The sequence below is a fragment of the Xanthobacter tagetidis genome, from assembly GCF_003667445.1.
Classification (GTDB): Bacteria; Pseudomonadota; Alphaproteobacteria; order Rhizobiales; family Xanthobacteraceae; genus Xanthobacter; species Xanthobacter tagetidis.
The window spans coordinates 1-57,671 of the sequence record NZ_RCTF01000019.1 but is presented as its reverse complement, the minus strand read 5'-3'; the positions used below and the strand labels follow the sequence as shown (position 1 = coordinate 57,671).

43 protein-coding genes and 1 pseudogene (1 of these 44 running past the window's edge) are annotated in these 57,671 nt (G+C 70.6%); 16 read left to right on the top strand and 28 right to left on the bottom strand.

The window, feature by feature from the left end; genetic code table 11:
- A protein-coding gene (locus tag D9R14_RS18820) for an EAL domain-containing protein (protein WP_121624889.1) crosses the window boundary here: on the top strand, positions 1 to 624 show its final stretch. Its footprint begins 1,926 nt before the window's first position; only the last 624 of its 2,550 coding nucleotides appear in the window; its start codon lies beyond the left edge, outside the window; its stop codon occupies positions 622 to 624.
- A gap of 93 nt (positions 625 to 717) precedes the next feature.
- A complete protein-coding gene (prfB, locus tag D9R14_RS18815) occupies positions 718 to 1,848 on the top strand; it encodes a peptide chain release factor 2 (RefSeq protein ID WP_121624888.1) in 1,131 nt (376 codons plus the stop codon).
- 18 nt (positions 1,849 to 1,866) lie between these two features.
- Here prfB and D9R14_RS18810 read toward each other — a convergent pair whose 3' ends face one another.
- Positions 1,867 to 2,541, bottom strand: a complete 675-nt coding sequence (locus tag D9R14_RS18810) for a MarR family winged helix-turn-helix transcriptional regulator (RefSeq protein ID WP_245420889.1) — start codon at positions 2,539 to 2,541, stop codon at positions 1,867 to 1,869.
- 343 nt (positions 2,542 to 2,884) lie between these two features.
- Here D9R14_RS18810 and D9R14_RS18805 point away from each other — a divergent pair, with 343 nt between their 5' ends.
- The 4 genes from D9R14_RS18805 to D9R14_RS18790 all read left to right on the top strand — a co-directional run bounded on the left by D9R14_RS18805 (position 2,885) and on the right by D9R14_RS18790 (position 6,923).
- Positions 2,885 to 3,445, top strand: coding sequence for a flavin reductase family protein (locus D9R14_RS18805; RefSeq protein WP_121624887.1), 561 nt, complete (start codon positions 2,885 to 2,887; stop codon positions 3,443 to 3,445).
- Entirely contained in the window at positions 3,442 to 4,932 is a 1,491-nt protein-coding gene (locus D9R14_RS18800; protein WP_121624886.1) for a 4-hydroxyphenylacetate 3-hydroxylase family protein, read from the top strand. The genes D9R14_RS18805 and D9R14_RS18800 overlap by 4 nt, the downstream gene beginning before the upstream one ends.
- Before the next feature lie 113 nt (positions 4,933 to 5,045).
- On the top strand, positions 5,046 to 5,474 hold the full coding sequence (locus tag D9R14_RS18795; RefSeq protein WP_245420888.1) for a cupin domain-containing protein: 429 nt from the start codon (positions 5,046 to 5,048) through the stop codon (positions 5,472 to 5,474).
- Positions 5,475 to 5,546: 72 nt separating this feature from the next.
- On the top strand, positions 5,547 to 6,923 hold the full coding sequence (locus D9R14_RS18790; protein ID WP_121624885.1) for an amidase: 1,377 nt from the start codon (positions 5,547 to 5,549) through the stop codon (positions 6,921 to 6,923).
- 3 nt (positions 6,924 to 6,926) lie between these two features.
- Here D9R14_RS18790 and D9R14_RS18785 read toward each other — a convergent pair whose 3' ends face one another.
- Complete coding sequence (locus tag D9R14_RS18785; RefSeq protein ID WP_170168681.1) at positions 6,927 to 7,616, bottom strand: FadR/GntR family transcriptional regulator; 690 nt, start codon at positions 7,614 to 7,616, stop codon at positions 6,927 to 6,929.
- A 123-nt stretch (positions 7,617 to 7,739) separates the two neighbouring features.
- Between D9R14_RS18785 and D9R14_RS18780 the strand changes: the two genes are divergently transcribed.
- The 6 genes from D9R14_RS18780 (at position 7,740) to D9R14_RS18755 (ending at position 16,703) form a co-directional block, all read left to right on the top strand.
- On the top strand, positions 7,740 to 8,711 hold the full coding sequence (locus D9R14_RS18780; RefSeq protein WP_147453065.1) for a fumarylacetoacetate hydrolase family protein: 972 nt from the start codon (positions 7,740 to 7,742) through the stop codon (positions 8,709 to 8,711).
- A 44-nt stretch (positions 8,712 to 8,755) separates the two neighbouring features.
- Positions 8,756 to 9,157 carry a RidA family protein gene (locus tag D9R14_RS18775; protein ID WP_121624882.1) on the top strand — a complete coding sequence of 134 codons (402 nt, stop codon included), beginning with the start codon at positions 8,756 to 8,758 and terminating at the stop codon, positions 9,155 to 9,157.
- A 28-nt stretch (positions 9,158 to 9,185) separates the two neighbouring features.
- Entirely contained in the window at positions 9,186 to 10,163 is a 978-nt protein-coding gene (locus D9R14_RS18770; RefSeq protein WP_121624881.1) for a Bug family tripartite tricarboxylate transporter substrate binding protein, read from the top strand.
- A gap of 623 nt (positions 10,164 to 10,786) precedes the next feature.
- Positions 10,787 to 11,731 (top strand): ImuA family protein, encoded by a 945-nt coding sequence (locus tag D9R14_RS18765; RefSeq protein ID WP_147453064.1) that lies wholly within the window; start codon positions 10,787 to 10,789, stop codon positions 11,729 to 11,731.
- The gene (locus D9R14_RS18760; protein WP_245420887.1) at positions 11,613 to 13,268 is read left to right on the top strand and encodes a DinB/UmuC family translesion DNA polymerase; all 1,656 of its coding nucleotides are present in this window, start codon (positions 11,613 to 11,615) and stop codon (positions 13,266 to 13,268) included. The genes D9R14_RS18765 and D9R14_RS18760 overlap by 119 nt, the downstream gene beginning before the upstream one ends.
- A 36-nt stretch (positions 13,269 to 13,304) precedes the next feature.
- Positions 13,305 to 16,703 carry an error-prone DNA polymerase gene (locus D9R14_RS18755; protein WP_121624879.1) on the top strand — a complete coding sequence of 1,133 codons (3,399 nt, stop codon included), beginning with the start codon at positions 13,305 to 13,307 and terminating at the stop codon, positions 16,701 to 16,703.
- A 17-nt stretch (positions 16,704 to 16,720) separates the two neighbouring features.
- Here D9R14_RS18755 and D9R14_RS18750 read toward each other — a convergent pair whose 3' ends face one another.
- From D9R14_RS18750 to D9R14_RS18735, 4 genes are all read right to left on the bottom strand, one after another.
- Positions 16,721 to 18,289, bottom strand: coding sequence for a class I adenylate-forming enzyme family protein (locus D9R14_RS18750; RefSeq protein WP_121624878.1), 1,569 nt, complete (start codon positions 18,287 to 18,289; stop codon positions 16,721 to 16,723).
- 479 nt (positions 18,290 to 18,768) lie between these two features.
- Positions 18,769 to 21,240 carry an ATP-dependent Clp protease ATP-binding subunit ClpA gene (gene clpA / locus D9R14_RS18745; RefSeq protein WP_121624877.1) on the bottom strand — a complete coding sequence of 824 codons (2,472 nt, stop codon included), beginning with the start codon at positions 21,238 to 21,240 and terminating at the stop codon, positions 18,769 to 18,771.
- 230 nt (positions 21,241 to 21,470) lie between these two features.
- On the bottom strand, positions 21,471 to 21,803 hold the full coding sequence (gene clpS, locus D9R14_RS18740; RefSeq protein ID WP_121624934.1) for an ATP-dependent Clp protease adapter ClpS: 333 nt from the start codon (positions 21,801 to 21,803) through the stop codon (positions 21,471 to 21,473).
- 368 nt (positions 21,804 to 22,171) lie between these two features.
- Positions 22,172 to 22,504 (bottom strand): phasin family protein, encoded by a 333-nt coding sequence (locus D9R14_RS18735; RefSeq protein ID WP_121624876.1) that lies wholly within the window; start codon positions 22,502 to 22,504, stop codon positions 22,172 to 22,174.
- A 345-nt stretch (positions 22,505 to 22,849) separates the two neighbouring features.
- Here D9R14_RS18735 and D9R14_RS18730 point away from each other — a divergent pair, with 345 nt between their 5' ends.
- On the top strand, positions 22,850 to 24,928 hold the full coding sequence (locus D9R14_RS18730; RefSeq protein WP_245420886.1) for a D-alanyl-D-alanine carboxypeptidase family protein: 2,079 nt from the start codon (positions 22,850 to 22,852) through the stop codon (positions 24,926 to 24,928).
- A gap of 15 nt (positions 24,929 to 24,943) precedes the next feature.
- On the opposite strand, the gene D9R14_RS18725 is transcribed toward D9R14_RS18730, so the two are convergent.
- The 5 genes from D9R14_RS18725 to D9R14_RS18705 form a co-directional block, all read right to left on the bottom strand.
- On the bottom strand, positions 24,944 to 25,687 hold the full coding sequence (locus tag D9R14_RS18725) for a DnaJ domain-containing protein (protein ID WP_121624874.1): 744 nt from the start codon (positions 25,685 to 25,687) through the stop codon (positions 24,944 to 24,946).
- An 11-nt stretch (positions 25,688 to 25,698) separates the two neighbouring features.
- Positions 25,699 to 26,412, bottom strand: coding sequence for a vWA domain-containing protein (locus D9R14_RS18720; RefSeq protein ID WP_121624873.1), 714 nt, complete (start codon positions 26,410 to 26,412; stop codon positions 25,699 to 25,701).
- A 72-nt stretch (positions 26,413 to 26,484) separates the two neighbouring features.
- The gene (locus D9R14_RS18715) at positions 26,485 to 27,726 is read right to left on the bottom strand and encodes a cytochrome-c peroxidase (RefSeq protein WP_121624872.1); all 1,242 of its coding nucleotides are present in this window, start codon (positions 27,724 to 27,726) and stop codon (positions 26,485 to 26,487) included.
- 115 nt (positions 27,727 to 27,841) lie between these two features.
- Entirely contained in the window at positions 27,842 to 28,483 is a 642-nt protein-coding gene (locus D9R14_RS18710; RefSeq protein ID WP_121624871.1) for a TMEM175 family protein, read from the bottom strand.
- Between the two features lie 74 nt (positions 28,484 to 28,557).
- Entirely contained in the window at positions 28,558 to 29,916 is a 1,359-nt protein-coding gene (locus tag D9R14_RS18705) for an aminotransferase-like domain-containing protein (RefSeq protein WP_121624933.1), read from the bottom strand.
- 160 nt (positions 29,917 to 30,076) lie between these two features.
- Between D9R14_RS18705 and D9R14_RS18700 the strand changes: the two genes are divergently transcribed.
- Positions 30,077 to 30,937: a DMT family transporter gene (locus D9R14_RS18700; RefSeq protein ID WP_121624870.1), complete on the top strand. Its 861-nt coding sequence runs from the start codon at positions 30,077 to 30,079 to the stop codon at positions 30,935 to 30,937.
- A gap of 40 nt (positions 30,938 to 30,977) precedes the next feature.
- On the opposite strand, the gene D9R14_RS18695 is transcribed toward D9R14_RS18700, so the two are convergent.
- From D9R14_RS18695 to D9R14_RS18665, 7 genes are all read right to left on the bottom strand, one after another.
- Entirely contained in the window at positions 30,978 to 31,778 is an 801-nt protein-coding gene (locus D9R14_RS18695; protein WP_121624869.1) for an FAD binding domain-containing protein, read from the bottom strand.
- Positions 31,779 to 31,798: 20 nt separating this feature from the next.
- On the bottom strand, positions 31,799 to 34,168 hold the full coding sequence (locus tag D9R14_RS18690; protein WP_121624868.1) for a xanthine dehydrogenase family protein molybdopterin-binding subunit: 2,370 nt from the start codon (positions 34,166 to 34,168) through the stop codon (positions 31,799 to 31,801).
- Positions 34,169 to 34,267: 99 nt separating this feature from the next.
- Entirely contained in the window at positions 34,268 to 34,786 is a 519-nt protein-coding gene (locus D9R14_RS18685) for a (2Fe-2S)-binding protein (RefSeq protein WP_245420885.1), read from the bottom strand.
- 143 nt (positions 34,787 to 34,929) lie between these two features.
- A complete protein-coding gene (locus D9R14_RS18680; RefSeq protein WP_121624867.1) occupies positions 34,930 to 36,489 on the bottom strand; it encodes a TolC family protein in 1,560 nt (519 codons plus the stop codon).
- 5 nt (positions 36,490 to 36,494) lie between these two features.
- Positions 36,495 to 38,399 (bottom strand): FUSC family protein, encoded by a 1,905-nt coding sequence (locus tag D9R14_RS18675; protein WP_121624866.1) that lies wholly within the window; start codon positions 38,397 to 38,399, stop codon positions 36,495 to 36,497.
- Positions 38,383 to 39,432, bottom strand: a complete 1,050-nt coding sequence (mdtN, locus tag D9R14_RS18670; protein WP_121624865.1) for a multidrug transporter subunit MdtN — start codon at positions 39,430 to 39,432, stop codon at positions 38,383 to 38,385. Before mdtN ends, D9R14_RS18675 begins: the two co-directional genes overlap by 17 nt.
- A gap of 1 nt (position 39,433) precedes the next feature.
- On the bottom strand, positions 39,434 to 39,751 hold the full coding sequence (locus tag D9R14_RS18665) for a YtcA family lipoprotein (RefSeq protein ID WP_121624864.1): 318 nt from the start codon (positions 39,749 to 39,751) through the stop codon (positions 39,434 to 39,436).
- A 430-nt stretch (positions 39,752 to 40,181) separates the two neighbouring features.
- Here D9R14_RS18665 and D9R14_RS18660 point away from each other — a divergent pair, with 430 nt between their 5' ends.
- A complete protein-coding gene (locus D9R14_RS18660; RefSeq protein WP_121624863.1) occupies positions 40,182 to 41,297 on the top strand; it encodes a linear amide C-N hydrolase in 1,116 nt (371 codons plus the stop codon).
- A gap of 1 nt (position 41,298) precedes the next feature.
- On the opposite strand, the gene clcA is transcribed toward D9R14_RS18660, so the two are convergent.
- The 10 genes from clcA to D9R14_RS18615 form a co-directional block, all read right to left on the bottom strand.
- Complete coding sequence (clcA, locus tag D9R14_RS18655) at positions 41,299 to 42,687, bottom strand: H(+)/Cl(-) exchange transporter ClcA (protein WP_245420884.1); 1,389 nt, start codon at positions 42,685 to 42,687, stop codon at positions 41,299 to 41,301.
- A 42-nt stretch (positions 42,688 to 42,729) separates the two neighbouring features.
- Positions 42,730 to 43,212, bottom strand: a complete 483-nt coding sequence (locus D9R14_RS18650; protein WP_121624862.1) for a hypothetical protein — start codon at positions 43,210 to 43,212, stop codon at positions 42,730 to 42,732.
- A gap of 90 nt (positions 43,213 to 43,302) precedes the next feature.
- Complete coding sequence (locus tag D9R14_RS18645; protein ID WP_121624861.1) at positions 43,303 to 45,288, bottom strand: FUSC family protein; 1,986 nt, start codon at positions 45,286 to 45,288, stop codon at positions 43,303 to 43,305.
- Positions 45,289 to 45,303: 15 nt separating this feature from the next.
- Positions 45,304 to 45,477 (bottom strand): hypothetical protein, encoded by a 174-nt coding sequence (locus tag D9R14_RS23190; protein ID WP_170168680.1) that lies wholly within the window; start codon positions 45,475 to 45,477, stop codon positions 45,304 to 45,306.
- Positions 45,478 to 45,596: 119 nt separating this feature from the next.
- Positions 45,597 to 47,768, bottom strand: coding sequence for a DUF6311 domain-containing protein (locus tag D9R14_RS18640; protein WP_147453063.1), 2,172 nt, complete (start codon positions 47,766 to 47,768; stop codon positions 45,597 to 45,599).
- Positions 47,765 to 51,811, bottom strand: a complete 4,047-nt coding sequence (locus D9R14_RS18635; protein ID WP_170168679.1) for a glycosyltransferase — start codon at positions 51,809 to 51,811, stop codon at positions 47,765 to 47,767. Before D9R14_RS18635 ends, D9R14_RS18640 begins: the two co-directional genes overlap by 4 nt.
- A 170-nt stretch (positions 51,812 to 51,981) precedes the next feature.
- Positions 51,982 to 52,788, bottom strand: a complete 807-nt coding sequence (fabI, locus tag D9R14_RS18630; protein WP_121624858.1) for an enoyl-ACP reductase FabI — start codon at positions 52,786 to 52,788, stop codon at positions 51,982 to 51,984.
- Positions 52,785 to 55,067: a DUF3141 domain-containing protein gene (locus D9R14_RS18625; protein ID WP_121624857.1), complete on the bottom strand. Its 2,283-nt coding sequence runs from the start codon at positions 55,065 to 55,067 to the stop codon at positions 52,785 to 52,787. Before D9R14_RS18625 ends, fabI begins: the two co-directional genes overlap by 4 nt.
- A gap of 11 nt (positions 55,068 to 55,078) precedes the next feature.
- On the bottom strand, positions 55,079 to 56,287 hold the full coding sequence (locus D9R14_RS18620) for an acetate/propionate family kinase (protein WP_121624856.1): 1,209 nt from the start codon (positions 56,285 to 56,287) through the stop codon (positions 55,079 to 55,081).
- A 2-nt stretch (positions 56,288 to 56,289) separates the two neighbouring features.
- Entirely contained in the window at positions 56,290 to 57,258 is a 969-nt protein-coding gene (locus D9R14_RS18615) for a phosphate acetyltransferase (protein ID WP_121624855.1), read from the bottom strand.
- Between the two features lie 274 nt (positions 57,259 to 57,532).
- On the opposite strand from D9R14_RS18615, the pseudogene D9R14_RS23435 reads away from it, so the two are divergent.
- Positions 57,533 to 57,671, top strand: a pseudogene (locus tag D9R14_RS23435) (4-aminobutyrate--2-oxoglutarate transaminase); the annotation flags it as partial.

The window sequence follows — 57,671 nt, the reverse complement described above, 5'->3', positions numbered from 1 at the left end:
CCGCGCTTCATCGCGCTGGCGGAAGAGTATGGCCTGATCGAGAGCATCGACCACTGGGCCATCGAGGAGACCTGCCGCCTGATCCCCAAATGGCGCGCGCTCGGGCTCGACGTGCCGCACGTGTCGGTGAACGTCTCGCCGGTGAGCTTCCGCTCCAGCGCGGTGCTGGACGTCATCACCAAGTCGCTGGAGGAGAACGGGCTTCAGCCGGCGGACCTGAGGGTCGAGATCACCGAGCGGGTGATGATGGATCAGCACCCGAACTCGCTGAGCACCGCCCGCGCCATCGAGGCCATGGGGGTGAAGCTCGCCATGGACGATTTCGGCACCGGCTATTCGAGCCTGTCCTCCCTCGCGCAACTGCCGATCGCCGAGCTGAAGATCGACCGCTCCTTCATGCTCGCGCTGGAGGAGGACGCGAACGCCCAGGCGCTCGCCACCGCGGTGATCCGCATCGGCCACAGCCTCGGCATGACGGTGGTGGCCGAGGGCGTGGAGACCAAGGCCCAGCTCGATCTTCTGGGGGAGCTGAACTGCCACGCCGCACAGGGCTTTTTGTTCGCGCGCCCGCTGGAGGTGCCCGACTTCGAGGACTGGCTGCGCCGACGCCCCGCGGTGAACTGAAGGGCGCAGCTTGCGGTGTCGTCCCCGTCCGGCGTTTACACCCGCGCCCCCCGCCGCTATTTTCCGCGGCCCTCAGCCGGAGAATGATGAGCCATGCGCGCGGAACTCGCCGCGAAGGTCGACGAGATCAGAGCCTCTTTGGACCTCCTGCGGTCCCACCTCGACGTGGACCGCTCGCGGCGGCGTCTGGCGGAGCTGAACGCCATCGTCGAGGACCCCAAGCTCTGGGACGATCCCGAGCGGGCGCAGAAGCTGATGCAGGAGCGCACCACGCTGGAAGACGGCCTCGGCGCCATCGATCGCGTGCTGCGCGACCTTGACGACAACATCGAGCTGATCGAGCTGGGCGAGGCGGAAGGCGACGAAGGCGTCATCACCGAGGCCGCAGCATCCCTCGACGGGCTGAAGGCGGAACTCGCGCGGCGCGAGCTGGAGGCCCTGCTGTCCGGCGAGGCCGATTCCAACGACAGCTATCTCGAAGTCCATGCCGGTGCCGGCGGCACCGACAGCCAGGACTGGGCGGAGATGCTCCTGCGCATGTACCGTCGCTGGTGCGAACGCCACGGCTTCAAGGTGGAGCTGATGGACGAGAGCCAGGGCGAGCAGGCCGGGCTGAAGTCCGCCACCATTCAGGTGAAGGGCCACAATGCCTACGGCTGGCTGAAGACCGAGGCCGGCGTGCACCGCCTGGTGCGCATTTCCCCGTTCGATTCCAACGCGCGGCGGCAGACCTCCTTCGCCTCGGTGGATGTCTATCCCGTGGTGGACGACCGCATCGTGGTGGACATCAAGGAAGCCGACGTGCGGGTGGACACCATGCGCTCCGGCGGTGCGGGCGGCCAGCACGTGAACAAGACGGAATCGGCGGTGCGCCTCACCCATATCCCCACCGGCATCGCCGTGGTGAGCGAGGGCGACCGCTCCCAGCACAAGAACCGCGCCACGGCCTGGAACATGCTCCGCGCCAAGCTCTACGACCTCGAGCTGAAGAAGCGCGAGGCGGAGGCCATGGCCGAGCAGGCGGCCAAGACAGACATCGGCTGGGGCCACCAGATCCGCTCCTACGTGCTCCAGCCCTATCAGCTGGTGAAGGACCTGCGCACCGGCGTCACCTCCGGCACGCCGCAGGAGGTGCTCGACGGCGACCTCGATCCCTTCATGCAGGCGGCGCTCGCCCAGCGCGCCTATGGCGGCGGCCCGGAGAGCGTGGACGACGTGGACTGACGCCCCGCGGCGGAGGGGTCAGCCGCCGGCGCGGCTGCGCCCGTCCGGCGGGCGCGGCGCGGCGGCCATGCGCTTCGCGCTGTCCAGCGTGCCGTCGGGCGCCAGCGCCTCGATGATCCGCAAGGTGGGGTCGCCGGTGCGCGAGAGCTTGGCGATGATCGCCCTCAGGCTCTTGAATTCCTTGGCCGAGAGCGGCTCGAACAATGCGTCGTTGGCCGGGCACTGCACCAGCACCAGTTCGGCGAGAAGGCGCTCGGCCTGAGGGGTCGGCACCAGCACCACGCGGCGCCGGTCGTCCGGATTGGTGGTCTTCGCCACCAGCCCCGCCGCCACCAGCTTGTTCACCTCGATGGTCACGAACGCGCCCGACAAATGCAGGTGCTCGGCCAGCTGGTTGACGCCCAGCTCCGCCGTCTCCCGGCTCAGCCGGGAGATGGAGGCAAGGATGGTGTATTGCGTGCCGGACAGGCCGATCAGCCCGCCGAGCCGGTTGCGCACCTCGACGATGCCCGAGGCGAAGGCCAGCATGTCGTGCACCAGGCCGCGGAACTCGGTGTCCGATCCCTCCACCAGCAGCGAGGGCCGCGAGGCCGTGAGCGGCAGGCTCGGCTGCGCCGGTGCCGGCGGCGCGGGCGCGCGGGGCGGGCGGGCATCGGTGGGCAGCGGCATGGGCGGCAGCGAGGCCGCGGCCATGGGGCGCCGCGCCGGGGTGTCCTTCGGCTCGGGTCCCGGGGATCGGGGCGGTGAATTGGGCGGCAGGTTGGGCGGCATGACCTCGGCTCCGTCCACGGCGCGGTGATGCGAACGCCCGCCGGCTTCGCGCGTCTTCCAACAGGGGCTGAGAACAGTCGGCCTGATTCCCCGTCCCGCCCCAAGTTCAAATTTTAAGCCGGCAGAACGCCTTTGGCGGGCAACCGCGCGCGCCGGCGCGCGGTTGCCCGTTGCGCCTTCCGGTTCGGTCATACGGAACGCTCCGGCTTGACGTCCATCGATTTCCAAAATATCTTTGTCACAAAGCTAAATTCGGTTCACGACCATGAAACGCCAATCCGCCGCGAAAATCGATACGCCCTTCGACCCATTGGCGCTGCGCCGAGTGCTCGGCCGGTTCGCCACCGGCGTGGCGGTGGTGACCGCCGAGGGCGGCGAGGCCGGCATGGTCGGCATGACCATGAGTTCGTTCAACTCGGTCTCCCTCGACCCGCCGCTGGTGCTGTTCTCGGTGGCGCGCTCGGCCCTGTCGCTGCCCGTGCTGCGGGGGGCGCAGGGCTACGGCATCTCGATCCTCGGCCACCACCAGGAGCATGTGTCCAACCGCTTCGCCCGTCCGCTGGAGGACAAGTGGAGCGGTGTCGAGGTGCGGCGCGGCGAAAGCCAGGTGCCGCTCATCGAGGGGGCGCTCGCCCACCTCGAATGCGCACCCTACGCCTGCCATGAGGGGGGCGACCACGAGGTGTTCATCGCTCGCGTGCTGCGTTTCTCCGCCGCCGATGGCGGCGATCCGCTCATCTTCTTCGGCGGCCGCTACCGCGCCCTCGCTTCAGGCGAGGCCGGGCACGGCCAGCCGTCCCACGCTTCCCAGGGACAACGCCCATGATCAAGACCGGTGCCGAGCACATCGCCAGCCTCAAGGACGGCCGCCAGATCTTCCTCGACGGTGAGATCGTCGAGGACGCCACCACCCACCCCGCCTTCCGCCGCGCGGTGGCCTCGGTGGGGCAGATGTTCGACTTCCACAGCGCTCCGGAAAACCGGGAGCTGATGACCTTTGAGACCGACACCGGCACGCGGGCGAACCGCATCTGGCAGCTGCCGACCTCGTATGAGGAGCTGGTGACGCGCCGCAAGGGCCTGGAGGCCTGGACCGAGCTTCACGCCGGCTTCCTCGGCCGCGCGCCGGACCACGTCGCCTCCTGCATCGCCGGCATGTATATGGGCCTGCCGGCGTTCGAGGCCTACGACCCGGCCCGCGCCAAGGCGCTCGCGGACTATTACCGCTACGCCCGCGACAACGACCTCTACCTCACCTACGTCATCATTAACCCGCAGGCGGACCGCTCCAAGAGCGCGGCGCAGCAGAAGGACCCGTTCCTCTCCGCCGCCATCGTCGACCGCGACGCCGAGGGCATCACGGTGCGCGGCGCCAAGATGCTCGCCACCGGCGGCATCATGGCGAACGAGGTGTTCGTCACCTGCATCCAGCCGCTGCAGCCGGGCGACGAGGCGCACGCGCTCTCTTTCGCCATTCCCATGAACACCAAGGGGCTGAAGATCCTCTCGCGCAAGTCCTACGAGGCGGGCGCGCCCTCGGTGTTCGACAACCCGCTGTCGAGCCGCTACGACGAGAACGACGCGGTGCTCTATTTCGACGACGTGAAGGTGCCGTGGGACCGGGTGTTCATCGTCGACAGCATCGAGATGACCGGCAAGCAGTTCCACGCGACGCCGGCGCACGTCTACCAGAACTACCAGGCGCAGATCCGCCTCAAGGTGAAGATCAAGTTCCTGCTCGCCATCGCGCGCCGGACCTGCGAGATCAACGGCACCACCAACTTCCCGCAGGTGCGCGAGACGCTCGGCCAGCTTGCCGCCGAGGCGGCCATGGTGGACGCCTTCGTCGCCGCCATGGAGGCGAAGGGGTCCATGGTCGGTCCCTATTTCATCCCCGACCGCCACACCCTCTATGCGGCGCAGACGCTGGCCCAGCAGCTCTATCCGCGCTTCATCACCGCGCTGCGCGACCTCGCCGGCGGCGGCATGATCATGCTGCCGTCCTCGGTGCACGATTATGAGAACGCCGAGCTCGCCGGCCTGATCGAGAAGACCCAGCAGTCGCCCGCGGCGAACGCCGAGGAGAAGGTGAAGTTCTACAAGCTCGCCTGGGATGCGGTGGGCTCGGAATTCGCCTCGCGCCACACCCAGTACGAGATGTTCTATGCCGGGGCGAGCTTCGTGGTGAAGGGCCACTCCTTCCGCACCTATGACTGGGAGGGCGCGAACGGCCTGCTCGACCGCATGCTCGGCTCCTACGAACTGGCCGACGAGGTGAAGGCGCCGGCGAGCCCCGCCCGCGCCGCGGAGTGATGAGCCGCCGTCATCCCCCGGCTTGGCCGGGGGATCCAGGTGTGGCCGGGACCGCGTCCGCTTTTCCGGGCGCAGTGTGAACATCGCAGTGGATGCCCCGGACGAGCCGGGGCATGACGGGCGTGCAACAATTCAACTGCCTTCAAGAGGACGACGACCAGATGGCCATCAACAAGCTTCACGACGAGTTCCGCGCGGTCGACTTCTCCACCGGCTGGGAGGTGCCTCCGGGCTATCCTGAAGGCATCAAGCAGAAGATCCTCTCCGGCGCGCTCGACGAGGTGAACAAGACCGGCTCGCGCACGCGCATCCTGAAGTTCGATCCCGGCGTGTGGACCACCAAGCCCTTCGTGCACGAATACTGGGAAGAGGTGTTCCTGTTCTCCGGCGACCTCACGGTCGGCAACGACGAGAACGGCAATGGCGGCGAGGCCTTCAAGCCCTATACCTATGCCGTGCGCCCGCCGGGCGTCTATCATGGGCCGTTCAAGTCCGAGACCGGCGCCATGATGATCGAGATCCACTATTTCGATCCGGCCTGAGCGGGGCTGAGCCACCCTTCGTTCTCTCCAGCCCGCCCGGACCTCCGGGCGGGCGCAGCCGTTCCGGTCCCCATGCCCGCCTCCGCGCACCCCTCGCTCTCCGCCCGTCCCACCCTCGCCGAGCTTGCCGACGCCCTGGAAGCTGGTCGCGTGACCGCGCGCCAGCTGGTCGAGGACTGCCTCGCGCGCATCGACGATCCCACGGGGGAGGGCGCGCGCGCCTTCGCCCTGGTGGACCGCGCGGCGGCGCTCCACGCGGCGGAGGCGCAGGATGCCCTGCGGCGGGCCGGGGCGGCGCCCTCGCGCTTCGCCGGCATCCCCATCGGCGTGAAGGACCTGTTCGATATTGCGGGCCAGGTGACGACCGCCGGCTCGAAGGTTCTGGCCGGCAATGCGCCGGCGGCGGCCGACGCCATCACGGTGGCGCGCCTGCGCCGGGCCGGCTTCGTCGTCATCGGCCGCAACACCATGACCGAGTTCGCCTATTCAGGCCTCGGCATGAACCCGCACACGGGCGACCCGCGGGCGCCGTTCGAGCGCGCGGTCGGTCGGGTTTCCGGCGGCTCCACCTCGGGCGGGGCGGTGGCGGTGGCGGACGGCATGGCCCATGCCGCGCTCGGCACCGACACCGGCGGCTCGTGCCGCATCCCGGCCGCCTTCTGCGGCCTCACCGGCTACAAGCCCACCGCCGACCGCATCCCGAAGGACGGGGCGTTCCCGCTCTCCGGCACGCTCGATTCCATCGGCTCCATCGCCCGGTCGGTCGCCTGCTGCGCGGCGATCGACGCCATCCTCGCCGGCGCGGAGCCGGATGCCCTGGTGCCGCGCCCGGTCGCGGGCCTGCGGCTGCTCGTGCCCCAGACGGTGGCGTCCGACGAGATCGAGGACGCTGTCGCCGCCGCGTTCGAGGCGGCTCTGGCGCGGCTTGAAGCGGCGGGCGCGGCCATCACCCGCGCGCCGTTCCCGGAGTTCGGCGAGATCGCCGGCCTGAACGCCAAGGGCGGCTTCACGGCGGCGGAGAGCTTCGCGGTCCACCGCGCCCTCCTGGAGGAGAAGGAAGCCGCATACGATCCGCGCGTGTCGGTGCGCATCAAGCGCGGCGCCGGCCAGAGCGCGGCCGACTATCTCGACCTCGCCGCCGCCCGGCGCGACCTCGTCGCGCGGGCAAGCGCGCGGCTTGCGCCGTTCGACGCGATGGCGCTGCCGACGACGCCGATCCTGCCGCCCAAGATCGCCGACCTCGCCACGGACGACGCGGCCTATGGCCGGGTGAACCTGCTGGCGCTGCGCAACCCCACCCTCATCAACATGATCGACGGCTGCGCCATCTCGCTGCCGCTGACGGGCACGGGCGGCGCACCGGCAGGCCTGATGCTCGCGGGCATCCCCGGCGGGGACGCGGCGCTGCTCGCGCTCGCCGCCGGCGTCGAGGAAACCCTGGCGGGCTGAGCCTCACACCGGGAACAGGTTCCGCCGCACGCCGGTCATGTGGCGCAGCATGGCCTCGCGGGCGGCGGTCTGATCGTGGTCGCGGAGCGCCTCGAACACGTCGCGGTGCTCCACCAGCACGTCGGCCTTGCGGCCCGGCGCGTCGAGATTGCGGCGCAGCTTCAGCGCGCGCCATTCGCCGCTGGCCCTCAGCCCGCAGATGAGATCGTAGGCGGCGATCAGCAGGCCGTTGTGGGTGGCCGCGGCGATGGCCGCGTGAAAGCCGTGGTCGGCCGCCTCGAAGGCATCCACGTCGCCCGCCGTGGCGCACCGGCCGAGCCACGCCTCGATCTGCTGCAGGTCGGCCGGCGTCGCATTGGCCACCGCCACCGCGGCGAGCTGCGGCTCGATGACGATGCGCGCCTCCAGCAGCTGGTGCAGGCTCACGCCGGTGATGAGCGCCGCTGCGCCTGCGCGCTCCGCCACATAGGTGCCGGAGCCGACCTTTCGGGTGACGTGCCCCTCCACCTCCAGCGCCGCCAGCTCCTTGCGCACCGCCGCCCGTGACAGGCCGAGCCGCTCCGCGAGCGCGCGCTCGGTCGGCAGCTTCGCGCCCTTCGGCAGGGTGCCGTCGGAGATCGCAGCCAGAACCAGCTCCCGGATCGGAGTGGATCCGCGGGAGGGGTGGCGGGAGACGTGAACAGCGTCGAGCATTTGGGCGACCATTTTCCGCCGAGTGGTGCAAACTATCCAGGCAGGAGATGTGACGCAAGTGGCTTGACAAAAGGTCCGCCCGGAGGGTTCGATTGGGCGATCAAACGGGCCAATATGCCCAAAATGGTCGCCCAATACACCGAGGAGATGTTCATGCGGCTCGCCACCTTCCGCCCGCCAGGCGCCGACGCGTCTCGCGGGGATGCCACCTGGGGCCTCGTCCTGGGCGAGGAGGTGGTGGACGTGCCGCGCGCCGCCGCGGGGCGTCCGGGTGCGGACCGGTTCGCGCCGACGCTGAAGGGGCAGATCGCCCGCTTCGGCACCGATACGTCCGCGCTCGCCGACCTCGCCGCCGCGCTCCTGGCCGACCGCGGCCTCGCGCCGGAGGCGCGGCACCGGCTCGATGCGGTCGCCCTGCTGCCGCCGCTGCCTGATCCCGGCAAGGTCATCTGCGTCGGCAAGAACAACCGCACCCACCTGGAGGAGCTGAAGCGCAATCAGCTCATCACCGAGATGCCGGAGGAGCCCACCGGCTTCATCAAGCTCAATGCCTGCCTCGTCGGCCAGGACGCCGAGGTCGAACGGCCGGACGGCATCGTCGAGTTCGACTACGAGCCGGAACTCGCCTTCGTCATCGCCCGCCGCGCGCACCGGGTGCGCAAGGAGGACGCGATGGACCACGTGTTCGCCGTCAGCCTCCTCAACGACCTCACGGCGCGCGAGATCCAGCGGCGCGAGGTGCGCTCGGGCACCCGCTTCTGGACCGCCAAGAACATGCCCGGCTTCGGGCCGTTCGGCCCGTTCCTGGTGACGCTCGACGAGAGCGGCGACCCGGCGGACATGTGGCTCAGCTGCACGGTCAACGGGCGCGAGCGGCTGCGCTTCCACACCGGCGACCAGATCTTCCAGATCCCCGACATCATCGCCCACTTCTCGCGCTTCGTGGTGCTGGAGCCGGGCGACGTGTTCACCACCGGCTCGCCGCACGGCGTGGCGGTGGGCCAGCCCAATGCCAGCGAGCTGTTCCTGCGTCCCGGCGACCGCGTCGAAGTCGCCGCCGAGGGGCTCATGACGCTGCGCACGTCCATCGTGTGAGCCGCGTCGCGGCTGCAAGCATTCAAGACATCCAGGAGAAGACCATGGCCAGCAAGATCACCCGCGGAAACCCGAAGAACCTCGCCAATGTGAGGTCCACCATCTACCACCACTACATCCGCATCGATAATCCGCAGTCGCTCATCTTCCTGTCGGGCCAGCTCTCGCGCGATGCGGACGGCAAGCTGGTGGGGCCGGGCGACATGGCGGAGCAGACCCGCCAGGCGATCCGCAACATGGACCTCATCATGCGCGAGGCCGGCGGCACGCTGGAGGATATCGTCTCCATCGTCGTCTACACGACCGATATCCGGCAGTTCAAGGAAATCGTCGCCGCGCGGATGGAGTTCTTCAAGGACAAGCTGCCGACGAGCACCATCGTCGAGGTCAATCATCTGGCCGATCCGGGCCTCCTGATCGAGTTCCAGGCCACCGCCGTGCTGTGAATATTTCTATAAGAAGGGGAACGATAAGATGCTGAACCGACGATCTGCTTTAGCCCTCGCCTGCGCCGGGGCTCTCCTTGCACCGCTCGCGGCGCCCGCCGCCGCGGCGGACTATCCGACCCAGGCCGTGACCGTGGTGGTGCCGTTCGCGCCCGGCGGCGGCACCGACCTTCTCGGCCGGCTGATCGCCCAGGACCTGCAGAAGCGCCTCGGCCAGACCTTCGTGGTGGAGAACCGGCCCGGCGCCGCCGGCACCACCGGGGCCGCCGCCGTCAGCCGCTCGGCGCCCGACGGCTACCGCCTGCTGATGGCCGCCACCGGCGCGCTGGCGCCGTCGCCCACCGCCGCCTCCGCCTCTTATGACGTGAAGGCGCAGTTCTCGCCGGTCGCGCTCGCCGCCGCGCCGCCTTATCTGCTGGTGGTGAACGCCGACTTCCCGGCGAATTCGGTCAAGGAGCTGATCGCGCTCGCCAAGGAGAAGCCGGAGAGCGTCTCCTTCGCCTCGTCCGGCACCGGCGCGGCGTCCCATCTCGCCGCCGTGCTGTTCGAGGCCAAGACCGGCACCAAGGTGCTGCATGTGCCCTACAAGGGCGTGGGGCCGGCCATCACCGACGTGGTGAGCGGGCAGGTGACGGCCATGTTCGCGCCGCCCCCCGCCGCGCTGCCGCACGTGAAGTCGGGCCGGCTCAAGGTGCTGGGCGTCACGTCCGCCGCGCGCTCGGAGCTGTTCCCGGACTATCCCACCGTGGCCGAGGCCGGCGTGCCGGACTACGAGGCGGTGGGCTGGTTCGGCCTGTTCGGCCCCGCCGGCATGGATGCGGCCATCGTCGAGCGCCTCAACAAGGAGGTGATCGCTCTGCTCGGCACGCCGGAGATGAAGGCCCAGCTCGCCAATATGGGGGCGGTGCCCAACACCATGTCGCCGGCCGCCTTCGCCACCTTCATCGACGAGGACACCACCAAGTGGGCGCAGCTGATGCGCGCCGCAGGCATCGAGCTGAAGTAGGCTCAGGAGGACCCCGCCGGCCGGAGCCGGCGGGGTTCTTGCTCGTTCCCCGCCCCGCTCCGGCTGCGCCGTCGCCGTTCCCCGGCCCAGCGACGGCGCAGCCGGAGCGCAGAGCCGGGGTCCAGGGGAGACTCCTGCGCAGCAGGCAAGACCCCCAGAACGCCGGGGAAATGCCCGAGGCCCCAAGGCTGCAGAAGCGCCTTCGGCGGCCCCTTGCGCTGGGCCCCGGCTCGCATTCCGCTGACGCTCCATGCGTCCGGGGCGCGCGGGTGGTTCCTCCGCCCCGCGGCGGCATCAGCCGCCGCCGTGCCCCGGACCAGCGACACCGAAGGTGGAGCGCCGATCCGGGGCCCAGCGCACGACTCCCGCGCAGCGGGCCATTCCCCCTTTCGTCCCCCAAACCCACCCCGCCACCACCGCATCCGGTGCCGTTGACTCCTGTCCGGAAAGCGCTTTTCATAAGAACAAAAGAGGAACATGAAATGTCTGCGCAGCCCGAGAGGGCGTTCGCGCCGCGGCGAAGCCTTGCCGCGGCAACGGGCGCGCTCGCCTTTTCATCATCGGCCGAGGAGCCGCCGGACGGAGCGGACCGGCGGGCGTCTCCGGCCGCCGGTGCGGCGCCCGTGCGGGAGGGGTCTGCCGTTCCGGTGCAGGTGCCGGCTCTCCTTTCAGGCGCCCCGCCGCGCGAAGCCGGGGCGCCCGGTCCGCGCGCCTGGGGCGCGGACCCGCCGCCGGCGGTTCCCGGAGCGGGCGCCGATCCCGCAAGCAGTCCCGCGACCCTCGACGCCTTGCGCGCTCTGGTGCGCAGCCCCGCCCGCGCGGCGTCGCCGGCCGGGCGCCTTCTCCTCGGTGCGCCTTTGGATGCGGCGCTGGGGGGCGGGCTGCCGCGCGGCGCGCTGCACGAGGTTCATGGCGGCGCGCCGGGTGCCCACGGGGTTTTGCTGGGCTTTGCCGCGGCCCTCGCCGGCGCCCTTGTCGGCGGCCTTGCCGGCGGCCTGGGCGGGCCGGTGCTGTGGGTGCGCCAGGACATGAGCGTGCGCGAAGGCGGCCGGCTCCATGCGCCGGGCTGCGCGGAACTCGGGCTCGACCCCGACCGCATCGTCCTGGTGGAGGCGGCCGACGCGGCCGGCGTGCTGCGCGCGGCGGAGGACGGGCTGCGCCAGGCGGGCGCGGGCGTGGTGATCGCCGAGCCCTGGGGCGCCGCGCGCGTACTCGACCTCACCGCCACCCGCCGCCTGGCGCTGCGCGCCGCCGAGCGCGGGGCGCTGGCGCTCCTGCTGCGGCCGGGGGCGGAGCCCGAGCCCTCGGCGGCGGCGACCCGCTGGCACGTGGCGCCGGCGGGCTCGGCGTCGCCGCTGCCCTTCGGCCTCGGCGCGCCGGCCTTCGCCCTGGAACTGGCGCGCAACCGTTTCGGCCCCACCGGGCGGTGGATTGTGGAGTTCGATGCTGATGCCCGACGTTTCGGCCCCCTCGCGCCCGGCGCGGCGCCTTCTGGCCGTGGTGCTGCCGCGGCTCGCCACCGACCGGCTGGCGATCACGGCGCGCCGGCGCGGCGCGCGGCTTCCTGATGCGCCTTTGGTGGTGGTGCGGCAGATCGCCAACGCGCCGCGCCTCGTGGCGCTCGACGCGGCGGCCGAGCGGCTCGGCCTGACGGCCGGCCTGCCGCTCGCCGACGCGCGCGCCCGCGTGCCCCACCTCGCGGTGGCGCAGGACGATCCGGCGGCGGATGCGGCGCTGCTGTCCGCGCTCGCCTCCTGGTGCGAGCGCTGGACGCCCTTCGTCGCCCTCTGCGGGCCGGGCGATCCGGGATCGGGGGAGGCGGCGGGCATGGGGACGCCCTGCGACCTGGTGCTGGACATCACCGGCTGCGCCCATCTGTTCGGCGGCGAGGCGGCGATGCTCCAGGAGGTGCTGGAGCGCCTGCGCACCCTGGGCCTTGCCGCCGCCGGGGCGGTGGCGGCGACCGCGCGCGCCGCCCGCACGCTCGCCCGCTGGCGGCCCGGCGCGCGGCCGGCGGCGGGGGAGGAGCAGGCGCTCACCGATCCGCTCCCCGTCGCCGCTTTGGAGCTGCCCGAGGCGACGGTGCGCACCCTCATCGGCCTCGGGCTGACCACGCTTGAGGCGGTCCGGGCGCAGCCCCGCGCGGCGCTTGCCGCCCGCTTCGGAGATGCGCTGACGGGGCGGCTCGACGAACTGGCGGGGCACGCCGACCCGCCCGTCTCGCCGCTCCGTCCGGTGCCGCTCACTCTGGCGGAGCGCCGCTTCGCCGAGCCCATGGCCGACATGGAGACCGCCCTGAAGGTGCTGGGAGACCTTGCGCGCGAGCTGTGCCTGCTGCTGGAGAAGCAAGGCCGCGGCGCGCGCCGCCTGGAGGCCGCCTTCTTCCGCAGCGACGGCGCGGTGCGCCGCATCCCCGCCGCCACCGCGCGGCCGGTGCGCGATGCCGCCCGCATGGCCGGCCTGTTCCGCGAGAAGCTCGCCGCGCTCGCCGATCCGCTCGATCCCGGCTTCGGCTTCGACGTGCTGCGCCTCTCGCTGCTCGCCAGCGAGCCGCTCGCCGAGCGCCAGGAAAGTTTCACCGAGAGCCTCGCCTCTGGTGCGGCCGCGCAGGAGGCCGCGCAGATGGACGCTCTCGTGGACATCCTTTCCGCCCGCCTCGGGGCGCACCGGGTGATGCGCTTTGCGGCCCACGACACGCATATCCCCGAGGCCGCCGCGCGGGCGCACCCGGCGCTCGCCGCCGCCGCCGTGGCGCAGCCGGACTGGCCCCAGCCCCTGCCGCCGGGCCTGCCGGCGGCGCGCCCGCTCACTCTGTTCGAGCCGCCCGAGCCGGTGGAGGCGCTGGCCGAGGTGCCGGACGGTCCGCCCTTGCGCTTCCGCTGGCGCCGGGCGCTGCACGAGGTGGCGCGCGCCGAGGGGCCAGAGCGCATCGCCCCGGAATGGTGGCAGATGGATGGGCAGGGGAGGGGACAGGCGGGCGCCCTCACGCGCGACTATTTCCGGGTGGAGGACACCGGCGGCCGGCGCTTCTGGCTCTATCGCGAGGGCCTCTACGGGCGCGAGGCGGCGCGCCCGCGCTGGTTCCTGCACGGCCTGTTCGCATGAGTCCGCCCCCATGAACACCCCCATGAGTCCGCCCGCATGAGCGCCGGCATCAGCGACGCCCCTTCCTATGCCGAGCTTGCCGCCGCCTCGCACTTCTCCTTCCTGCGCGGCGCCTCGGCGCCGACGGACCTGGTGGCGACCGCGCTGGCGCTCGGCCATGCCGGCCTCGGCATCGCCGACCGCAATACGGTGGCGGGCGTGGTGCGCGCCTTCGCGGCGCTGCGCGCCTTCCGCGAGGGCGCGGCGCCGGTGCGCCGGGTGCGCCTCGGCTCCTCGCCGGGCGAGATGGAGGTCGAGCCGGCGCTGCCCGTGGGGCCGTCCCACGCGGAGCTGTGCCGGCGGGCGCACGGCTTCAAGCTCGCCGTGGGCGCGCGCCTCGCCTTCGCCGACGGCACGCCGGACATCGTCGCCTATCCCCGCCACCGGGCGGGCTGGGGCGCGCTCTGCCGCCTCCTCACCACCGGCAACCGGCGGGCGCGCAAGGGGGAATGCGACCTCGCCCTCGACGACCTCCTCGGCGCGGCCCAGGGCCTGCTCCTCGTCGTGCGGCCGGACCGCGACCTCGCGCCGCTCGCCGGCCTCCTGCCGCGCCTCGCCGAGGCTGCACCGGGCGCGGTCTGGCTCGGTGCGGCCCTGCATCTTCGGGGCGACGACCGGCGCCGGCTCGCGGCGCTCAAGGCCGAGGCGGAGGCCGCCCGCGTCCCGCTGCTGGCGCTCAACGACGTGCTGTATGCGGCGCCGGAGGACCGCGACCTCCAGGATGTGGTCACCTGCGTGCGCGAGGGCGTCGCCATCGCCCAGGCCGGCCGGCGCCTTCAGGCGAATGCCGAGCGCCACCTGAAGGCCCCCGGCGAGATGGCACGCCTGTTCCGCGACGCGCCGCAGGCGCTCAACGAGACCGGCCGGCTGCTGGCGCAGGTGGACTTCTGCCTGAGCGAACTGAAATACGATTATCCCGACGAGCCGGTGCCCGAGGGCTGGTGCGCACAGGACTGGCTCGCCGCCGAGACCTGGCGCGGCGCGGCGAAGCACTATCCGAAAGGGGTGCCGGACAAGGTCGCGGGGCTCCTCAAGGCCGAGCTGGCGCTCATCGCCAAGCTCGACTACGCGCGCTATTTCCTCACCATCCTCGACATCGTCCGGTTCGCCGAAGGGGCCGGCATCCTGTGCCAGGGGCGGGGCTCGGCGGCCAATTCGGCGGTGTGCTTCGTGCTCGGCATCACCGCGGTGGACCCGGCCGAGAACGACGTGCTGTTCGCCCGCTTCATCTCCGAGGAGCGGCGCGAGCCGCCCGACATCGACGTGGACTTCGAGCACGAGCGGCGCGAGGAGGTGATCCAGTACATCTACGGCAAATACGGCCGCCACCGCGCCGGTATCGCCGCCACCGTGATCTCCTACCGGCCGCGGAGCGCCATCCGCGACGTGGGCAAGGCGCTGGGCCTTACCGAGGACATCACGGCGCGCATCGCCTCCACCCAGTGGGGCAGCTATGGCGAGGCCATTCCCGACACCCACATCGCCCAGGCCGGGCTCGACCCCGCCAATCCGATGATCCGGCGCGCGGTCGCCTTCGCCACCCGCCTGCTCGGCGCGCCGCGCCACCTCTCCCAGCACGTGGGCGGCTTCATCCTCACCCGCGGCCGGCTCGACGAGACCGTGCCCATCGGCAACGCCGCCATGGCGGACCGCACCTTCATCGAGTGGGACAAGGACGACATCGACACGCTCGGCCTGCTCAAGGTGGACGTGCTGGCGCTCGGCATGCTCACCTGCATCCGCAAGGCGTTCGACCTCCTGGAGGAGCACGAGGGCCGCGCCGTCGGCCTCGCCGACCTGCCGGGCGAGGATCCTGAAGTCTACGACATGCTGTGCCGGGGCGATTCCATCGGCGTGTTCCAGGTGGAGAGCCGGGCGCAGATGAACATGCTGCCGCGCCTGAAGCCCCGCACCTTCTACGACCTCGTGATCCAGGTGGCGATCGTGCGGCCCGGCCCGATCCAGGGCGACATGGTGCATCCCTATCTGCGGCGCCGCTCGGGGAAGGAGAAGGTGGAGTTTCCCGCGCCCGCGCCCGCGCACGGCCCGGCCGACGAACTCCACCAGGTGCTGCACAAGACCATGGGCGTGCCGCTGTTCCAGGAGCAGGCCATGCGCCTCGCCATGGTGGCGGCGCGCTTTTCCGACGTGGAGGCGAACGCGCTCCGGCGCGCCATGGCCACCTTCCGCAACCTCGGCACCATCCATCAGTTCGAGAGCCTGATGGTGGGGCGCATGGTGGCGCGCGGCTACACCGAGGACTTCGCGCGGCGCTGCTTCGAGCAGATCAAGGGCTTCGGCAGCTACGGCTTCCCGGAGAGCCACGCCGCCTCGTTCGCCAAGCTGGTCTACGTCTCCGCCTTCATCAAGTGCCATCACCCGGCGGTGTTCGCCTGCGCGCTGCTGAACAGCCAGCCCATGGGCTTCTACGCGCCGGCGCAGATCGTGCGCGACGCGCGCGAGCACGGGGTGCGGGTCCGCCCCGTCGATGTGGCGCACAGCCGTTGGGACAGCACGCTGGAGCGGGACGCGGACGGCGCCTTGGCGCTGCGCCTCGGCCTGCGCCAGATCGACGGCTTCCAGGAGGCCTGGGCCGGGCGCATCGCCGCCGCGCGGGCGGGGCAGGCGGGGCGCGGGGAGCATCAGGCGGCGCCCCGCGACGGCGCCGCGCGCCTGGAGCGGTTCGCCCGCCGGGCGGAACTGCCGGCGCGCGCGCTGGCGCTGCTGGCCGAGGCCGACGCCTTCCGCTCGCTCAGCCTCGACCGGCGCGCCGCCTCCTGGGTGGTGCGCGGCCTGCCGGACGACGCGCCGCTGCCGCTGTTCGCCGCGGCGGACGCGCGCGAGACGGGGGCCGAGGCGGCGGCGGCGCTGCCCGCCATGTCGCTGGGCGAGCACGTGGTGGAGGACTATCGCAGCGCCCGCCTGTCGCTGAAGGCCCATCCCATGGCGCTGCTGCGCCCGCTCTACGACCGCGAGACGGTGCTGACCTGCGAAGGGACCTCGGCGCTGCGCGACGGCGACTTCGCGCGCACCGCCGGCGTGGTGCTGGTGCGCCAGCGGCCGGGCAACGGCAAGGCGATCTTCATCACGCTGGAGGACGAGACCGGCGTCACCAACGTGGTGCTGTGGGCCCGCACCTTCGAGCGCTTCCGCCGCGAGGTCATGGGCGCGCGGCTGCTGCTGGTGGAGGGCGTGGTGCAGAAGAGCGAGGAGGGCGTGGTCCACCTCATGGCGCGCCGCCTCACCGACCGCAGCGCGGACCTTGCTTATCTCGGCGCGCCGCGCCCGCCGGTGATCGAGACCGCGCGCGCCGACGAGTTCCGGCGCCCGCAATATCCCCGCGCCCGCCACCCGCGCGAGGTGCGCATCCTGCCCAAGTCCCGCGACTTCCACTGACGCCGCGGCGCGGCGCCTCAGTCCGCCGCAGCCGCGAAGCGGCGGGCCATGGCCTTGCGGCTCACCTTGCCGTTGGCCGTGCGCTCGATCTGGTCGACCAGGACCACCCGGCGCGGGCACTTGTAGGCGGCAAGGTGCTGTCCGCAATGCGCCAGAACCGCCGCCTCAATGAGCGCCGCGCCGGGGCGCGGCACCACGAAGGCGGTGATGACGCTCACGTCCGCGCGCACCTTCGTCTCGGCCACCGCCGCCTCCAGCACGCCGGGGCAGTCGGCCAGGGCCTTCTCCACTTCCAGCGGCGAGACGCGGTAGCCGAGCGCGTTCATGACGTCGTCATTGCGGCCGTGAAACCACAGCCAGCCGTCGGCGTCGAAGGCGGCGAGGTCGCCGCCCACGAACCAGTCGCCGCGCATCACCGCCTCTTCTTCCTCCGGCCGGCGCCAGTAGCCGAGCATCAGGCCGGGGTCGGAGCGGTGCACGGCGAGCAGGCCGGTCTCGCCCGCCGGCAGCGGATCGGTGCCGCCCTCCACCGGCAGCACGCTGACGCGCCGGCCGCGCTGCGGGCGGCCCGGCGAGCCGGGCCGGATCGGCGCGCCGGGGCGGCAGGAGATGAAGGTGGAGACCTCGCTCATGCCCAGCGATTCATAGATCCAGGTGCCGGTGGCCGCGTGCCAGTCCTCGATCAGGCGCGGGGCCAGCGCCTCGCCCGCCGCAACCCCGTGGCGCAGGCGGGAGAGGTCGAAGCGGGCGATGTCGCACGCCTTCAGCACCTGCCGGAACACGGTCGGCACCGCGGCGAAGATGGTGGCGCCGTGGGCCTCGATCAGGCGCGGCCACACGGCGGGATCGCGCGGGCCGTTATAGAGCACCGCCGTCGCCCCCTGCGCCCACGGGTCGGTGAGGCCGACGCCGAGCGTGTAGGTCCAGTTCACCGCGCCCGCATGCAGCAGCACGTCCGCCTCGGTGAGGCCGAGCCAGTCGGCATACATGGGCCGGCGGCCGAGGATGGCGCGCTGGGCGTGCAGCACGCCCTTGGGCCGGCTGGTGGTGCCGGAGGTGTAGACCAGATAGGCGGGATCGTCCGCCCGGGTCGGCGCGAAGCCGGCGAGGGGCGGGGCGGCAGCGAGCGCCGCCATCTCGTCCGGATCGATGATGCGCAGATGGGCGAGGCCGGCGCGCTCGCCGAGGTGATCCTGCCCCAGCACCACCGCGGCGGCGCCGGAATCGTCCGCGAGCGCGCGCACCTCCTCCAACGTGAGCTGCGAGGAGGTGGGCTGCGCCACATATCCCGCCGCGATGGCGGCAAGGAAGGCGATGACGAAGCCGGCATCGTTGCCGGCGCGGATCAGGATGCGCGCGCCCGGCTCCAGGCCGAGGCCGGCGAAGCCGGCGGCGAGGCGGCGCACCTTCTCGTCCAGCGCTCCATAGGTCCAGCGCTCGGCGCCGTCCGCACCCACCAGGATGAGCGCCGTCTTGCCCGGCGCGCGGGCCGCGTGCGCAAGGCAGTGCGCGGCAAGGTTGAAGCGGGCCGCGGGGGCGATGCCGTGCGGGACGGGCGTTTCGGACGAGAGCGGGGAGGGGGGCATGGTTGCGGTTCGCAGCGGCTTTCGGATCGGGAGCGCGGGCAGCTTAGGCCAGTTGGCCCTCGCCTGCACTGGCAAGGCGGCGCGGCCTCGGCGCGGCTCGCCCGGTGGCGCGAACCCTAACCCATTACCTCTCTCACAAGAGGAAAGGGGGCGCGAACGGGGAGGGCGACGCGAGGTTGGCATCGGCTCCGCTGCGGGGCGAAGGCGGGGCGAGAAACCGGGCGCTTCTCCCTTCTCCCCTTGTGGGAGAGGGGGTGGGGGTGAGGGGAAGCGCCGAGCGCTGTGGCGCGGCCTCGGTGCGGCTAGCCCGGTGGCGGAACCCCTCGCCCCCGGCCTCTCCCGCAAGGGGAGAGGGTGCGCGAACGGGGAGGGCGCGCGGAGGGCCGGTGCGGCATCGCCCGGCAGCAGGCAAACAAATGCCCGGCGCGGGGCCGGGCATCGTCCTTGGTTCGGGGCCGGGACGCGTGTCCCGGCCGATGTCACACCTTGACCAGCGGCAGCTTGGGCACCGGGCTGCCGGAGCGGCCCGGGCCGCCGCCGGTGGCGCCGCCCTTGGGGCCCGGCTTGCCGGGCTTGGCCTTCGCCGCGCGCGGCTTGCCGGCGGTGGAGGACTTGCGGCGCGCCGGGCGCTTGGCGGCGGGCGGGGCGATCTTGTCGGGCTTCGGCGTCACCGGCCCCTCGGGGAACTCGAAGCCGAGCTTGGAGTCCTTGCCCTCGCCCTCCACCACCACGCGCACGTGGCCGCCGCTCTTCAGGCGGCCGAACAGAACCTGGTCGGCCAGCGGCGTCTTGATGTGCTCCTGGATCACGCGGGCCATGGGCCGCGCGCCCATCTGCTCGTCGTATCCGCGCTCCACCAGCCACAGGCCCGCCTCATCGGACAGCTCGATGGTGACGTTGCGGTCGGCGAGCTGCGCCTCCAGCTGGAGCACGAACTTCTCCACCACCTGGGTGATGACCTCCTGCGGCAGATGGCCGAACGGGATCACCGCGTCGAGGCGGTTGCGGAATTCGGGCGCGAAGGTTCGGTTGATGGCCTCCGAATCGTCGCCCTCCCGCTTGGTGCGGGTGAAGCCGTAGGCCGGCCTGGCGAGGTCGGCGGCGCCCGCATTCGTGGTCATGATGAGGATCACGTTGCGAAAGTCGATCTGCTTGCCGTTGTGGTCGGTCAGCTTCCCGTGGTCCATCACCTGCAGCAGGATGTTGAAGAGGTCCGGATGGGCCTTCTCGATCTCGTCCAGCAGCAGCACGCAATGCGGGGTCTGGTCGACGCCGTCGGTGAGCAGGCCGCCCTGGTCGAAGCCCACATAGCCGGGAGGCGCGCCGATGAGGCGGCTCACGGTGTGGCGCTCCATGTATTCCGACATGTCGAAGCGCAGCAGGTTCACGCCCAGCACCGAAGCGAGCTGCTTGGCCACCTCGGTCTTGCCGACGCCCGTGGGGCCGGAGAACAGGTAGCAGCCGATCGGCTTCTCCGGCTCCCTCAGGCCCGCGCGGGCGAGCTTGATGGAGGCCGCGAGCGACTCGATGGCCTTGTCCTGCCCGTAGACCACCCGCTTGAGCGTGGTCTCCAGGTTCGCCAGCACCTCGGCGTCATCCTTGGAGACGCTCTTGGGGGGAATGCGGGCCATGGTCGCGATGGTGGCCTCGATCTCCTTGAGGCCGATGGTCTTCTTGCGCTTGGTCTCGGGCAGCAGCATCTGCGCCGCGCCGCTCTCGTCGATCACGTCGATCGCCTTGTCGGGCAGCTTGCGGTCGTGGATATAGCGGGCCGAGAGCTCCACCGCCGCCTTGATGGCGTCGTTGGTGTAGCGCAGCTTGTGGTAGTCCTCGAAATAGGGCTTCAGCCCCTTCAGGATCTCGATCGCATCCGGCACGGTGGGTTCGGCCACGTCGATCTTCTGGAAGCGGCGGACCAGCGCCCGATCCTTCTCGAAATACTGGCGGTATTCCTTGTAGGTGGTCGAGCCCATGCAGCGCAGCGTGCCCGAGGCGAGCGCCGGCTTCAGCAGGTTGGAGGCGTCCATGGCCCCGCCCGAGGTCGCGCCGGCGCCGATCACCGTGTGGATCTCGTCGATGAACATGATCGCGTTCGGATAGGCCTCGATCTCCTTCACCACCTGCTTGAGGCGCTCCTCGAAGTCGCCGCGATAGCGGGTGCCGGCGAGCAGCGCGCCCATGTCGAGCGCGAACACGGTGGCGGTGGCGAGCACGTCCGGCACGTCGCCGTCATTGATGCGCTTGGCGAGGCCCTCGGCGATGGCGGTCTTGCCGACGCCGGGGTCGCCCACGAACAGCGGGTTGTTCTTCTGCCGGCGGCACAGCACCTGGATGGTGCGGCTGATCTCGGTGTCGCGGCCGATGAGCGGGTCGATCTTGCCCTCGTGGGCCTTCTTGTTGAGGTTGATGCAATAGGCGTCGAGCGCGTCCGCCTTCTTCTTGGCGTCCTCGCCGGACTTGGTCTCGGTCTCCTCCTCGGCGCCGCGCACGGGGCGGCTCTCGGACATGCCGGCGCGCTTGGCGATGCCGTGGGAGATGTAGTTCACCGCGTCGTAGCGCGTCATGTCCTGCTCCTGCAGGAAATACGCGGCGTGGCTCTCGCGCTCGGCGAAGATGGCGACCAGCACGTTCGCGCCCGTCACCTCCTCGCGGCCGGAGGACTGCACATGGATCACCGCGCGCTGGATCACGCGCTGGAAGCCGGCGGTGGGCTTGCTGTCGTCCGAACCGGACTGGACGAGGTTTTCCAGTTCCGTGTCGACGTACTCGATCAGATTGCGGCGGAGCTTCTCCATGTCGACATTGCAGGCGCGCATCACGGCAGCGGCATCCTGGTCGTCGACGAGGGAGAGCAGCAGGTGCTCGAGGGTCGCGTATTCGTGGTGGCGCTCGTTGGCGAGCGCCAGAGCACGATGGAGCGACTGTTCGAGGCTGCGGGAGAATGTGGGCATCGACACCTCTTTCGCGCGTGCCGCCGGTCCGGCGAGCTGCGCCGGGGCGCGGAGCACGCGCCGTCCCGATAAACTTCGTACCGCTTGCGGCAGTGCGCAAGCCCTTCGATGCGTCGTGGGCGTTCACCGTTCCGAAATTGTCACAAGCAAGGGCGCGCGTGCGCGGTCACGCTTCAGGCTGTTGTCGCTGCGGATGCGCGCGGCATCGGCGCCGCGCCGGGGGCGTGCGCCTACTTCTTTTCCATCACGCACTGGAGCGGATGCTGGTGCTTGCGCGCGAAGTCCATCACCTGGGTCACCTTGGTCTCGGCGACCTCGTAGGTGAACACGCCGCACTCGCCCACGCCATGGTGATGGACGTGGAGCATGATGCGGTTGGCCTCGTCGGTGGTCTTGTTGAAGAACCGCTGGAGCACGTGCACCACGAACTCCATGGGCGTGTAGTCGTCGTTCAGCAGCAGCACGCGGTAGAGGCTCGGGCGCTTGGTCTGCGGCTTGGTGCGGGTGATGACCGACGTGCCGGGGCCGTCGCCGTTGCGCCGCGGCGTGTTCGGACCGGCCATGCGCGCAGCGCGCGCGGCGAAATCATCGTACGCGGCGCGCGCGGGCGCGGCCGGCCCGGCGGTGGCCGGATCGGAATGGCAGGCGGCTTTCGGGCTCTGCGATGAAGCCGTGCGCATGGCGTGAGCGGTGTCTGTCATGTCGGTCGCGCCCCGTACCGGTGCTCCGTCCATGGACCACGGAGCCTCGGCGCTCGCGCCAGATAATAGGAAGCCGCCCGGCGCTTTGCCAGGGTCGCGACGGGGGCCTGTTCGATGCCGGCCCCTTTTGCCCATGAAAAAAGGCCCGGCGCAAGTCCGGGCCTCGATCGAGCGCGCCTCAAACGCGGCGCGCGAGCGCGGGTACGCTGCGCAACACCTCCTGCGAGGGCTCAGCGCGGGAACTTGCCGAACGCGCTCTCGAAGGGCCTGTAGGTCTCCTTGGCCAGCTCGGTGTAGAGCTCGCCGATCTTGGTCGCCTGGGCGACGGCGCCCTCATAGGCCGACTTCAGGTAGCTCTGCTGGATCTCGATCGCCTGCTCGACGCTCTTGGCACCCAGCAGCTTCTCCAGGGCGGCGGTGCCCTGCTCGAAGGAGGTCTTGGTGTAGTCCGCCACCTCGACCGCGATCGCCTGGGCGCTCTTGGAGAGCGTGCCGAAGCTCTTCATCGCGGCGTCGATGTTGTCCTTGCTCAGCTTCTGGAATTCTTCAGGGCTCTGCACCATGGGAGTGTCCTCATTCCTCAGGACGGCGCGCGGCGCCGTGCCAGACGTTTCCGGTGAGTGGATTTCTCTCCGCTCGAGTGTGGATATTATGCAGTGCAGCATGAATGTCAAGCGTTATTGTGCAGTGCACAAATATGGCGGCGCGCCCTGTTTACGCCTTGGTAACTCCCCCTTCTTAACGTTCCCCTCGTCGCTCCCCCGCGCCGCTCCCGCACTGCGGTCGGTCCTTCGTCTCGGGGACCCACTCCAGGGCCGGGGCGGATCGCGTTTTGTTCACTCAGGGGCTGTTTCATGCGTATTGCGTCCGCGAACGCCGCCAGGGGCTTGAAAGTCCTTGCGGTTGCAGTGTTGGCAAGCTTCGCCTTCACCAGCACCCTGGCGGAGGCGAAGCCGCGGAAACGCAACCAGGTCGAGCGTTCCACCCAGCGCAAGAGTGCGCCCGCCCCGGTGGCAGACGCGGACGGCGCGCGCTGGCGCTACGGCTCCTCGGCGATCATGGTGGACGGCAAGACCGGACGCGTCCTGTACGAGGATAACGCCGACGCCCTGCGGCATCCTGCCTCGGTCACCAAGGTGATGACGCTCTATCTGCTGTTCGAGCAGATGGAAGCGGGACGCCTCAGGGTGAGCAGCGCTCTGCCGGTCTCGTCGCGGGCGGCGTCCCAGTCGCCCACCAAGCTCAATCTGCGCCCCGGCTCCACCATCGAGGTGGAGGACGCCATCAAGGCGCTGGTCACCCGCTCGGCCAACGATGCGGCCGTCGTGATCGCCGAGGCCATCGGCGGCAGCGAGACCGAGTTCGCGCAGATGATGACCGCCAAGGCGCGGGCGCTCGGCATGAGCCGCACCACCTTCCGCAACGCCTCGGGCCTGCCCAATCCGGGCCAGGTGACGACGGCGCGCGACCTGTCCATCCTCGGCCGGGCGATCCAGGATCGCTTTCCGCGCCAGTACCGCTACTTCGCCACCCGCACCTTCTATTATCGCGGCGAGGCGATCGGCAATCACAACCGCCTGCTCGGGCGGATCGAGGGCGTGGACGGCATCAAGACCGGCTACACCCGGGCCTCGGGCTTCAACCTCCTGACCTCGGTGAAGGCCGACGACCGCTATCTGGTCGGCGTGGTCCTGGGCGGCTCCTCCGGCCGGGCCCGCGACAACCGCATGGCCGACCTGATCGAGGCCCATCTGCCGCGCGCCTATGCCGGCGTCCGCACGGCGCCGCGCGTGATCGAGAATGCCGCGGCGACGCCGGAGGAGCGGCCCGTCGGGCTCGCCTTCGCCGCCCCCCTGCCGCAGCCTCAGCCCGTGGCGCGCGAGGACGACCGCACCGCGCTCACCGCCCCGCCGCCGGCCCCCGCGCGCTGGGAGCGCGGCGCCGAGCCCGCCGCGAAGACCGTGCCCGTGCCCGTCGCCGCCCCCGCAAAGCCCGCGCCCGTGCCGCTGCCGGTCGCCGCGCCGCGGCCCAAGGCGCTCCCGGAGCCGGTGCAGGCGCTCGCCCAGGCCACCCTGCCGCCCGCCGCCGCCGCGCAGGTGGCGGCCGCCACAGCCACCGCCGCGCCGGCGCATCCCGCCGCAAGGCCGGCCGATGCCCGTGCCGCCGATCCCGCCGTCACTGCCTCCATCGGCCGCGCCGCCGCGCCGGCCCCCGAGGCGGGCGCGACGTCCGCCTCCGCGATGGCCGCTTCCGCCGAGCCGGTGCAGACGGCCGCCATCGGCAGCGACGCCCCCATCAAGCCCACGGGCGTGAAGACCATCGCCGTCAAGCGCGCCACGGCCGCTACCGCCTCGGCCACCGCTTCGGCCGCCGGCTTCGTTCCCGCGGGCGGAGCCTTGGGCTATGCCGGGCCGACCCAGGTCTCGCAATTCTCGCCGCCCACCAGCGCGTTCACCGCCGACGGCCGGCCGAACACGCGCAGCGCCGCCAGGGCGAACGCGAAGTCCGACGCCAGGCTGACGCCCAACGCGCCCGTGCAGGTGCAGCTCGCCACCGCGCTCGAACCCTCGCCCGAGGAAGTGGCGCGCTACGAGGCGAGCGTGTGGCCGGTGCTCGATGTGGCGGATACGGCGGCGACGTCCCGGCGCACGGACAAGCCCGCTTTGGTGCGCACCGCCTCCCTCACGCCGACGCCGCTGCCGCCGGCCGCCGCTACGCGCACCCAGATCCCCGCCAGCGCGCGCTCGGGCTGGATCATCCAGGTGGGGGCCTTCGACGGCGAGAAGCAGGCGCGCGCCCGGCTCGATGCCGCCCGTGCCAAGGCGAAGGCGCTGCTCGCCAAGGCGGACGCCTATACCGAGACGGTGGCGAAGGGCTCGGGCCAGCTCTACCGCGCCCGCTTCTCCGGGCTCGACGAGAAGGGCGCCCGCGAGGCCTGCCGTTTACTCCAGCGTAACGATTTTGGCTGCATGACTCTCAAGAATTGAAGTCTTGAGGGAGAATCAGCCATGTTTGCGCAGGATCACTTCCTTGGCTTGATTGATCCGGGCCGCAAGATAGCTGGATCCGCCATGATCGGGGTGGAGCTTCTTCATGAGGGAGCGATGGGCCGCACGGACGCTCGGAGCGTCCGCGCCCGGCTCAAGCCCAAGAATCTGATAGGCCTCCTGCTCGGTCATCGCCCCGTCGCCGAGCGACGCGCCGCCCCTCCCGCCGACGCCCCCCGCACCGTGATCGCCCTCAGCGTGCTCACGCCAGGCGGGCGCCCGGCGGTCGAGATAAGCTTCGAGTAGAGCCAGCGACTGCGGATCGCAGACGCGGCGCAGGTCCAGCAGCTCGGGCACCGCGAAGCTCTCCAGCGCACGTCCCGCATAGGGGCCGTCGATGACGCGCCCCGTGAGGTCACCGCTGGCATGGTCGAGTTCCATTTCGAGCAGGGGCGAGCGCACCCGCGAGATCTGCGGCGCCCGCGTCTTGGACCCGAACAATCCCCCGAACATCCCGCCGAGCGCGCCGCCGACCCCCTTGGGGTCCAGCCGCCCCAGCAGCATGATGCCGACCGCCGCCAGCGGCACCACGGCGGCATAGCGCCCGGTGGCGAGCGCGCCCGCGGCGCCGAGCAATGCTGCGTAAGCGAGCGAGCGGAACAGCACGGCCATCAGCACCTTCGGGTCGGCCTTGGTCCAGAGCTTGAGGCCGTAGAGGCCGAGCGCCAGCAGCGCCACGCCGGCGATGAGACTGATCACCTTGAAGGCTCCTATCCGCCGAGGGCTGCGATGAGCTTGAGCGCGCCGGCATCGCGCCGCGCGGTGAGGGCGGCGCGCCCGCCGGCCGCATAGGCGGCCACCGCCTCCAGAAGCTGGCGCAGCTGCGCGCCGGCGCGCGCGTCGAAGCGGCAATAGGCGCCGCCGGTCACGGCCGCGAGGGCGCGGAAGCAGCGCTCCACCTGCGGGTCGTCGCCTTCCTGGAAAACGAACAGGCGCACGCCGCGCAGCGCCAGCTGGCCGGCGAGCGCGTGCAGCCGGTCCTCGTTTTCCTCCAGCGCATCACCCACGAAGACGGCGGCGCGCAGCCCGGAGCGCTCGGCCTCGCTCAGAAGGTGGGAGAGCACGCGGTTGATCTGGGTGAGCCCGCCCTCGCAGCCGATGCTGCCCATGAGCCGGCCGAGCGTCGCCGCATCGCCGACGAAGGGCGACGCGCGGCATTCGCCTTGCCCGCGGTAATAGACGATCTGCATGTCGAGCCCGCCATGCCGCGCGGCGGCGGCGAACATGCCCGACTGGATGTCGCAGGCGAGGTTCCAGGTGGGCTGGCGCGAGGCGGTGGCATCGAGCGCGAAGGCGAGCCGCCCGCGCCCTGGGGCGATGCCGGGCGCGCGCTTCACCGCTTCGAGGAAGCGCGCCGTGTCGTCCGCGCTGGACAGGCTCCCCGCGGGAGCCGATGTGACGTCCTTGCCCTTGTTCTCGACCATGGATCGCGCCGTTCCTTCTGCTCCACACATAGGGGCAAGGGCGCGTCGACGGAAGGGCGGGGCGCAGGGAGCCTAACGTCCAGCCGCGGCCTGCGGAGCGACGTTTGGCGCGGACGGCTGCCTGGCCGCGGCCTTCGCCGCGGCCCGCGCATCGCGGCGCTGCGCCATCAGCGGCTCGTAGCGCCGGTCGGTGAGCGTCTCCAGGAACGCCACCAGCGCGTCGATGCGGCGGTCGTCGAGCGCCGGCCCGGTCTCCAGCTCCGTCAATGAGAGCGTGCCGGGCACCTCGGGCGGGGCGAAGGGCGCGCCGGTCTCGGGGTTGATCTCGCGGGCCGGATTGGCGGTGTTGAACGTGTTGTAGAACAGGATGACGGTGCGCAGATCCTTGAAGGCGCCATTGTGCATGTAGGGGCCGGTGACGGCGACATTGCGCAGGCCCGGCACCTTGAAGCGTCCCGCCTGGGCGTTCCTGTCCCGCACCTTCGGATTGCGCGCGAGGCCGAGGTCCGGCGCCGTCACCGCGCCGGTGGCGGCAAGGTCCGGGTTCGCCGGCACGCCGATATTGTGGAACTCGTAGTTCGTGAAGGTCTCGCCCGCCGTGCCGCCCTGCGCGTTGAGCTGGTGGCACAGCGCGCAATTGGTGAACTGCTTCGAGAAGAACAGCACCCGCCCGAGTTCCTCCTGGTCCGTGAGCGTCGCCTCGCCCTTGAGGTAACGGTCGTATCTGGAATCGAACGGGGCGAACGCGTCGGTGCGCTCGAAGGCGGCGATAGCCCTGGTCATCGCCGCGAAGGCGCGCGCGTCCGACCTGAAGACGGCGGGGCCGTAGAGATTCTGGAAGGCCGCGACGTATGCCGGATTTTCCTTCAGGCGCGCCACCACCTCGGCCTTCGATCCCATGCCCATCTCGGCGCGGTTGAGCGGCGGCCCGCCGGCCTGCGCCTCCAGGCTCGATGCGCGCCCGTCGTGAAACTGGCCGCCGCGATAGAGGCCGGGCTTGCGCGACCGGCCGAAGGGTGGGCTGAAGCGGGCATAGCCGGCGCTCGGCGCGTTGCGGTCGCCGAGCGAGCGGCCGTCGTCGCCCACCGAGACCGCCATCCCGGCGGCGCCCTCGCGGGGATCGGTGAAGGCGGCGTCGGGCGCATGGCAGGAGGCGCAGGCCTGGGTGCGGTTCTTCGAGAGGGCGGTGTCGAAGAACAGCGCCTCGCCCAGCGCCTCGGGGGTGGCGATCTCGCCCGCCTGCGCCGATCCGCCGACCAGCAGCACGCCGACGGTCAAGGCCGCCCATCCGATGGGGCGAAGGCGACGTTCCATGGCCCGAACTCCCGGCCCCGCCAAGCGGGAGCCTTGCAACACCGGCGGGAAGGTGGACGCCGCGCCGGCATTGGGCAATCCGGAGGACTACGAACCGCGCAAGGTTGGAATGGCTCTAGCTTCGGCCGGCGCTCGCCGGCGTGCTCGGCCAGAAGGGCAGGCGGCTCAGGATGTTGAGGAAATAGGCATAGAGCGCGGCGTGGGGCGCGACGAAGCCGAGCGCGGCCGAAAGCAGCGCGCTGACAAGGAACAGGGGCAGGCGCTGGCCGAACGCCGCCGCGAGGCTGCGCCGCTCCGGCGCCACGTCGAGATAGCGCAGGGCCACCACCAGCAGCGCCAGCGCGCCCATGTTGGCGGCATAGACGAGGATGGCCGGCGTGAACTGCCCGTAGCGGCTGACGAGGCCGGACGAGAACGGCACCACCGTGACGAGGAACAGCAGCCACAGGGACACGCCGACCACGGTGTGCCCCACCTGCTCCTCGCTGCGGCGCGCCTCGATGGTGCCGCGCCAGAACGCGCCCAGCACCAGGAAGCTGATGAGGTAGGTCACGGTCTCATGGCCGAGCGACATGAGATGCGCGGTGAGGGCGGCCCCATCGTCGATCTTCAGGTCTTCCGGCAGGCGGATGTCGAGCACCAGCAGCGTCATGGCGAAGGCGAACACGCCGTCGGTGAGCGCGTCCACGCGCGACTTCGGAAAGCGGCTGTGGCGGTCCGCGTGACGCGCGGGTCGGGTGTCGGCGTTCTGGCTCATCTGGACGGCCCCGGCGCGGGATGGCTCGGCGGCATCCTAAAGGCCGCTGCGGCGATTGCGAACGCTCCTGCGCTTCATCCCAAGGCGGGGGCCAAGGCGCGGGCGACAGCGCGCAGCGCCTCCTTGTCCATCTGCGCCACGTTGAAGCGCATGAAGTCGGCGGCCGACTGGCTGACGCTGAACACGTTGCCCGGCGCCAGCACAACCCCCTCCGCGAGGGCGGCCTTCGCCACCTCGGCCGCGTCGCGCCCGCCGGGCAGACGGCACCACAGATAGAAGCCGCCGCGCGGCTCGATCCAGGGCCGGATGCCGAGGCCGGCAAGGTCCCCCGCCACCTCGCGCCGGCGCCGGGCGAGGCGTCCGCGGAGCGCGGCGAGATGCTTGCGGTAGCTGCCGTCGCTGAGCGTGCGCAGCACCAGTTCGGCCGCCATGGGGCTCGGGCCGCCGAAATTGGTGGCCACCTGGAGATCCCGCAGCCCCTCGACCCAGTCCGGCCGGGCGACGATGTAGCCGCAGCGGATGGAGGCGGAGAGCGTCTTCGAGAAGCTGCCGATGCGCACCACGCGCGCAAGCGCATCCAGCGCCGCGAGGCGGGGCGCGGGCTCGGGCTCGAAATCGGCGAAGATCTCATCCTCGACGATGGCGAGGTCGTAAGCCGCCGCGAGGGTGAGCACCCGGTGCGCCGTACGCGGCGCGAGCGTTGCGCCGGTGGGATTGTGGAGCGCCGAATTGGTCACGTAGAGCCGGGGCCGGTGCGCGGCGAGCGCCGCCTCGAAGCCCGCCACGTCCGGTCCCGCGGGGGTGAAGGGCACGCCGACGATCTTCACCCGGTGGGCGCGCAGCAGCGCCTGGAAATTGAAATAGCAGGGATCGTCCACCAGCACCGTGTCGCCCGGATTGAGCAGGAAGCGGCAGATGAGGTCGATGGCCTGCGTGCCCGAGGGCGTGAGGACGATCTGCTCCGGCCCGGCCTCGACGCCACCTTCGGCGCACTGGCGCGCCAGCAGGCGGCGCAAGGCAAGCGAGCCCTGGGTGGTGCCGTAGTCGGTGAGCACGGCGGCGTCCGCCTTGGCGAGCGTGCGGACGGCGCGTCGCAGCGCGGCCTCCGGCATCCAGTCCGGCGGCAGCCAGCCGCAGCCGGGCCGGCGCGCGCCGGAGGGCGCATCGAGCGACTGCCGCGAGACCCAGAACGGGTCGATGGCGCGGTCGAGCGCCGGGCCGTCCTCCGCCAGAGCCAGTGGCGCCGGCGCGCCCACCGCATAGAAGCCGGCGCCGGGGCGCGAGCGGATCAGGCCTTCCGCCGCGAGGCGGTCATAGGCCTCCACCACGGTGGAGGGCGACACCGCGAGGTCGCGCGCCAGCCTGCGGATGGAGGGCAGACGCTCGCCCGGCGACAAAGCGCGGCGCGCCATGCGGCCGCGAATGGTGGCCATGATCTGCTCGGTGCGGGTCGTCCTCGCTCCGGTTTCCGCGTCGTCCTGCGCCAATTGTATGGCTCCCGTAACCCATACTGTTCGGGCAAATTGTATGGCTGTGTGCCTGTCGCCGCAACCGGCTGCCCGCTAGGGCTGGCGCAACGTGGCGGAGACCATCATGCAGCGCGGACTGGACGGCTGGGGCAGCGGACTTCTCGGCGTCGTTATCTTCTCGGGCTCGCTGCCGGCGACGCGGGTGGCGGTGGGCGGCTTCTCGCCGGTGTTCCTCACCTCGGCGCGGGCGGTGATCGCGGCTTTGCTTGGCGCGACGCTGCTGCTCGCCTTGCGCCAGAGGCGGCCGGCCAAGGGCGACGTCGGCGCGCTCGGCATGGTGGCGCTCGGCGTGGTGGTGGGCTTCCCGCTTCTGACCGCGCTCGCGCTCCAGCACATCTCGGCGGCGCGCTCCATCATGTTGGTCGGCCTGCTGCCGCTCGCCACCGCGCTGTTCGGCGTGGTGCGGGGCGGGGAGCGGCCGAAGGCCGCCTTCTGGCTGTTCTCGGTGCTCGGCGCGGCGGCGGTGGCGGGCTTCGCCCTGGCGAACGGCGCCGCCGGCACGCTCACGGGCGACCTGCTCATGGCCGCCGCTATCCTCGCCTGCGGGCTCGGCTATGCGGAGGGCGCGCGCCTGTCGCGCCGGCTCGGCGGCTGGCAGGTGATCTCCTGGGCGCTGGTGCTGTCGCTGCCGGCCATGGCGGCACTGGCGCTGGCCACGCTCCCGGGCGGCTTCGCGGACGTCGGCAGGCCGGCCTGGATCGGGCTCGCTTACGTCTCGGTGTTCAGCATGCTGGTGGGGTTCGTGTTCTGGTATCGCGGCCTCGCGCGCGGCGGCATCGCCGCCGTGGGCCAGCTCCAGCTGCTCCAGCCCTTCTTCGGCCTCGCGCTCGCCGCCCTGCTGCTGGGCGAGCCGGTGGCCTGGAGCATGGTGGCGGTGACCGGTCTCGTGGTGCTGTGCGTCGCCGGCGCCAAGCGCTTCGCCTGACGCCGGGCGAGGGGAGGGGCCGCGTGCGGCCCCTCGCGGCTCAGGCCAGCGCCTTCGCCACCGCGCGCTTGGCCATGGCCTTCACCAACTGGGCACGATACTCCGCGCTGCCGTGCAGGTCGCTCATCAGGTCGGCCGGGTCGAGCTCCAGGCGCGCGAGCGCGGCGGGCGAAAAGTCCGAGGCGAGGATGTCGCCAGCCTCCTCCCACAGGAACACGCCCGACTGGCCCGCCCCCGTCACCGCCACGCGCACCGCGTCGGCGGTCTTGGCCACGAACACGCCCGCCATGGCATAGCGCGAGGCGGGGTTGCGGAACTTGGCGTAGCCGGCGCGCTCCACCTGCGGGAAGTCCACGCGGGTGATGATCTCGCCCTCTTCCAGCGCCGTGGTGAACAGGCCCTGGAAATAGTCGCCCGCACCGATGGAGCGCCGGTCGGTGACCACGGTGGCGTTCAGCGCCAGCACGGCCGCGGGATAGTCGGCGGTGGGGTCGTCGTTCGCCAGCGAGCCGCCGAGCGTGCCGCGGTTGCGCACCGCCGGATCGCCGATCAGGCCGGCGAGGTCGGCGAGCGCGGGGATCGCGGCGCGCACCACGTCCGAGGTCGCCACCGCCGCATGCTTCACCAGCGCGCCGATGGCGACGCCCTCCGCCGTCTTCTCGATGGCGGAAAGGCCGGGCAGGCGGGCGAGGTCCACCAGCGCCGTCGGCTGGGCGAGGCGCTGCTTCAGGGTGGGCAGCAAGGTCTGCCCGCCGGCGAGAATCTTGGCCTCAGGATCGGCCTTGAGCAGGGCCGCCGCATCGGCGAGGGCCGCGGGCCGCTGATAGTCGAAGGCATACATGGGCGTTCTCCTGTTCGCGGCTATTCGGCGGCCTGGCGGACGGCGCGCGTCTTGGCGAGCGCCCACACCTTGGCGGGGGTGGCGGGCATGGGCACGTCCTGCGTGCCCAGCGCGTCGGCGAGCGCGTTGATGACGGCGGCGGGCGCGGCGATGGCGCCGGCCTCGCCGCAGCCCTTGATGCCGAGCGGGTTCGAGGGGCAGCGCGTCTGCGTCAGGCCGAGCTTGAAGGACGGCAGGTCGTCGGCGCGCGGCATGGTGTAGTCCATGTAGGAGCCGGTCACGAGCTGGCCGTCGGCATCGTAGGTGACGCCCTCCAGCAGCGCCTGGCCGACGCCCTGGGCGATGCCGCCATGCACCTGGCCCTCGACGATCATCGGGTTGATGACCACGCCGAAATCGTCCACCGCCGTGAAGTTCACGATCCGCGTCACCCCCGTCTCCGGGTCCACCTCCACCTCGCAGATGTGGCAGCCGGCGGGGAAGGTGAAGTTCGTGGGATCGTAGAAGGCGCCTTCCTTCAGCCCCGGCTCGATCTCCGAGGTGGGGAATTTGTGCGCCACATAGGCGTTGAGCGCGACTTCGGCGAAGGCGAGGGAGCGGTCGGTGCCGGCCACCGTGAACCGCCCGTCCTTGAACTCGATGTCGCCCTCGGCGGCCTCCAGGATGTGGGCGGCGATCTTCTTCGCCTTCGCCTCCACCTTGTCGAGCGCCTTGACGATGGCGCTCATGCCCACCGCGCCGGAGCGCGAGCCGTAGGTGCCCATGCCGAACTGCACCTTGTCGGTGTCGCCGTGCACCACGCTCACCTGGTCGATGGGGATGCCGAGCCGCGCCGAGACGAGCTGGGCGAAGGTGGTCTCGTGGCCCTGGCCGTGGCTGTGGGAGCCGGTGAGCACCTCCACGTTGCCGGTGGGGTTCACGCGCACCTCGGCGCTCTCCCACAGGCCGACGCCGGCGCCGAGCGAGCCCACCGCCGCCGAGGGGGCGATGCCGCAGGCCTCGATATAGTTGGACAGGCCGATGCCGCGCAGCTTGCCGCGCGCCTCCGCCTCGGCACGGCGGGCCGGGAAGCCCTTGTAGTCCGCCATCTCCAGCGCGAGGTCGAGCGAGGCGCCGTAGTCGCCCGCGTCATAGTTCATGATGACCGGGGTCTGGTGCGGGAACTGGGTGACGAAGTTGCGGCGGCGGAACTCGGCGGGATCGATGGCGAGTTCCCGCGCCGCCTTGTCCATGATGCGCTCCACCAGGAAGGTCGCTTCCGGCCGGCCGGCGCCGCGATAGGCGTCCACCGGGGCGGTGGTGGTGTAGAACGCATCCACCTCGCAGTGGATGGCGGGGATGGCGTACTGACCCGACAGCAGCGTCGCGTAGAGATAGGTGGGGATGCAGGACGAGAAGGTGGACATGTAGGCGCCGAGATTGGCGCGGGTGTGCACCTTGAAGCCCAGGATCTTCCCCGCCGCGTCGGTGGCGAGCTCCGCGTGGGAGATGTGGTCGCGCCCATGGGCGTCGGAGAGGAAGGCCTCCGAGCGGTCCGCTGTCCACTTCACAGGCCGCCCGACCTTCTTCGCCGCCCAGGTGCAGACCGTCTCCTCGGCATAGATGAAGATCTTCGAGCCGAAGCCTCCGCCCACGTCCGGCGCGATGACGCGCAGCTTGTGCTCGGGGGCGATGCCGACGAAGGCGGAGAGCACGAGGCGCGCCACGTGCGGGTTCTGGCTCGTGGTCCAGAGCGTATAGGCCTCGTCGCCCGCGTCGTACTCGCCGATGGCGGCGCGCGGCTCCATGGCGTTGGGCGCGAGGCGGTTGTTGACGAGGTCGATCTTCGTCACGTGCGCCGCCCTGGCGAAGGCGGCCTCGGTCGCCGCCTTGTCTCCCAGCTCCCACTCGTAGCTGATGTTGCGCGGGGCGTTGTCGTGGATCTGCGCGCCCGCATCGGCGGCGGCGAGGTCGGCGACGGCGGGCAGCACCTCGTAATCGACCGCGATGGCGGCGGCGGCGTCCTTGGCGGCGTCGAGCGTCTCGGCGATCACCACGGCCACATGGTCGCCCACATAGCGCACCTTGTCCTTGGCGAGCGCGGGATGGGAGCCCATGTGCATGGGCGTGCCGTCCTTGGACGTCACCAGCCAGCCGCAGATCAGGTCGCCGATCTTGTCGGCCGCGAGGTCCGCGCCGGTGAGGATGCCGACGACGCCGGGCATGGCCTTCGCGGCCGCGGTGTCGATGCCGCGGATCGTGGCGTGGGCGTGGGGCGAGCGCAGGAAATAGGCGAACGCCTGGCCGGGCCGGCTGAGGTCGTCCGTGTAGCGGCCCTTGCCGGTGATGAAGCGCTGGTCTTCCTTGCGCCGGACTGCGGCGCCGATGGGCGTGACGGTGCTGTCGTTCATGGCGAAGTCCTTGGCGTGTCCTCCCGGAGGACGGGACGTTCGAGAGGCGCGCTTGGCGCGCCGGGTATGGTTTCGAAGGATGTCGCGCGGCGCGGCGGCCTATTCGGCCGCCACCTTCGCGCCCGCGCCCATGGCCGCGGCGCCGGCGCCGATCGCCTTGACGATGTTGTGATAGCCCGTGCATCGACAGAGATTGCCGTCCAGGTTTTCCCGGATGGTCGCCTCGTCGAGGTCCGGCCCGAGCCGCGCCACCATGTCGAGCGCGGTCATGATCATGCCCGGCGTGCAGAAGCCGCATTGCAGCCCGTGATGCTCGCGGAACGCCTCCTGCATGGGGTGCAGGCCCGAGGCGCCGGCGAGCCCCTCGATGGTGGTGACGCTCATGCCGTCCGCCTGGATGGCCAGCATGGTGCAGGACTTCACCGCCGCGCCGTCCACATGGACCACGCACGCGCCGCACTGGCTGGTGTCGCAGCCCACATGGGTGCCGGTGAGCAGCAGCTTCTCGCGCAGGAACTGCACCAGCAGCGTGCGCGGGTCGAGTTCGGCGGACACGAGCCGGCCGTTCACCGTCATCGCGACGGCGACCTTGGCGGCAGTGTTGGCGATTTCGGGCATTCCTCTCCTCCACCGGGACGGGCGCGCGTGCTTGAACGCCCGCGTCGCGAGGACCGGTCGGACCGGACCTTTTCATTATTCCAGTGTGAGACGGTCCCGCTTGCGCGGTCAAGCGAGGAGATCGCCGATCTGGATCCCCGCACTCAGCGGGCGATCAGCTGGGCCGGAACGTCGCGCGAGGTCATGGCGCCGAGCACGAAGGCGAGGTTGGCGGCGGCCACCAAGGCGGCCGCGTGGGCCTCCGACTGGGCGATGCGCGCGGTCTGCAGGCCGCTGTCGGCGGCGGTCGCCACCTGGATGCTGCCGAGCCCGGCGCGGTAGGCGTCGAGGGCGGCGTCGTAGGTGGTGGCGGCGGCCTTCGCGAGCGCGCTGGCGGCGGTGTAGGCGGCGAGCGCCGAGCGCAGCGTGTCGGCGCTGATGACGATCTCCCGCGCCGCCGCGTCGCGGGTCTTGTCGAACGTCGCCTCGGTGACGGCGGCGAGCGATTCCGCGGTCTTCAGCTGGGCGGCGCGCAGGCCGCCGTCATAGATCGGCATGGTGGCGCCCAGCACCACGCCCGAGGCGGAGGACTGCTGGCCGATGGTCGGCAGGCCCGAGGCGCTGAGATTGGTGTTGCCGGCCGCCGCCACCGCGCCGAGATAGACCTTCGGCAGGAATTCCGCTTCCGCCGCCTTGATGGCCGACTGGCTCGCCTTCATGGCGGAGAAGGCGGCGAGCACGTCCGGCCGCTGCGCCAGCGCGCTGGTGATGAGCGCCTCGGTGGGGACGCCGATCGAGGCGGGCAGCGCCCGGCCGGCGCTCTCGCGCACCTTCAGCTCGGTCATGGGCGAGACGCCCATGGCGGCCAGCAGGCCCTGATAGGTGTCGCGCTCGGCGCCCTGGGCCTGAACCAGGGCGAAGCGCGACTGCGCCACCTGCTGGCGCGCCTGGGCCACCTCCACCGTGGTGCCGACGCCATTCCGCATGCGCGAATCCGCCGCCTCCTCGATGCGCCGGCTGTTGGCCAGCGTCTCGGCGGAGATGCGCGCCCGGCTGCGCGCCGCGCCGTAGAGGAAATAGGCGCGCGTCACGTCGTAGATGATCTTCTGGTGGGCGCCGTTGAACAGCACGTTGGTGGCGGCCGCATTGTGGCGCGCCGCCTCATGCAGCGCGCCGCGCTGGCCGAAGTCGAACACCAGCCACTGCAGCGCCACCTGCGGCGAGACCCCCTCGATGGTGGTGCTGACGCTGTCCTTGCTGCCGATGGAGACCGGCAGCGAGGCGCTGAACTTCTGCGTGCCGCCGATCACGTTGGCGGCGATGAACGGCAGATAGGTCGCCTCCACCATGCCGGTGGCGAGCGCCGCCTGCCGCGCCTGCTGCCAGGCGATGCGGGTGAGCGCGTTGCGGCTCTGGGCGATGTCGATCAGCTCGGGCAGGCTGTAGGCCTTCTCGCGCGAGAGGCCGGGCGTCGGGGTGAGCACGGCGACGGCGGGGTCGGCCGGCACGCGGAAGTCCGGGGCCGGCGCGGGGCCGCTCTGCGCGCCGTCCGCGGGCGGGGCGTGCGCCGGATCGGCGGCGGCGCTCTCGGGCGGGGTCCAGGGCTTGGTGGGATCGGACGGCGCGGTGTCGAGCGCGCTGAGCGCGCAGGCCGAGACCAGGGCGCAGGCCACAAGCAGCGCGGCGGCGCGGGCGGCGGCGAGGGGAGGCAGAAGGCGCGCCATGCCGCTCACCCCGCCGCCAGTTGCGCGATGCGCCGGGCGCGCGCATCGATCGGGCCGGCGGGCGGCGCGTCGCTGACGGCGGTGCCGTCCTTGTCCGCCCCGGCCGGGCCGAGGCGCGCGGCCACGGCCGCAAGGCGGTGCGCCGCGGCGTCCTCCGGCACGGACGAGAACATCAGCGCCGGCAGGAAGGCCTGCGTCTCGGCTGCGAGCGCGTCGAGCTGGGCGCGGCGCGCGGCGGGCGGGCGCTGGGAGGCGGGCTCGAACGGCAGCAGGCGCAGCTGTTCCCGCGCCCGGTCGAGTTCGCATGCCGCCAGCGCCGCCTCGTCCGTCGCGGCTTCGCGCGCGGGCGGCGCCAGGGCGGCGAGCCGCGCCAGCGCCGCGAGCGCCCGCGCGAGGTGGCGGCGCCCGTCGGCTGCCGCGCTCTTCGGCCAGATGCCGGTGAAGTACAGATACACCACGAAATTGCCGAGCAGGATGCCGACGATGCGGTCGCGCCCGGACCCCATGTCGAGGCTCGGCGCGAAGCCGTTGAGGATGGTGAGCAGGAAGGCGAGGCCGATCTGGACGCCGGCATAGGAGATGCGCTCGCTGCCCGCCGAAACCCAGGCCGCCGGCAGCACGCCGAAGAACACCAGCACCATGAGCCCGCCCACTGTGTCGAGCGCCGGGATCACGTAGAGAATGGAGAGGAAGCCGAGGCACGCCCCGATGAGGCAGCCGCCGATCCGCAGCGCCAGCTTGTGCACCGTCTCGCCCGTGGTGCCGAGCGCGGCGACGTAGCAGGTGATCATGGCGGTGTGGATGCCCTGCCAGCCGATCAGCGAATAGACCAGGTAGCAGGTGATGGCCGCGGCCGTGGTCTTGAGGGCATACTGCTGGTAGTCGGGATTGGTGAGGGCGTCCGGCGCCAGGAACGGCGGCGTCTCGGGCGCGGTCGGCGTGCCGCCGTCCGCACGCGCGAGGGCGGCAAGCTGCGCGGCGATCGCTGCGAGCGGGCCCGTCTTGGCCGCTGCGTCCTCCTGTGCCGGGGCGGGCCTGCTCCCGGCGGCGATCGCGGCAGCCGCCGCGCGGCACCGGCCCGCCAGAGCCTCCCGCGCATCGCGCGCGGCGTCGGCCGGCACCGCGGCGGCGGCCAGAAGCAGCCGGTAGCTGGTCTGCGCGGCGCCGGAAAGCCAGGTCACCGCCGCGTCCGGCGCGGTATGGAACAGGCGCGCCATCATCGCCTGCTTGGCGCTCTCCGCCGTGCCCTGCGCCACCTCCTCCGCGAGCGCCTCCCGCGCCTCCCGTTCGCCCTCCAGAACGCCCGCCGCGCGCGACAGGCGCGTCGCCACGGTGCGACGCAGCAGGGTGTGGGGACCGGTGCCCAGCACCAGGTAGAAGACGACCATCAGCGCCATGGGCATGGCCGCCATCTGCCACGCATAGAGCAGGCCGCGCGTCACCACCTCGCCCGCCGGCACCTGGTCCACCAGGGTCAGGATGAAGGCGATGACGAGGGCGATGATGGAGCCGATCTCCCCCAGTTGCGAGGCCGCGCCCAGATAGACGAAGACGAACGAGGTGCCGGCGATCACCAGGATGCGCAAGAGCGGGCTTTCGGCGGTCGCCTGGATCACCGGCGCCATGGCGAGCACCACCACGCTCGCGAGCAGGATGACGCCGAGCGCCTGCCCGACGCATTCCGCGCCGTTCGGCCGGGCCAGGAAGATCACGAGATAGCAGCCGATGGCGGCTTCCGGCACCTTGTAGAGCATGGCGACGCCGGCCACGAGCGCGCACAGCAGCGCCACGCGCCAGGCCATGGCGAGGCGCCCGGGAAACGGCAGCACGTCGCGCCACGCCTGCCGGGCGATCCCTGGCCAGGGGGAGGCGGGTCGCGCCTCCGGCGCGGCGTCAGCAGCGGGTGCCATGGTGCACCGTCGCCGTGGCGGAGGCGCCGACGCGCATCAGCTCCCCCGGCGGCTCGAACAGGCGGATGCGCACCGGAAAGCGCTGCGCCACCCGCACCCAGTCGAGCGATTTCGGCACCAGCGGCATCTTGCGCGGGATGTTGATCAGCTCCTCCGAGACCACGCCCCAGCCGATGCCTTCCACCCGCCCGCGGATGGCGCGGGTGCGGTCGGCGAGGGCATAGACGGTGGCGCAGTCGCCCACCGCGATGCCGGGAAGCTCGGTCTCCACGAAGGCGGCGGAGGCGAACCAGGCCTCGGTGCTGATGAGGGTGAACACCGACTGGCCCGGCAGCACGTATTCGCCCGGGGCGAGATTAAGGCCCACCACCTTGCCGTCAAACGGCGCGCGCACCTGCGTGTCCGCCAGCGCGCGCTCCGCCAAAGCGAGCGCGGCGCGGCGCGCCTCCACGGCGGCGCCGGCGGCCGCCGCGTCGCTCACCAGCGCCTCGGCCGCGGTTTCCTGCTCCAGCGCCTGTTTCAGGCTGATCTCGGCATCGCGCTTCGCGGTGGTGGCGTCGTCCACCTGCTGGGCGCTCACATAGCCCTTGGGCCGCATGGCCTCCAGCCGGGCGAGCGTCTGCGTCGCAAGCTCCAGGTTGGAGCGGGCGCGGCCCACCTGGGCGCGGGCGATGGCGACGTTGGAGCGCGCGGCGGTCAGGCTGCGCTCGCGGTCGGCATAGGCCGCCTCGGCGATCTTCAGGTCCGCCGCCACCTGCGCGAGCTGCAGGCGGTAGGGCACGGGATCGAGCGCCAGCAGCAGCTCGCCCTTGCGCACCGCGTCGTTCTCGCGCACGCCGAAGGCGGCGATGCGGCCCGGCACGGCGGCGGAGATGTTGACCACGTCCGCGGTGAGCACGGCATCCTGGGAGAGCGGGTTCAGTTCGGCGGTTCGCAGGTAGCGCCAGCCGAAGATCACCGCCGCCGCGACCGCGGCGATGCCGACGAGGATGGCCAGCCGCCGCTTGGAGGGGGCGTGCGCGTCGTCCGCCATGTCAGCGCCCGAAGCCGATGATTGAGACGAGGAAGCCGATGGCCGCCGCGATGCTCACATAGACCGGCAGGCGCGCCGGCATGGCGTCGTCGATGCCGGCGCGGATGAAGGCGAAGCGCAGCGCCACCGCGCCGAGGATGCCGATCAGCGCGCAGGCGAGCCAGGAGGGGAAATAGGCGCCGAAGAAGGGCAGGGAAGGCGCGCCGGCCGGCACGCAGCCCGCCAGAAGGCCGGCCGCCGCGAGAAGCCCCGCCCGCGCGGCGCGATCGCACCATGCCGCAAGGCGCACCACGGCGAATGAGCGCGGGCGCCGCGCCATCCGTTTCGCGCTTGTATATGGCGCCAGGAGAGTTCCCACGCGACGCAGCCCCAAACGATGCGGCGGAGCCAAATACAACCGATAGCCGCAGTCGCCCGCCCTCACAGCATTCTGAACTTTCTAACAGGCACCCCACGGGATTCAAACCCCCGGAGGCCGGCGCGGCCGAGTTGTCCCACCCTTGCGCGCGGGCAGTTCCCAAACGGGATATTTCCGCATCGGCCCGGGCTCTATTGCGATACCAATCGCAGGCCGGGCCCGACGACTTCACAGCTCAGCCGATCTTGCTGTGGCGGCCTTTGTTTGTATTTTCATTTCATCGTTGAGGCTGGAGCGCGATCCGATCAGATTGAACCGATTGGATCGGTGAATCGCCCGTCCCGCGACGGGCTTGGGGCGGCGGCGGACAGGAAATCGGGGAACGGCGCGGATGTGCACTTCGCTTGTCTACAAGGATGCGGCCGGCAAGGTCTATTTCGGCCGCACGCTGGAGCTGACCACCGACCTGCCGTACCAGATGGTCTATTTTCCGGTTGGGTTCTCCACGGTCTCCGAGGTGGAGGGCCATCCGACGGTCACCTATGCCGCGCGCAACGCCGTGCTCGCCGTGACCATGCCGGCCCGCATCCCGAGCGCGCAGGCGCCGGTTCAGATGTCGGACCTCAAGGTGCTGGAAGGACTCAACGACAAGGGGCTGACCTTCAGCCTGCTGTCCTATCCCACCGCCGCCGGCAAGCAGCAGGCGGTGGAGATGACGCGCGCCGTGCTCTCGGCTTCCGACCTCGGCACCTGGGTGCTCGGCCAGTTCGCGACGGTCGAGGAGGTGAGGGCGGCGCTGGACCAGATGCCGGTGATGCTGGTGCCGCTCGCCATCCTCGGCGGCGTGGTCTCCCCGTTCCACTACGTGGTGCACGATGCCGCCGGCGACGCGCTGGTGATCGAGTTCGACCAGGGCGAGATGCACGTCTACGACAACCCGGTCGGCGTCATGACCAACGGGCCGCAGTTCGGCTGGCACCTGACCAACCTCAACAACTACACCCACCTCAGCAATGTGGACCAGCCGAGCGCCACCTTCGGCGCGTTCAAGGCCATGCAGCCGGATTCCGGCATCGCCACCGCCGGCCTGCCGGGCTCGAACACGTCGGTCGGCCGGTTCGTGCGCGCCGCCTTCTACGCCCACTTCACCGAGAAGGCGGCGACGCCGGACATGGCGGTGGTCACGCTCGGCCACGTCATGAACCTGTTCGACCGGCCGCGCGGCGCCACCATCGACTATCCGAGCGCGGGCGGCGGGCACCTGGAGGTGGAGGGGCTGAAGGAGGAGCAGGGCGCGCCCTACGCCACCGAGTTCACCACCTGGACCAGCCTCGCCGACCTGGAGCGCAGGCTGTTCTTCGTGCGCACCTATGGTGCGCTCAACTACACCCGCTTCGACCTTGGCGCGCTGTCCGCCGCAAGCGCGCCGAAGGTGCTGCCGTTCCAGGCGCTGGACGGGGCCGCGCCGGACGCGACGGCGGCGCTTCTGGCGGCGAAGGCGCCGTGAGCTACCGCTGGTCCCAGCCGCCGATCTGCGGCTCGGCGGCGGACGGGGAGGGCGCGCGGGACTGCCCGTCGAGGCGCAGCGTGCGCTCCAGCAGCACCTCGTAGATCGGCCGGCCGCCCAGCCAGTCGGCGACGAAATTGGCGAACAGGCAGGTGAGGAGCACAGGCACCAGCACCGTATAGGCGCCGGTCAATTCCGCCAGCAGCACCACGCCCACCAGCGGCGCGCGGATGGTGGCGGAGAACAGCCCGCCCATGGCCGCCACCGCGAGCGCCGCCGCCGCGCCGGGCGGCAGGGGCAGCGCCAGTTCCAGGCACAGCGCGAACAGCAGGCCGAAGGCGGTGGCCATGGCCAGGATCGGCGCGAAGATGCCGCCCGGCACGCCGGTGGAATAGCTCGCCATGGTCATGGCGAAGCGGATCAGCACGATCACCGCCATGGTGGCGAGCGGCAGGTTCTCGGCCACCAGCAAGACCGCCAGCGTCTCCCCGCCCATGGTGGCCTCGGGCCGCAGCACCAGCAGCACGCCCACCGCGAAGCCCACCACCGCCGGCACCAGATAGAAGCTGGTGCGCAGCCCGATGCCGCGCGCGAGGTCCATGGACCAGACCAGGCAGCGGTTGAAGGCGACGCCGAGAAAGCCCAGCACCACGCCCAGCAGGACGAAGGCGGGCAGGAACTCGAGCGGCATGGCCGGCACGGTCATCGCCATGAAGGGCCGCGGGCCGGCGATCGCCTGGGTGACGATGCCGCTGGTGACGGACGCCAGCATCACGCCGGTATAGGTCTTCAGCCCGTAGGGGAACTGGCGCCGGGTCTCCTCGATCACGAACAGGATCGAGGCCAGCGGCGCGCTGAAGGCGGCGGCGAGGCCGGCGGCGGCGCCGGCGGCGAGCAGGCCGCGGTTCTCCCGGGTGGGCAGCTTCAGGCCCTCGGAGGCCGCCTGCGCCACCGATGCGCCCATATGGATGGTCGGCCCCTCGCGGCCGAGCACCAGACCGGAGCCGAGCGAGAGGAAGCCGCCGAAGAACTTCACCGGCAGCACGCGCCACCAGCGCACCGTCCGCAGCCCCTCCATGGCGCCCTCGATCTCCTGCACGCCGGAGCCGCCCGCCTCGGGGGCGAAGGTGCGCACCATCCAGACCGAGACCAGGACCAGGACCGCGGCGATCAGGCCGGAGAGCAGCAGGAACTGGGCCTGGTCCACCCCTGGTCCGAGGTGGTCGCGCAGCAGACCCGGCCACTGGAGCGCCCGGTCGACGCCGAGGTGCAGCGCCGTGCCGAGCACCCCGGTGATCGCGCCGACCCCGATGGCGACGAGGTAGAACAGCGCATCGCCGGCCCGGCTCTGCGGCAGCTCTGCCGGCGGGGATGGGTCCGAAGGGCTCACGTGCTATTCCCCCGGGGCGCTTCGCCGGCCCGTTGCGCGGCGCTAGTTCAGGGCCGAGGTGACGGTGCCCTCGATCCACGCCTCGGGCGTGACGCCGGCGGCGCGCGCCTTGGCGTTGATGGCGTCCACCACCGCCGGCGGGAAGGCGACGTCGAGGATGACCGCGTCGGCGCCGTCGAGGGCGAACACCGTCCGCGTGATGCGGCTCGCGAACCGCGTGACCCGGGTCGCCTTCTGCGCGTCGCTCAGGCCCGGCTGCGCGGCCACGACAGGGCAGTAGGCGGCGATCAGGGTGTCGATCACCAGCACCGGGTTGGTGCCCTCGGCCTTGAGGCTCGTGACGGCGGCATTGAGCTGGTCGACCTTGTCGAACGCGTCGCCCGTGGGCAGCAGCGCCATGATCTTGGCCGCCTGCGCCGCCTCCAAGGGCTTCGTCGGGCACTCGAACGGGCCCGCTGCAAAAGCCGGAGCGGCCGCGCCGAGCACGAGGGCGAATGCCGTGGCGGTGAGGGTGCGTGCGTGCATGGTGCCAACCTTCCCAACGCGTTAGATACGAAACATGGGCGTGCCCCGCCGATCCGGCCGGCCACGCCTGCCGGATCGATGCCAGAATAGCTAGGCGAGCGCCAGACGCGGAGGCAGGAGAATCTGCTCCGCGTCCCTGAGCCGCGCCATGTGGTCGAGTTCGTCTGCGACGCCGTCGAACAGTGCTCCGAGCGCGCCGTCCCGGCTGCCGGCCGCGGGGACGGCGGCGGCGGCGCCATCATCCGGATGGGCGGCGATCCGCGCCGCCAGCGCCCGCAGCGCCTTGGCGTCGGCCGGCGACAGCGGCACGGGAGTGGCCGAAAAAGCGGTGATCCGGTCGCAGATGCGCTCGGCGGCGGCGATCAGCGGGAACCACGCCACCGCCTCGTGGCACGCCGGCGGCGGCTCCGCCAGCGCCGCCTGGAGGTGCGCGCGCATGCCGGACAGGCGCCGATAGGCGGCGCGACGCCCCGCCGAGACCCGCGCCGGCGGCCCGCCGTCCGCGATCGCGACCAGATAGCCGGCGATGGCGCCCTTGGCCTCGTGGAAGACGTGCGACAACTGCCGCAGGTGCGTGCGCGGCCACAGGAAATAGCCGAAGACCAGCACGATGAGCCCGCCGGTCACCGTGTCGGCTATCCGCTGGATCCCGTAGTCCAGGTTCCGGGGGCCCGGCACGATGAGGTCCACCAGCACCAGCACCAAGGGCGTCAGCACCACGGCCTGGAGCGCGTAGGAGCGGCGCATCGCCCAGGGAACGAGCGCGGCGAACACGGCCATCGCCGCCACCAGCGCTAGCCCTTTCGGCAGGAACATGAGCGCCAGCGCGCCGACCGCCGCGCCCAGCACGGTTCCCGCCGAGCGCAGCACGGCCCGGGCGAAGATCGAGCCGAGGTCGGGCTTCATGACCAGGCTGACGGTCAGCGGAATCCAGAACCAGTGCGGCGCCGTGATGAACCAGTGCGCCGCGTAGGCGATGCCCATGCACAGCGCGAGCGCGGCGGCGGAGCGCACCACTTCGCGCCCAGGCATCAGCCGGTCCATGAGCGCCGACGCCGGGCGCGGAGCTTCGGGCGCGAGGCCGTCCGCCGGGCTTTCGGGATCGCCCAGCGCGGCGCAGAGGCGCGCGATGGCGCGCCCGAGCGGGGCGGCAGTGCCGCCTTGGGGAAGGACGATGGCCTCGCCATGCACCATCGCCTCGGCGGCCGCATCGAGGCGGTGGGCCGCCTGCTCCAGCGCGGCACCGTCGGCGGCGGAGAGGATCGCGGCAAAGGCGGCGTCTGCGCTGCGAAGGATGGCGGCGAGACGGTCCGTCTCGCGGTTGCGGCCGCCTGCGCGCCAGCGCGTGTCGAGCACGTAGGTTCCGAAGGCCGAGAGGCGGTCGACGGCCGCGCGCCGCGCCGCCTCGACCTCCGGGGCCGCAGTTGCCGGCGCCGCGGGCTCATGACCCAGATGGTCCTGCCGCGCCTTGGCCAGGGCGGCGAGGGAGATCAGCAGGCCGGCAATCGTCGTCCGCCGCGCCCGCGCGCCCGTCACGAAGCCCTCGATGGCGAGCGCCGTGGCATAGAAGACGGCGCCGGCGAGAAACAGCAGGGCCGCCTGCCAGAAGGAGCCGATGGCCGGCACGCCGATGGCGATGGAGGCGACAAGGAGCGCCTGCATGGCGCCGATGGAGGCCACCGCGCCGAGGCTGCTGAGGAGGCCGGCGGCGAAGGCGATCACCGTCATCGCCGCCACCACCGCCGGCCAGGGCAAGGTGCCGAGATACCCGGCCAGGAAGCCGAACGCGCCGATCAGCGTCGCGCCGAGCACCTGCCGCAGCCGCGTGTCATAGGAGCCGGCCGGCTCGCCGGCCGCGGCCATCAGCGTGCCGAGCGAAATCCAGAGGCCCGTGGTGATGGCATCGAGGGAGAGGCCCAGCGCCCAGGGCAGGCAGACGCAGGCTGCGGCGCGCAAGGCGCGGCCCCATTCCCAGGGCGCGGGCTTGAGCCGCGCCAGTTCCCGGAGCCAGGCGCCGGGACGGTCTGCGCCGGGAGCAGCCGGCGCTCCGGCCGGTTCGCGCGTGACGGTAGTCATGACCGGCTCCCGGCTTCAGAACGGACCCAGGAGCCGGCCTGCCACCCACGCGATGACGACGATGCCCAGAAGCCAGAGCCACCAGTTCTCGCGCCGGTAGAAGGCGGCGACCGCCAGCGCCGCGAGGGCGAGCAGGGCGATGATGTCGATGGCTTTCACGTAGTCGGTGAGGAGCTGAGCTGCGTTCATTTTTGTTCGACTCCATTTTTGACGCGCTGTTGCGAAAGCCCCTAATCCATTCGCGCCAGCGTTGGATCGGGCAGTGTCTTTTCATTTGCCGCGCCCAGGCAGGAGGGGAGGCGTAGTGGCTACCGGGCGTCGATCCGGTAGTTGAAGAAGCCCCACGTCACCCGGCGCGGATCGGTGTTCATGCCCAATTCCTCGGGCGACTTCGGATCCTTGAACGTGACGCTGAGGTCGATATGGTCGACGCAGCGCTCCAGCGGCAGCGAGAGGTCTATCCTCTGCTGTCCCATCCGATCGAGATCAAGTTTCGCCGATCCGCCGCCGCGCACGCTCAGCTCTGCGGTGTCGACAGCGTAGCCCTTGAAGCCGAACGGCACGATCTCGGCGCTGAACCGGACCTCCTTACAGGCCTCCTTGGGCAGCCGCCCGAAGAAGGTGGTCACAGGTCCCTCCGCCCAGCGGAAAACTGGATATCGCACCGACCAGCCTGTGCCAAGGAAGGCGGCACCGTCGCCGCTCGGGTTGAGGTCGACTCCCAAAGGCAGGGGCGCCGGCGCGGCCAGATCCCGTCCGAAAGCGGCCAGCTTCGCGTCGAGCGGCGCCCGGGCGCAGAAATAGGCGTAGCGGCCCTCGCGGCACCGCACGTCTTCCCCCATGCCATAGGCGATCGCAGACGGCCCGACGGAACTCTTCAGCGCCACCAGCAGAGCGCGGGGATTGCTCAAGCCACGAAAGGGATCGGCCGCGAAGCTGGCGGCAAGCTCGCCGCAGGTCATGCCACCCCGATTGAGATAAGCACCATCGAACGGCCGACCTGCCCAGGCTGCCATATGCTGGACCTGGAGGGTCATTTCGAGTTCTTGGTTGATGCCGCATAGGGCTCCCGGAACGAAAAGCAGGACGCTGCGCGATCCGATCAGGTCGGTGGTGAGTTCGGGATCGGCCGGGAGCCGCTGCGTGTCTCGCACCGTGTTGGCGTACGTGAGCCGGAACATCGGCCGGATATCGATGGCCTGGACCATCACGGCGCCGATCAGAAGCGGGGTCGCGTAGCGCGGGCCGAGACGCCGATACAGGATGACGACCGCGCAGACCACCAAGACGAAGCCGACTGGCCAGAAGAAGCGTCCGCTCGACCGGAACGTGGAGGTGATTCGATCAAGGATAGGCAAAGAAGCGTAGTTGATGTCCAAAATCTTATATGGGCCGAAATAGATCTTGCTGGACGCCGCATAGATCAACAGGCCGACCAGGACGCAGGCCAGGAAGGGGCGTCGGCCGATGAGCCGACGGTACGCGCCGGGCTGCAAGGCCGCAGAGAGCGCAATCAGCGCCAGGGCGCCGAGGCCCAGATAGTTGAATCCCTCGTAGTGGCCGCCGATCGGATCAAGGAACCCCTTGCCGAACGAGAGCAGGCTGTACTGCGGCCAGATCGGCGAGGCGAGATTCATCGCGAATTGGCCGAAGCCTTCGGTCACCGGAAGCGAGATTCCTTGCCCCACCAAGCCGAAGGCGGCAGCAACAAAAACCGACACGAATACGGTAGTCGTGAGCGCAAGGAGAACCGCTTTGAGGGGCATCCGCTCGATTCGCCAGGCATCCAGAACCCCCGCCACGAACAGGGCGGCACACATGACGAAGAGGTAGGCGTTGATTGCGATGACCAACGGAAGGACTGCGGCCAGGATCACGACTTCCGTCCGGCCCGAGATCGACGTGAGTCGGATATAGGCGTAAATGAACGCGACGATGACGAATTGCCCGATCAGTCCGATATGGACGTGGCGCCAGATGAATTCCGGCAACAGGATCAGCAGCGTCGACCCCGCCAGGGCTGCGACTGTGTTTAGCTTCAAGATGCGGAAGACCAGGTAGCCAAACAGGCCCATAAGAATGTAGCTTAGGAATATCCAGAGGCCGAAATATGGGTATAATATACCCGTTTCCTTGAAAATTAGCTTGCCGATCAGTGCCATCAATGGCACTGAATCGGTATAATAGATATTCCCGCCTGCGGGATAGTTTATAAGCTCGGTCTGCAGAACCGGCCAGCGCCAGGCGTCGTGGGCGAGCGCATAGTAACCGATCAGAGATGCTGAATTGTCGCCGCTGATTTGATTCCAGTACTGTGCTGAGCCAAGCAATATGCCCGGGTCGAAGATCGCGAACGCGATGGCCGCCCCAATCGCTCCGGCGAACAGAGGGCCGAGAACTTTCGAAACCGTCATCCAATGGTGCGGACGGCGAGAATGAGGCGTGTCGCGTTGTCCGCGCGCGCGCGTGATCTCCGTCATTGGCCGGAGACTTTCCGGGCCAGGTCGGTCCGGCTACTTGTCGCCAGAATCTCCTTCAGGCGCTGGGCGCTCTCGGCCCAGGTCAGCCACGGCATCTGCGATGATTTCGGGTGACGATCGGCGCGGAACGCGGCGAGCCAAGCCTCGATCGCCGTGGCGAGCGCCGGGCCGTCATGGCCGCTGAAGTAGGTGGCGCAGCCTCCGGCCACCTCGCGGAACACGGGAATGTCGCGGGCGATGATGGGAATGCCATGCCGGGCGGCCTCGATCAGCGGCAGGCCGAACCCCTCGTCGAGCGAGGCGGCGATCAGGCAGTCCGCCTCCTGGTAGATGCGGTCGAGGAACTCGTCGCTGGTGTCCTGGAGCCAGAACAGGCGCTTGCCCAGTTCCGGGTGGTGGCGCAACCGGTCCATGAGTTCCGGCAGGCTCTGCGCGTCCTCCTGCGGAACGCCGCGCCAGCCTTCCTTGCCGACGAAGATGAGCTTCGCCTGGCTGCCCTCGGCCCACAGGATCTCGAACGCATGCAGCGCCTGGAGATGGCCCTTCCTGGGCTCCAGGGTGCCGACCATGAGGAAGCTGTCGTTGGCCTGCATCATGGCCAGGAAGGCGTCCGCGTCGTCCGGCATGCCGCGTGTCGGATGGGAGGCATCGATGTCCGCCCCCAGCGTCCAGGGGTGGATCGCCGGCAATTGCTCGGGATGCGCCGCATGGGCTTCCAGCCACGCCTTCGTCTCGTTCGCCACCGAGGTCGAGATGCACACGAGATCGTCGGCGATCTCGCTCAAGGTCAGCATCCACGCTCGGTGCGTCGGCTCGGCGTATGGCGGGAAACAGTTGGGGAGCGTCAGCGGCAGGATGTCGTAGACGATGAAGCTGATCCGAACCCCGCGCTGGCGCCATTCCCCAAACAAGCCGGCACGGGCGGCGTGCGCGATGCCGTCGGTGTGGAAGTCAGCCCCCAGGAAGATGTCCCCCGCCGCAACCTCGGCCGGCTCGTCGATGAGCACGTCCCAGGTTCCGGTGAAGATCTGCTCTGTGTAGTGCCGCGCCAGATGGTATTGCCAGCGGCCGGTGACATCGCTCAGGCGGACCGGCTCGATGCGATAGCCGGCGGGCGGTGCCTTGAGAAGTTCGAGCAGAAGTCCGCGAACCACCCTTTGGATGCCCGACCTCAGGTCGTTCCTCGCCAGCACCGAGACATCGACAAACAGCCTGTGGCAGGGTCGTGGCAACCGACCCTGGCGACACAGCCGTTCGGCGACGCGGCGGATCGACTCGTCGTCGTCTTCGCCGTCCGCCACCATCCGCCGAGCGAGGTCCACCAGCGCCGGCATGCTGTGCAGCGTGGGCGCAGCAGCGGCCGACGTCTCGATCGCCTCGCCATACTTCTTTGCGATCTCGGCGGCGCTGTGGTTCTTCGATACGTGCGCGGCCGCGCGCCTGCCAAGATCGCGGCGCAGATCCGAATTCGTGCATAGTTCGGTCAGCGCATCGATCAACTCGGACGTGTCGAACGCATCCGCGATCTGAACGACGCAATCGGTGGGAAGCTCAGCCATCGAGCCGTTCGCATTGACGATCGTCGCCAGCCCGTAGGCCAGGCAATCGAGCGCCGCGGCAGAGGTTTCGCCGCGCGAACTGCCACGCAGTTGGACGCCGATGTCGGCCGCCCGCAGGTAGTGGTGGTAGTCGTCGCCCTTGACGAATCCCGTAGCTCGGATTCGGCCGCCTGCATTCGCCCGTTCGATCGTTCGATGCATCTCGTCGCCGTAGGCATCCCGTGGCATGTGGCCGACAAAGATGAGATGACACCGCGGGTCGTGGGCGAGGTCCGACTGGAGCCAGGCATCGAGCAGGCGGTGGCTCAGCTTGCTGTGCTGGATGAAGCCGAAGGAGCAGACAAGGATGTCGTCGTCCGAGAACCCCAGTATCCGGCGTACTTCCTGCTTGATCGCCGTCGATGCAGGAAAGCGAACCAGCGGAATGATGTTCCAGGGTGTCGTGTCATACTCCGGGTAGAACTGAGCAGCCAGGTCGCGGGCAAAGGTGTTATGTAAAATAACTCCCTGAGCCTGGGAAAGTACTGAAAAATTGGCCGGGTATTTTTCGCTTGTATCCCGTGCATCCTGGGAGAGTCGATCCAGAACAGCTGAATAACCATGCGATGTCAAAAGCGCTTGAGTAAGAGAATTATGTGGTTCGTAATTGTTTTCTATATAATTCAATATGTCTGTAAGATAAAAATCATGAAGAACAACAACGCCCGGAATTTGTTCCAGAAGGTTGAACATGTGCGTGTGAAACGGCGAGTTGCCGAAATGGTAGAGCACGCGGTCGTAGCTGGCCGCATGCGCCGCGAACCACGCAGGCGTGCGGACCGCGCAGTGCGAGCGCACCCATTCGTCGGATACGGCCTCCTGGTCCACGACCACATCGATGTCATAGTAGCGCGTGAGTTCCGGCAGGATCTGGGCGCTGTAGTCGGCGATCCCGGTGCGCTCGGGCGGCAGCGGCGCGACAAAGGCAAGCCGCGGCTTCGAGCCGGTAGGGCGATCGTCCGAGCGGATCGAACGGCGCAAGCTGTCCAGTGCATGGGCGAGACGCCGTGTCGCGAGGCGTTCGCCGACGCTCTGAAGGAGGCCATGCGGCGCGGCGCGCGCTGGAGCGGCCGGAAGGTCCGGGGCGAGAGCCCGCGCGCGCGGCGGCCGGATGCTGTCGCGCAGATCGCGGATCGGCCGCGTGATCAGGCGGTCGACCCGGCGCAACCCGGCCCGGAGCGGCGCCTCGCGCCTGAAAGCGTCCTTGATCTTCCACTTCAACGCACGGCGCGCTTTGCGCGCGCGCGTCAGCAGCTTCAGTAGCGGCAGGCTCGCGAGTTCCTCGTGGCGGAGACGCAACGTGAGGAAGTCGGAATCCAGTCCGTGCTGGGACTGCTGCACGGCGTGCAGTTCGGCGGCGATACGGTCGTTGACGCTTTCAAGACCGCGATCGATCCGCTCCCTCAGACGGTCGTCGGAGATACGAAGGCCGGCGATGCCGGCGGTGAGCTTCTCGTTCCCCAAGAGCCGATCGGCCAGCGCCGCGACCTGTGTGCGCCACTGGTCGCTCGCCTCGCGTGCGGCCGCGAGATCGGCCTCTAACTTCGCCTTCGCCGACTGAAGGTCCGCGATCTCGGACGCCAGGCTCCGGTTCGCGTCCGAGAGCGCCGCGGTGGTGTCCTTGAGCGCAGCCGTTTCGGCCTTGAGCAGGTCGACGCCCGCGGCCAGATCCTCGGTCCGCGCGACGGCCTTGTGAAGGGCGCCGATCTCCCGCGCAAGCCGGCCGAGGTCCGCGGGGGAGGGCTCGGTGTGGGCCGCAACGAAGCGCGGGACCGCCTCGGCAGCCCTGCCGTCTCCGCCCGGCTTGCTGGCGATCACGCTGTAGTCGGGAGAATCTCCGAAAAGACCCAGCAATGCGGAGCCGGTCGGCTCCTTTTCGAGCCGGCTCGTCTGGCTGTTGAGGCGCAGGATTGCGACGCCTTGCAGGTGGGCCGACTGCACGAGGAACGTCAGCAGGTGCGGCGGCAGCGGCGCCACGTGGGTCGGGTCCATGTGGAACGACCAGGAGGCCACCGTCAGGTTTTCCGGATTGGGCGTCTCCAGGATGACGACGCCGCCCGGCACCAGCACGCGCTCGATCTCCGCCAGAAGGTCGGCCAGGTCCGCCCGCGTGAGGTGCTCCACCACGTGGAAGGCGGTGACGAGCGCAAACGAGGAGGCGGCGCAACCCCGCAGAAAAGCGGCGGCCTCCGCGGCCACCACGGGAAGGCCCTCCGCGGCGGCCTCTTCGAGCATGGACGGGTTGGCATCCACGCCCGTGGCGGACCATCCGCTTTCGACCAGCAGCCGCAGCCATTCGCCCCGGCCGCAGCCGATGTCGAGCGCCGTGCGTCCGGCCTCGCCGTGCCCGATATCCTCAAGGAGCGGGAGATAGGTGCTCAGGCGCGCGCGGATAAGCTCGGCGCTGCCGCGGTACTTGTCCTCGAAGGTCCGGTAGTGGTCCATGAACCACTTGGAATGTGTCATCAAATGCCCGATCTTTGAAGACGGCCACGATTCCGCCAAAGTCTAGCATCTGCTCGTAGCAGAATTAGGTAATCTGATACAATGGCTTGTTTCATGGCTTCGCGGCGCACCCGGGCCGTCTGCGCAGGCCGTGCCGTCCCGCAGGGTGCTCACGCCATGATCGAGAGGCCGCCGTCCACATAGACGGTCATGCCGGTGAGCCGGCGGGCGAAGGGGGTGGCGAGAAAGGCTGTCGTCAGGCCCACGTCGTCGATGTCCACAAGCTCGCCGATGGGCGCGCGCTGGGTCGCCTCGGCGAGCAGCACGTCGAAATCCTTCAGCCCCGAGGCGGCCCGCGTCTTCAGCGGCCCAGGCGAGACCGCATGGACGCGGATGTCCTTCGGCCCCAGCTCGAAGGCGAGATAGCGCACCGCACTCTCCAGCGCCGCCTTCACCGGTCCCATGAGGTTGTAGTTCGGCACCACCTTGTCGGCGCCGTGATAGCTCATGGCGACGAGCGTGCCGCCGCCGCCCATCAGCGGCTCGGCGAGGCGCGCCATGCGGATGAAGGAGTGGCAGGAGACGTCCATGGCCACGGCGAAGCCCTCGGGGGAGGAATCGACGAGGCGCCCCTGGAGGTCCGCCTTCGGCGCGAACGCGATGGAGTGGAGCGCGATGTCGAGCCCGCCCCACTCCTGCGCGATGCGGGCGAACACCGCCTCCAGCTCGCCCGGCCGGCTCACGTCGCAGGGCGCGACGATGGCGGCTCCCAGGTCGTGGGCCAGCGGCTCCACATGGGGCCGCGCCTTCTCGTTGAGATAGGTCACGGCCAGCTCCGCGCCGAGCCGGCGGAAGATGCGCGCGCAGCCATAGGCGATGGAATCGGCGTTGGCGATGCCAAGCACCAACGCGCGCTTGCCCTTCAGCGCGGTTCCCAGGACGCTGAGGCCGGGGTCGGCGAGCGCGGCGTCCGTCATCCCGCGCGCTCCGCCGCCAGGGTGGGGAATGCCGTGATGGTGGCAGATCGCGGCGCGTCCGCCGCTACCAGCCGGTCGCGCACCTCGCCGCCGAACGCGGCCACGGGGTCGCCGAAGGCGATGTGGGCGCCCAGCCGGTCGAGCAGATCGATGATGCGAGCCCGCTCTTGCGGCGTCTTCAGCAGCGACGGCAGCGTATCCAGCGCGAGATCGGGCGCGTGGTCGACGATCAGCGCCTGGCGCCGCACGATGGCCTGGGCGGCATCGGCGGACAAAGCGACGAGCCCCACGTCCTCGCCCACCAATTCGCGGATCCGCTTCAGGGTGGAGAGCCGGCGCTCGCCATTGCCGCGCTTCTGCGCGAGGAGTGCGATACGCACCGCCGCGTCGGCGAAGCCGCCGTCGCGCACCGCTGCCAGGGCGGCCTCCACTTCGGCGGGGGGCTGCTCCACCAGCGCGGGGGCCACCGGCGCGGTGAGGTCGGGGTCCAGCATGGCGAAGGTGCCGTAGAGGCGGAAGAATTCCGTCTCTACCGTCGCATCGCGCAGCCGGCGGTAGAGGTCCCATCCCGCCGTGACGGCGGCCGCGGCGAAGCGCTCCGCCGCCACATGCGCGCCTGCCTCGTTGCGCGGCGTGCGCTGGCTGCGGGCGAAGTCGGCCATCGGCGCCAGCGCCTTCAGCGCGGGGTTGAGGTCGGACAGGCCCCAGCGCGCCATCCTGAGCGGATGCACCGCGCGCAGCGCCCGGCCCATCTCGGGCGTGATGACGGCGGACAGCAGCGGATGCACGAACGTCTCGTAGACGCGGGAGGTGGACTGCGAGACGTTGGCGACCACCTCGAACGGGATCTCGTCCCTGCGCCCGTACTTCTGGAGCCAGTCGATGTCCTCGACCCGCCGCTCGGTGAGGGTCACGTCGTATTTCGGCTCCGGGCCCGAGTGGTCTTCCTCGATGGTCATGCCGTAGAGGCCCGGCGGCAGGCTCTCCACATAGTCGATCAGGTCGACGATCTGGGCATGCTCGCGCCGCGCGATGGCGCCCGAGACGAAGATCCCCAGGTGGCCGACGCTGTCGTGCATCAGGCCCACGATCACCTGGCCAGCATCCTTCAGCGCCTGCGTCGTGGGATAGATGTCGGCCACCCAGTTGATGGCCTGCTGGGGCGGGGTGATGTTGTCGCCGAGCGAGGCGAAGACGATGATGGGTGAGCGCACCGCCTTGAGGTCGAACGACTTGCCCGGCGCCCATTCCGCCTTGCCGGCGGCGAGCTTGTTGCCGACGAACAGGTTCTCGACGATCCACTTGATCTCGGCTCGGTTCATCAGGAAGTAGCCGCCCCACCAGCGCTCGAACTCCAGGAAGCGCGGCGGCTCGGTGTCGATCTTCTCGTACAGCGAGTAGTACTTGGTGAAATAGGTATTGGCCGGGTTCAGGTACTCGAAATTGTCCACCAGAAAGGCGCCGTCGAACACGCCGCCGCCGAGGTCGCTGGCGAGCAGCGCGGTCCAGGAGCCGCCGAGCACGCCGCCGGCATAGCGCATGGGGTTCTCGGCGTCGTTGCCCGCCCAGTAGGACATGGGCGCGCCGTTGACCACGACCGGCCCCACATTCTCCGGATCGAGCGCGGCCACCATCATCGCCGCCCAGCCGCCCTGGCAGTTGCCCATCACCACCGGCTTGTCTGTCGCTGGATGGCGGGCGCGCACGATGCGCAGGAATTCGGATTCGGCCAGCGACACGTCGGCGAGCGTCTGCCCCGGCACCGGCTCGGGGAAGAAGATCACCATGTAGACCGCATGGCCCGCCTTCAGCGCGAAGCCGACCTCGGAATCCTTCTTGAAGCCGCCGATGCCCGGCCCATGGCCGGCGCGCGGATCGATGATGAGGAAGGGCCGCTGCTGCGGGTCGAGCACCACCCCCTCCGGCGGCAGGATGCGCACGAGGGCGTAGTTGCACGGCCGCTCGAAGGCGCGCGCATCGGCGATCATCTCGTAGTCGAACGCGAGCAGCGGCGGCTTGCCGGCCTTCTCGTGGGCGATCCAGTTGTTGCCGCGCTGGCGCATCGTGTCCCAGAAGATCAGCCCGCGCTGCATGGCGTCGAAGGTGTAGGAGACGGTGTCGCGCCACGCCTCCTCGGGCGTCTGCGGCCGCGCCGCCCCAGCGAAGGCGCCGGCCGCGCCGCGCATCGCCTCGCCATAGGCGGAGATCGCCTCGCCGAGCCGCAGCCGGTAGATTTCGGCAACCCGTCCGTAGACCTTCATCATGTCCAGGGGATGCATGGGTGGTCTCCTCAGCCGGCCGCGACCGACGCGTCGGCGGCGAGCACGGCGCGCATCTCGCGCACGATCATCCACTCTTCGTCGGTGGGGATCACGTAGGCCTGCGGGCCATTCCCCTTCGTGATGCGCTGTGCGCCGGCGCGGTTCGCCTCCAGGTCCAGCTCGAAGCCGGCCCAGCGCGCCGCCGCGATCACCTCGGCGCGGGTCGCGGGGTCGTTCTCGCCGATGCCGGCGGTGAAGACGAGGCCGTCGATGCCGCCCAGCGTCGCGACCTGCGCGCCCAGCTCCTGGTTGATGCGGTAGACGAACATGTCGATGGCGCGCTGCGCGCTCGGCTGCGCCTCCGCCTTCTCGCGCAGCTCGCGCATGTCGCTGGAGATGCCGGAGACCCCGGCGAGGCCGCATTTGGTGTAGAGGAACATCTCGGCTTCGGACGCGCTCATGCCCAGCTCGCGCTGGAGATAGAAGACGACGGCCGGGTCGATGGTGCCGCTGCGCGTCCCCATCATCAGCCCGTCGAGCGCGGAAAAGCCCATGGTGTTGGCGATGCTGCGCCCGGCCTCCATGGCGCACAGGCTGGCGCCGCTGCCGAGATGGGCCGCCACCACCCGCCCGCGCGCCAGGCGTTCGCCGACCTTCGGGAACTGGGTGGCAAGGTAGGCATAGGACAGGCCGTGGAAGCCGTAGCGGCGCACCCCGGCGTCGCTGAGCGACATCGGGATCGCGAACAGCTGGGCCATTTCGGGCTGGGTGCGATGGAAGGCGGTGTCGAAGGCTGCCACCTGCGGCAGGCCGGGCACGCGCCGGGCGATGATGCGGATCGGCTCCAGGCTGCGCGGCTGGTGCAGCGGGGCGAGCGGCGAGAGCGTGTCCAGCTCGGCGATGATCTGCGGCGTGAGCCGCACCGCATGGGCATAGTGCGCCCCGCCATGCACGACGCGGTGGCCGACGGCGGCGAGCTGGTGCCCGCCGCGATGCGCCGAGAGCCAGTCGGACAGGTGCGCCAGCGCCTCCTCGAAGCCGAAGGTGCCGTCGCCGGGCCAGCGCTGGTCGCCGACCGCCTCGCCCGCATGGTCCTTCACCTTGAAGTGCGGCTCTGAGCCGAGCCCCTCGAACAGGCCGCGATAGAGCCGGTTGGGCACGTCGGCGCCGTCGTCCAGGAACACCTGGAACTTGAGCGAGGACGAGCCGGCGTTCAGGACGAGCTGGACCTGCGCCATGGTCAGACCTCCGTCGCCTTGGCCGCGGCCCGGTGCGCCTCGGCCATGAACGAAGCCACCGCGCACGAGGCGAGCCGCGTGGTCTTCGTGTCCGCCCGGCTGGTGAGGATGATCGGCACCCGCGCCCCGAGCACGATGCCCGCCGCGTCCGCCCCGGCGAGGAAGGAGAGGCTCTTGGCCAGCATGTTGCCCGCCTCCAGGTCCGGCACCACCAGGATGTTGGCGCGTCCCGCCACGGGCGACCTGATGTGCTTGATCTGCGCCGAGCCGAGATCGATGGCGTTGTCGAGCGCCAGCGGGCCGTCGACGATGCCGCCGGTGATCTGGCCGCGGTCGGCCATCTTGCACAGCGCCGCCGCCTCGATGGTGGAAGGCACGCTCGGGTTCACCGTCTCCATGGCCGAGAGGATCGCCACGCGCGCCTCCTCGAAGCGCAGGGCATGCGCCAGCTCGATGGCGTTCTGGACGATGTGGCACTTGTCTTCGAGCGAGGGGGCGATGTTGATGGCCGCGTCGGTGATGATCAGGGCTTCGGGATGGGACGGCACGTCCATCACGAAGCAGTGGCTGATGCGCCGCGCGGTGCGCAGGCCGGTGTCGCGCGCCACCACGGCGCCCATCAGTTCGTCGGTGTGCAGGCTCCCCTTCATCAGCGCATCGGCCTCGCCGGAGCGCACCAGCGCGACCGCCTTCTCCGCCGCGTCATGGCTGTGCGCCGCGTTCACCTGGCGCACCGCTGAGATGTCGAGCTTCGCGGCAGCGGCCGCGGCGGCGATCTTGGCCGGCGGGCCCACCAGGATCGGCATGATGAGGCCGAGTTCCGCCGCTTCCAGCGCCGCGCCGAGCGAGACCGCGTCACAGGGGTGCGCCACCGCGACGGTCAGCTTCGGCAGGCTCCGGGCGGCTGCGATCAAAGCGTCGTATTTGGCATGGCGTCCGGCGGCGGCTTCGGCTGCGTTCGCGATGGGCATCCGTTTCCCTCATCCGTCTGGCCGGGCGCGCCGGCATGCGAGCGTCCACGCGGGCACAGCGGTGCCCGAGCACCAATTCCCAGCAGCGGATCGCCCTGCTCGCCCGCTTCTATGCGCAGCTGGGGCCGGCCCTCCATGACGCGCATCAATCCCGGCGCGAATAGGCCGCGCGCCGCAGTTGCGGGAAATCGTACGCCGATTGCCGGCGAACCGGCACATGATAGGACTTAAGCAGGCGTGCGATTGCGCTCGATGCACGCGATGGGAGGCGATCATGCTGAACGCTGAGCTTGAGGCGCGCAGGCGGCAGGCGGTTTCGCGCGCGGTCGGGGTCACCACCGAGATCTACGCCGCCCGCGCCGAGAATGCCGAGATCTGGGACGCGGAAGGGCGCCGCTACATCGATTTCGCCG

What these genes read in the sequence shown, in the direction of transcription:
- D9R14_RS18665 (WP_121624864.1), bottom strand. Translation starts at nt 39,751, where the DNA reads ATGGCGCGGCGCCCGCGCTCATTCGCCGTGGTGCGCCTTGCGGCATGG.
- D9R14_RS18800 (WP_121624886.1), top strand. Translation starts at nt 3,442, where the DNA reads ATGATCAAGACCGGTGCCGAGCACATCGCCAGCCTCAAGGACGGCCGC.
- D9R14_RS18770 (WP_121624881.1), top strand. Translation starts at nt 9,186, where the DNA reads ATGCTGAACCGACGATCTGCTTTAGCCCTCGCCTGCGCCGGGGCTCTC.
- D9R14_RS18700 (WP_121624870.1), top strand. Translation starts at nt 30,077, where the DNA reads ATGCAGCGCGGACTGGACGGCTGGGGCAGCGGACTTCTCGGCGTCGTT.
- D9R14_RS18805 (WP_121624887.1), top strand. Translation starts at nt 2,885, where the DNA reads ATGAAACGCCAATCCGCCGCGAAAATCGATACGCCCTTCGACCCATTG.
- clpS (WP_121624934.1), bottom strand. Translation starts at nt 21,803, where the DNA reads ATGGCCGGTCCGAACACGCCGCGGCGCAACGGCGACGGCCCCGGCACG.
- D9R14_RS18720 (WP_121624873.1), bottom strand. Translation starts at nt 26,412, where the DNA reads ATGGTCGAGAACAAGGGCAAGGACGTCACATCGGCTCCCGCGGGGAGC.
- D9R14_RS18710 (WP_121624871.1), bottom strand. Translation starts at nt 28,483, where the DNA reads ATGAGCCAGAACGCCGACACCCGACCCGCGCGTCACGCGGACCGCCAC.
- D9R14_RS18615 (WP_121624855.1), bottom strand. Translation starts at nt 57,258, where the DNA reads ATGCCCATCGCGAACGCAGCCGAAGCCGCCGCCGGACGCCATGCCAAA.
- D9R14_RS18650 (WP_121624862.1), bottom strand. Translation starts at nt 43,212, where the DNA reads ATGCACGCACGCACCCTCACCGCCACGGCATTCGCCCTCGTGCTCGGC.
- D9R14_RS18810 (WP_245420889.1), bottom strand. Translation starts at nt 2,541, where the DNA reads ATGGCCGCGGCCTCGCTGCCGCCCATGCCGCTGCCCACCGATGCCCGC.
- D9R14_RS18735 (WP_121624876.1), bottom strand. Translation starts at nt 22,504, where the DNA reads ATGGTGCAGAGCCCTGAAGAATTCCAGAAGCTGAGCAAGGACAACATC.
- D9R14_RS18760 (WP_245420887.1), top strand. Translation starts at nt 11,613, where the DNA reads ATGCCCGACGTTTCGGCCCCCTCGCGCCCGGCGCGGCGCCTTCTGGCC.
- D9R14_RS23190 (WP_170168680.1), bottom strand. Translation starts at nt 45,477, where the DNA reads ATGAACGCAGCTCAGCTCCTCACCGACTACGTGAAAGCCATCGACATC.
- D9R14_RS18780 (WP_147453065.1), top strand. Translation starts at nt 7,740, where the DNA reads ATGGTCGCCCAATACACCGAGGAGATGTTCATGCGGCTCGCCACCTTC.
- D9R14_RS18625 (WP_121624857.1), bottom strand. Translation starts at nt 55,067, where the DNA reads ATGCATCCCCTGGACATGATGAAGGTCTACGGACGGGTTGCCGAAATC.
- D9R14_RS18660 (WP_121624863.1), top strand. Translation starts at nt 40,182, where the DNA reads ATGTGCACTTCGCTTGTCTACAAGGATGCGGCCGGCAAGGTCTATTTC.
- D9R14_RS18635 (WP_170168679.1), bottom strand. Translation starts at nt 51,811, where the DNA reads ATGGACCACTACCGGACCTTCGAGGACAAGTACCGCGGCAGCGCCGAG.
- D9R14_RS18795 (WP_245420888.1), top strand. Translation starts at nt 5,046, where the DNA reads ATGACGGGCGTGCAACAATTCAACTGCCTTCAAGAGGACGACGACCAG.
- D9R14_RS18685 (WP_245420885.1), bottom strand. Translation starts at nt 34,786, where the DNA reads ATGCCCGAAATCGCCAACACTGCCGCCAAGGTCGCCGTCGCGATGACG.
- prfB (WP_121624888.1), top strand. Translation starts at nt 718, where the DNA reads ATGCGCGCGGAACTCGCCGCGAAGGTCGACGAGATCAGAGCCTCTTTG.
- D9R14_RS18750 (WP_121624878.1), bottom strand. Translation starts at nt 18,289, where the DNA reads ATGCCCCCCTCCCCGCTCTCGTCCGAAACGCCCGTCCCGCACGGCATC.
- D9R14_RS18680 (WP_121624867.1), bottom strand. Translation starts at nt 36,489, where the DNA reads ATGGCGCGCCTTCTGCCTCCCCTCGCCGCCGCCCGCGCCGCCGCGCTG.
- D9R14_RS18785 (WP_170168681.1), bottom strand. Translation starts at nt 7,616, where the DNA reads ATGCTCGACGCTGTTCACGTCTCCCGCCACCCCTCCCGCGGATCCACT.
- D9R14_RS18620 (WP_121624856.1), bottom strand. Translation starts at nt 56,287, where the DNA reads ATGGCGCAGGTCCAGCTCGTCCTGAACGCCGGCTCGTCCTCGCTCAAG.
- D9R14_RS18695 (WP_121624869.1), bottom strand. Translation starts at nt 31,778, where the DNA reads ATGTATGCCTTCGACTATCAGCGGCCCGCGGCCCTCGCCGATGCGGCG.
- D9R14_RS18790 (WP_121624885.1), top strand. Translation starts at nt 5,547, where the DNA reads ATGCCCGCCTCCGCGCACCCCTCGCTCTCCGCCCGTCCCACCCTCGCC.
- D9R14_RS18645 (WP_121624861.1), bottom strand. Translation starts at nt 45,288, where the DNA reads ATGACTACCGTCACGCGCGAACCGGCCGGAGCGCCGGCTGCTCCCGGC.
- D9R14_RS18675 (WP_121624866.1), bottom strand. Translation starts at nt 38,399, where the DNA reads ATGGCACCCGCTGCTGACGCCGCGCCGGAGGCGCGACCCGCCTCCCCC.
- fabI (WP_121624858.1), bottom strand. Translation starts at nt 52,788, where the DNA reads ATGACGGACGCCGCGCTCGCCGACCCCGGCCTCAGCGTCCTGGGAACC.
- mdtN (WP_121624865.1), bottom strand. Translation starts at nt 39,432, where the DNA reads ATGGCGGACGACGCGCACGCCCCCTCCAAGCGGCGGCTGGCCATCCTC.
- clpA (WP_121624877.1), bottom strand. Translation starts at nt 21,240, where the DNA reads ATGCCCACATTCTCCCGCAGCCTCGAACAGTCGCTCCATCGTGCTCTG.
- D9R14_RS18775 (WP_121624882.1), top strand. Translation starts at nt 8,756, where the DNA reads ATGGCCAGCAAGATCACCCGCGGAAACCCGAAGAACCTCGCCAATGTG.
- D9R14_RS18755 (WP_121624879.1), top strand. Translation starts at nt 13,305, where the DNA reads ATGAGCGCCGGCATCAGCGACGCCCCTTCCTATGCCGAGCTTGCCGCC.
- D9R14_RS18705 (WP_121624933.1), bottom strand. Translation starts at nt 29,916, where the DNA reads ATGGCCACCATTCGCGGCCGCATGGCGCGCCGCGCTTTGTCGCCGGGC.
- D9R14_RS18690 (WP_121624868.1), bottom strand. Translation starts at nt 34,168, where the DNA reads ATGAACGACAGCACCGTCACGCCCATCGGCGCCGCAGTCCGGCGCAAG.
- D9R14_RS18715 (WP_121624872.1), bottom strand. Translation starts at nt 27,726, where the DNA reads ATGGAACGTCGCCTTCGCCCCATCGGATGGGCGGCCTTGACCGTCGGC.
- D9R14_RS18640 (WP_147453063.1), bottom strand. Translation starts at nt 47,768, where the DNA reads ATGACGGAGATCACGCGCGCGCGCGGACAACGCGACACGCCTCATTCT.